The 56062-nt window shown below is 59.7% G+C and carries 59 protein-coding genes, 2 tRNA genes and 1 pseudogene (2 of these 62 only partly in view); 16 read left to right on the top strand and 46 right to left on the bottom strand.

Annotation, left to right across the window (positions count from 1 at the left end; translation table 11 throughout):
• The 10 genes from HII33_RS05530 to HII33_RS05485 form a co-directional block, all read right to left on the bottom strand.
• On the bottom strand, positions 1 to 663 hold the 5' portion of the coding sequence (locus tag HII33_RS05530) for an MgtC/SapB family protein (protein ID WP_179394816.1). 39 nt of this gene lie to the left of the window's left edge; only the first 663 of its 702 coding nucleotides appear in the window; its start codon is at positions 661 to 663; the stop codon falls past the left edge of the window.
• Positions 664 to 1491: a PTS system mannose/fructose/sorbose family transporter subunit IID gene (locus HII33_RS05525; RefSeq protein WP_179394815.1), complete on the bottom strand. Its 828-nt coding sequence runs from the start codon at positions 1489 to 1491 to the stop codon at positions 664 to 666. It lies immediately after the preceding gene.
• Entirely contained in the window at positions 1488 to 2321 is an 834-nt protein-coding gene (locus HII33_RS05520) for a PTS mannose/fructose/sorbose/N-acetylgalactosamine transporter subunit IIC (protein ID WP_179394814.1), read from the bottom strand. The genes HII33_RS05525 and HII33_RS05520 overlap by 4 nt, the downstream gene beginning before the upstream one ends.
• 22 nt (positions 2322 to 2343) lie before the next feature.
• Entirely contained in the window at positions 2344 to 2835 is a 492-nt protein-coding gene (locus HII33_RS05515; protein ID WP_179394813.1) for a PTS sugar transporter subunit IIB, read from the bottom strand.
• Between the two features lie 12 nt (positions 2836 to 2847).
• Positions 2848 to 3255, bottom strand: a complete 408-nt coding sequence (locus tag HII33_RS05510; RefSeq protein ID WP_179394812.1) for a PTS sugar transporter subunit IIA — start codon at positions 3253 to 3255, stop codon at positions 2848 to 2850.
• 150 nt (positions 3256 to 3405) lie between these two features.
• The gene (locus HII33_RS05505; protein ID WP_246287333.1) at positions 3406 to 5973 is read right to left on the bottom strand and encodes a sigma 54-interacting transcriptional regulator; all 2568 of its coding nucleotides are present in this window, start codon (positions 5971 to 5973) and stop codon (positions 3406 to 3408) included.
• Between the two features lie 154 nt (positions 5974 to 6127).
• Entirely contained in the window at positions 6128 to 6775 is a 648-nt protein-coding gene (locus tag HII33_RS05500; protein ID WP_179394811.1) for a TetR/AcrR family transcriptional regulator, read from the bottom strand.
• Between the two features lie 16 nt (positions 6776 to 6791).
• Complete coding sequence (locus HII33_RS05495; protein WP_179394810.1) at positions 6792 to 7946, bottom strand: ABC transporter permease; 1155 nt, start codon at positions 7944 to 7946, stop codon at positions 6792 to 6794.
• A complete protein-coding gene (locus HII33_RS05490) occupies positions 7924 to 8664 on the bottom strand; it encodes an ABC transporter ATP-binding protein (RefSeq protein ID WP_179394809.1) in 741 nt (246 codons plus the stop codon). Before HII33_RS05490 ends, HII33_RS05495 begins: the two co-directional genes overlap by 23 nt.
• A 138-nt stretch (positions 8665 to 8802) precedes the next feature.
• Positions 8803 to 9462: a cyclic nucleotide-binding domain-containing protein gene (locus HII33_RS05485; RefSeq protein ID WP_179394808.1), complete on the bottom strand. Its 660-nt coding sequence runs from the start codon at positions 9460 to 9462 to the stop codon at positions 8803 to 8805.
• Positions 9463 to 9545: 83 nt separating this feature from the next.
• Here HII33_RS05485 and HII33_RS05480 point away from each other — a divergent pair.
• A pseudogene (locus tag HII33_RS05480) lies at positions 9546 to 10144 on the top strand (YczE/YyaS/YitT family protein).
• Positions 10145 to 10211: 67 nt separating this feature from the next.
• Positions 10212 to 11429 carry an MFS transporter gene (locus HII33_RS05475; RefSeq protein ID WP_179394807.1) on the top strand — a complete coding sequence of 406 codons (1218 nt, stop codon included), beginning with the start codon at positions 10212 to 10214 and terminating at the stop codon, positions 11427 to 11429.
• 78 nt (positions 11430 to 11507) lie between these two features.
• Here the strand turns inward: HII33_RS05475 and HII33_RS05470 are convergent, their stop codons facing one another.
• The 3 genes from HII33_RS05470 to HII33_RS05460 are packed head-to-tail and all read right to left on the bottom strand — an operon-like array spanning position 11508 to position 13288.
• Positions 11508 to 11999, bottom strand: coding sequence for a GNAT family N-acetyltransferase (locus HII33_RS05470; RefSeq protein ID WP_179394806.1), 492 nt, complete (start codon positions 11997 to 11999; stop codon positions 11508 to 11510).
• A 16-nt stretch (positions 12000 to 12015) separates the two neighbouring features.
• A complete protein-coding gene (locus HII33_RS05465) occupies positions 12016 to 12792 on the bottom strand; it encodes a tyrosine-protein phosphatase (protein ID WP_179394805.1) in 777 nt (258 codons plus the stop codon).
• Positions 12793 to 12844: 52 nt separating this feature from the next.
• Entirely contained in the window at positions 12845 to 13288 is a 444-nt protein-coding gene (locus HII33_RS05460; RefSeq protein WP_179394804.1) for a GNAT family N-acetyltransferase, read from the bottom strand.
• 135 nt (positions 13289 to 13423) lie between these two features.
• Between HII33_RS05460 and HII33_RS05455 the strand changes: the two genes are divergently transcribed.
• Entirely contained in the window at positions 13424 to 13774 is a 351-nt protein-coding gene (locus HII33_RS05455) for a hypothetical protein (RefSeq protein WP_179394803.1), read from the top strand.
• 35 nt (positions 13775 to 13809) lie between these two features.
• Here the strand turns inward: HII33_RS05455 and HII33_RS05450 are convergent, their stop codons facing one another.
• The 4 genes from HII33_RS05450 to HII33_RS05435 all read right to left on the bottom strand — a co-directional run bounded on the left by HII33_RS05450 (position 13810) and on the right by HII33_RS05435 (position 16440).
• On the bottom strand, positions 13810 to 14388 hold the full coding sequence (locus HII33_RS05450) for a DUF4230 domain-containing protein (RefSeq protein WP_246287380.1): 579 nt from the start codon (positions 14386 to 14388) through the stop codon (positions 13810 to 13812).
• Positions 14389 to 14461: 73 nt separating this feature from the next.
• Positions 14462 to 14908 carry a hypothetical protein gene (locus tag HII33_RS05445; RefSeq protein ID WP_179394801.1) on the bottom strand — a complete coding sequence of 149 codons (447 nt, stop codon included), beginning with the start codon at positions 14906 to 14908 and terminating at the stop codon, positions 14462 to 14464.
• A 51-nt stretch (positions 14909 to 14959) separates the two neighbouring features.
• The gene (msrA, locus tag HII33_RS05440; protein WP_179394800.1) at positions 14960 to 15763 is read right to left on the bottom strand and encodes a peptide-methionine (S)-S-oxide reductase MsrA; all 804 of its coding nucleotides are present in this window, start codon (positions 15761 to 15763) and stop codon (positions 14960 to 14962) included.
• Between the two features lie 38 nt (positions 15764 to 15801).
• Positions 15802 to 16440 carry a YoaK family protein gene (locus HII33_RS05435; protein WP_179394799.1) on the bottom strand — a complete coding sequence of 213 codons (639 nt, stop codon included), beginning with the start codon at positions 16438 to 16440 and terminating at the stop codon, positions 15802 to 15804.
• Positions 16441 to 16872: 432 nt separating this feature from the next.
• On the opposite strand from HII33_RS05435, the gene asnA reads away from it, so the two are divergent.
• On the top strand, positions 16873 to 17880 hold the full coding sequence (asnA, locus tag HII33_RS05430; RefSeq protein WP_179394798.1) for an aspartate--ammonia ligase: 1008 nt from the start codon (positions 16873 to 16875) through the stop codon (positions 17878 to 17880).
• A 100-nt stretch (positions 17881 to 17980) separates the two neighbouring features.
• On the opposite strand, the gene HII33_RS05425 is transcribed toward asnA, so the two are convergent.
• Genes HII33_RS05425 through HII33_RS05405 form a run of 5 tightly spaced genes read right to left on the bottom strand, consistent with a single transcriptional unit; the run spans position 17981 to position 22840 of the window.
• The gene (locus tag HII33_RS05425; RefSeq protein ID WP_179394797.1) at positions 17981 to 18658 is read right to left on the bottom strand and encodes a glycerophosphodiester phosphodiesterase; all 678 of its coding nucleotides are present in this window, start codon (positions 18656 to 18658) and stop codon (positions 17981 to 17983) included.
• A gap of 10 nt (positions 18659 to 18668) precedes the next feature.
• Positions 18669 to 20039 carry an ABC transporter substrate-binding protein gene (locus tag HII33_RS05420; RefSeq protein ID WP_179394796.1) on the bottom strand — a complete coding sequence of 457 codons (1371 nt, stop codon included), beginning with the start codon at positions 20037 to 20039 and terminating at the stop codon, positions 18669 to 18671.
• Positions 20036 to 20845: a carbohydrate ABC transporter permease gene (locus tag HII33_RS05415; RefSeq protein WP_179394795.1), complete on the bottom strand. Its 810-nt coding sequence runs from the start codon at positions 20843 to 20845 to the stop codon at positions 20036 to 20038. Before HII33_RS05415 ends, HII33_RS05420 begins: the two co-directional genes overlap by 4 nt.
• On the bottom strand, positions 20842 to 21768 hold the full coding sequence (locus tag HII33_RS05410) for a carbohydrate ABC transporter permease (RefSeq protein WP_179394794.1): 927 nt from the start codon (positions 21766 to 21768) through the stop codon (positions 20842 to 20844). The genes HII33_RS05415 and HII33_RS05410 overlap by 4 nt, the downstream gene beginning before the upstream one ends.
• Positions 21758 to 22840 carry an ABC transporter ATP-binding protein gene (locus HII33_RS05405; RefSeq protein ID WP_179394793.1) on the bottom strand — a complete coding sequence of 361 codons (1083 nt, stop codon included), beginning with the start codon at positions 22838 to 22840 and terminating at the stop codon, positions 21758 to 21760. The genes HII33_RS05410 and HII33_RS05405 overlap by 11 nt, the downstream gene beginning before the upstream one ends.
• Before the next feature lie 525 nt (positions 22841 to 23365).
• Here HII33_RS05405 and HII33_RS05400 point away from each other — a divergent pair.
• The gene (locus HII33_RS05400) at positions 23366 to 23593 is read left to right on the top strand and encodes a helix-turn-helix transcriptional regulator (RefSeq protein ID WP_179394792.1); all 228 of its coding nucleotides are present in this window, start codon (positions 23366 to 23368) and stop codon (positions 23591 to 23593) included.
• A gap of 23 nt (positions 23594 to 23616) precedes the next feature.
• Positions 23617 to 24042: a hypothetical protein gene (locus HII33_RS05395; protein WP_179394791.1), complete on the top strand. Its 426-nt coding sequence runs from the start codon at positions 23617 to 23619 to the stop codon at positions 24040 to 24042.
• A 253-nt stretch (positions 24043 to 24295) separates the two neighbouring features.
• Here the strand turns inward: HII33_RS05395 and HII33_RS05390 are convergent, their stop codons facing one another.
• Positions 24296 to 24721, bottom strand: a complete 426-nt coding sequence (locus HII33_RS05390; RefSeq protein WP_179394790.1) for a hypothetical protein — start codon at positions 24719 to 24721, stop codon at positions 24296 to 24298.
• Positions 24722 to 24911: 190 nt separating this feature from the next.
• Between HII33_RS05390 and HII33_RS05385 the strand changes: the two genes are divergently transcribed.
• The 3 genes from HII33_RS05385 to HII33_RS05375 are packed head-to-tail and all read left to right on the top strand — an operon-like array spanning position 24912 to position 25992.
• On the top strand, positions 24912 to 25253 hold the full coding sequence (locus HII33_RS05385) for a PadR family transcriptional regulator (RefSeq protein ID WP_179394789.1): 342 nt from the start codon (positions 24912 to 24914) through the stop codon (positions 25251 to 25253).
• Complete coding sequence (locus HII33_RS05380; protein ID WP_179394788.1) at positions 25250 to 25846, top strand: DUF1700 domain-containing protein; 597 nt, start codon at positions 25250 to 25252, stop codon at positions 25844 to 25846. The genes HII33_RS05385 and HII33_RS05380 overlap by 4 nt, the downstream gene beginning before the upstream one ends.
• A complete protein-coding gene (locus HII33_RS05375) occupies positions 25843 to 25992 on the top strand; it encodes a hypothetical protein (protein ID WP_179394787.1) in 150 nt (49 codons plus the stop codon). The genes HII33_RS05380 and HII33_RS05375 overlap by 4 nt, the downstream gene beginning before the upstream one ends.
• Before the next feature lie 70 nt (positions 25993 to 26062).
• On the opposite strand, the gene HII33_RS05370 is transcribed toward HII33_RS05375, so the two are convergent.
• The 5 genes from HII33_RS05370 to HII33_RS05350 all read right to left on the bottom strand — a co-directional run bounded on the left by HII33_RS05370 (position 26063) and on the right by HII33_RS05350 (position 28000).
• Positions 26063 to 26665, bottom strand: a complete 603-nt coding sequence (locus HII33_RS05370; RefSeq protein ID WP_179394786.1) for a histidine phosphatase family protein — start codon at positions 26663 to 26665, stop codon at positions 26063 to 26065.
• A gap of 49 nt (positions 26666 to 26714) precedes the next feature.
• Complete coding sequence (locus tag HII33_RS05365) at positions 26715 to 27239, bottom strand: GNAT family N-acetyltransferase (protein ID WP_179394785.1); 525 nt, start codon at positions 27237 to 27239, stop codon at positions 26715 to 26717.
• Between the two features lie 35 nt (positions 27240 to 27274).
• Positions 27275 to 27736: a DUF6198 family protein gene (locus HII33_RS05360; protein WP_179394784.1), complete on the bottom strand. Its 462-nt coding sequence runs from the start codon at positions 27734 to 27736 to the stop codon at positions 27275 to 27277.
• Between the two features lie 103 nt (positions 27737 to 27839).
• Positions 27840 to 27910, bottom strand: a tRNA-Gln gene (locus tag HII33_RS05355).
• Positions 27911 to 27929: 19 nt separating this feature from the next.
• Positions 27930 to 28000 (bottom strand) — tRNA-Gln (locus tag HII33_RS05350).
• Positions 28001 to 28144: 144 nt separating this feature from the next.
• On the opposite strand from HII33_RS05350, the gene HII33_RS05345 reads away from it, so the two are divergent.
• Positions 28145 to 29575 (top strand): C69 family dipeptidase, encoded by a 1431-nt coding sequence (locus tag HII33_RS05345; RefSeq protein ID WP_179394783.1) that lies wholly within the window; start codon positions 28145 to 28147, stop codon positions 29573 to 29575.
• Between the two features lie 83 nt (positions 29576 to 29658).
• Here HII33_RS05345 and HII33_RS05340 read toward each other — a convergent pair whose 3' ends face one another.
• Positions 29659 to 32970: a DUF5107 domain-containing protein gene (locus HII33_RS05340; protein WP_246287331.1), complete on the bottom strand. Its 3312-nt coding sequence runs from the start codon at positions 32968 to 32970 to the stop codon at positions 29659 to 29661.
• Between the two features lie 162 nt (positions 32971 to 33132).
• Between HII33_RS05340 and HII33_RS05335 the strand changes: the two genes are divergently transcribed.
• Entirely contained in the window at positions 33133 to 34065 is a 933-nt protein-coding gene (locus HII33_RS05335) for a helix-turn-helix domain-containing protein (RefSeq protein ID WP_179394782.1), read from the top strand.
• A 114-nt stretch (positions 34066 to 34179) separates the two neighbouring features.
• Here the strand turns inward: HII33_RS05335 and HII33_RS05330 are convergent, their stop codons facing one another.
• The gene (locus HII33_RS05330) at positions 34180 to 35055 is read right to left on the bottom strand and encodes an AraC family transcriptional regulator (RefSeq protein ID WP_179394781.1); all 876 of its coding nucleotides are present in this window, start codon (positions 35053 to 35055) and stop codon (positions 34180 to 34182) included.
• A gap of 123 nt (positions 35056 to 35178) precedes the next feature.
• On the opposite strand from HII33_RS05330, the gene HII33_RS05325 reads away from it, so the two are divergent.
• A complete protein-coding gene (locus HII33_RS05325; RefSeq protein WP_246287329.1) occupies positions 35179 to 36951 on the top strand; it encodes a glycoside hydrolase family 35 protein in 1773 nt (590 codons plus the stop codon).
• A gap of 120 nt (positions 36952 to 37071) precedes the next feature.
• Here the strand turns inward: HII33_RS05325 and HII33_RS05320 are convergent, their stop codons facing one another.
• The 12 genes from HII33_RS05320 to murB all read right to left on the bottom strand — a co-directional run bounded on the left by HII33_RS05320 (position 37072) and on the right by murB (position 49719).
• Positions 37072 to 37326: a hypothetical protein gene (locus HII33_RS05320; RefSeq protein WP_179394780.1), complete on the bottom strand. Its 255-nt coding sequence runs from the start codon at positions 37324 to 37326 to the stop codon at positions 37072 to 37074.
• A 1-nt stretch (position 37327) separates the two neighbouring features.
• Positions 37328 to 38455 (bottom strand): GGDEF domain-containing protein, encoded by a 1128-nt coding sequence (locus HII33_RS05315; protein ID WP_179394779.1) that lies wholly within the window; start codon positions 38453 to 38455, stop codon positions 37328 to 37330.
• Positions 38456 to 38557: 102 nt separating this feature from the next.
• Positions 38558 to 38953 (bottom strand): iron-sulfur cluster biosynthesis family protein, encoded by a 396-nt coding sequence (locus HII33_RS05310; protein WP_179394778.1) that lies wholly within the window; start codon positions 38951 to 38953, stop codon positions 38558 to 38560.
• A gap of 193 nt (positions 38954 to 39146) precedes the next feature.
• Positions 39147 to 41678 carry a M1 family metallopeptidase gene (locus HII33_RS05305; protein ID WP_179394777.1) on the bottom strand — a complete coding sequence of 844 codons (2532 nt, stop codon included), beginning with the start codon at positions 41676 to 41678 and terminating at the stop codon, positions 39147 to 39149.
• A 199-nt stretch (positions 41679 to 41877) separates the two neighbouring features.
• Positions 41878 to 42951: an extracellular solute-binding protein gene (locus HII33_RS05300; protein ID WP_179394776.1), complete on the bottom strand. Its 1074-nt coding sequence runs from the start codon at positions 42949 to 42951 to the stop codon at positions 41878 to 41880.
• The gene (locus HII33_RS05295; RefSeq protein ID WP_179394775.1) at positions 42948 to 43757 is read right to left on the bottom strand and encodes an ABC transporter permease; all 810 of its coding nucleotides are present in this window, start codon (positions 43755 to 43757) and stop codon (positions 42948 to 42950) included. Before HII33_RS05295 ends, HII33_RS05300 begins: the two co-directional genes overlap by 4 nt.
• Positions 43754 to 44572 carry an ABC transporter permease gene (locus tag HII33_RS05290; protein ID WP_179394774.1) on the bottom strand — a complete coding sequence of 273 codons (819 nt, stop codon included), beginning with the start codon at positions 44570 to 44572 and terminating at the stop codon, positions 43754 to 43756. Before HII33_RS05290 ends, HII33_RS05295 begins: the two co-directional genes overlap by 4 nt.
• A gap of 11 nt (positions 44573 to 44583) precedes the next feature.
• Positions 44584 to 45672: an ABC transporter ATP-binding protein gene (locus HII33_RS05285; RefSeq protein WP_179394773.1), complete on the bottom strand. Its 1089-nt coding sequence runs from the start codon at positions 45670 to 45672 to the stop codon at positions 44584 to 44586.
• Between the two features lie 31 nt (positions 45673 to 45703).
• Positions 45704 to 46243: a helix-turn-helix domain-containing protein gene (locus tag HII33_RS05280; protein ID WP_179394772.1), complete on the bottom strand. Its 540-nt coding sequence runs from the start codon at positions 46241 to 46243 to the stop codon at positions 45704 to 45706.
• Between the two features lie 151 nt (positions 46244 to 46394).
• Positions 46395 to 46556, bottom strand: coding sequence for a hypothetical protein (locus HII33_RS05275; RefSeq protein ID WP_179394771.1), 162 nt, complete (start codon positions 46554 to 46556; stop codon positions 46395 to 46397).
• A gap of 150 nt (positions 46557 to 46706) precedes the next feature.
• The gene (locus tag HII33_RS05270) at positions 46707 to 48815 is read right to left on the bottom strand and encodes a cation:proton antiporter (protein WP_179394770.1); all 2109 of its coding nucleotides are present in this window, start codon (positions 48813 to 48815) and stop codon (positions 46707 to 46709) included.
• A gap of 19 nt (positions 48816 to 48834) precedes the next feature.
• On the bottom strand, positions 48835 to 49719 hold the full coding sequence (murB, locus tag HII33_RS05265; protein WP_179395749.1) for a UDP-N-acetylmuramate dehydrogenase: 885 nt from the start codon (positions 49717 to 49719) through the stop codon (positions 48835 to 48837).
• Between the two features lie 137 nt (positions 49720 to 49856).
• Between murB and HII33_RS05260 the strand changes: the two genes are divergently transcribed.
• On the top strand, positions 49857 to 50624 hold the full coding sequence (locus tag HII33_RS05260) for an exodeoxyribonuclease III (RefSeq protein WP_179394769.1): 768 nt from the start codon (positions 49857 to 49859) through the stop codon (positions 50622 to 50624).
• Positions 50625 to 50626: 2 nt separating this feature from the next.
• Entirely contained in the window at positions 50627 to 51166 is a 540-nt protein-coding gene (locus tag HII33_RS05255) for a 3'-5' exonuclease (protein WP_179394768.1), read from the top strand.
• A 212-nt stretch (positions 51167 to 51378) separates the two neighbouring features.
• Here HII33_RS05255 and tsaE read toward each other — a convergent pair whose 3' ends face one another.
• From tsaE to HII33_RS05240, 3 genes are all read right to left on the bottom strand, one after another.
• The gene (gene tsaE / locus HII33_RS05250; RefSeq protein WP_179394767.1) at positions 51379 to 51828 is read right to left on the bottom strand and encodes a tRNA (adenosine(37)-N6)-threonylcarbamoyltransferase complex ATPase subunit type 1 TsaE; all 450 of its coding nucleotides are present in this window, start codon (positions 51826 to 51828) and stop codon (positions 51379 to 51381) included.
• An 8-nt stretch (positions 51829 to 51836) separates the two neighbouring features.
• Positions 51837 to 52814 (bottom strand): phosphate acetyltransferase, encoded by a 978-nt coding sequence (pta, locus tag HII33_RS05245; protein WP_179394766.1) that lies wholly within the window; start codon positions 52812 to 52814, stop codon positions 51837 to 51839.
• Positions 52815 to 52937: 123 nt separating this feature from the next.
• Positions 52938 to 53621 (bottom strand): uracil-DNA glycosylase, encoded by a 684-nt coding sequence (locus HII33_RS05240; RefSeq protein ID WP_179394765.1) that lies wholly within the window; start codon positions 53619 to 53621, stop codon positions 52938 to 52940.
• 122 nt (positions 53622 to 53743) lie between these two features.
• On the opposite strand from HII33_RS05240, the gene HII33_RS05235 reads away from it, so the two are divergent.
• Positions 53744 to 54622, top strand: coding sequence for a Cof-type HAD-IIB family hydrolase (locus HII33_RS05235; RefSeq protein ID WP_179394764.1), 879 nt, complete (start codon positions 53744 to 53746; stop codon positions 54620 to 54622).
• Positions 54623 to 54633: 11 nt separating this feature from the next.
• On the top strand, positions 54634 to 55149 hold the full coding sequence (locus HII33_RS05230) for an LURP-one-related/scramblase family protein (protein WP_179394763.1): 516 nt from the start codon (positions 54634 to 54636) through the stop codon (positions 55147 to 55149).
• A 106-nt stretch (positions 55150 to 55255) separates the two neighbouring features.
• On the opposite strand, the gene HII33_RS05225 is transcribed toward HII33_RS05230, so the two are convergent.
• A protein-coding gene (locus HII33_RS05225; protein WP_179394762.1) for a hypothetical protein crosses the window boundary here: on the bottom strand, positions 55256 to 56062 show its 3' portion. The gene runs 537 nt beyond the window's last position; only the last 807 of its 1344 coding nucleotides appear in the window; its start codon lies off the right edge, out of view — the gene reads right to left on this strand; the stop codon is at positions 55256 to 55258.

Genomic DNA, 56062 nt, shown 5'->3' with positions numbered 1-56062 from the left:
CATCGAGATGTCTTCGATCACATCCGCGTAGTTCGTCGTCCGTGGGATCTCGATTTCGTATATATTAACATAGATCGGCGCCGCACCTGTTTGCGTCACTCTGAAATTCACGTCGATCACCGCGATGTGATGCGCATCGAAGTATGCCTGAATGAATTCTTTGGTCTCCAGTTTATGACGGTATTGGATCTCGATCTTCTTCATCGGGTTGACCCGGATCATTTTTTTAAGAAAAACCAAGACGAGCATCACCACGATGGCACTGACGACTGCGATCATATAATCCCCCATTCCGACGGCCAGACCGATCCCGGCGACCGCCCATAGGCTCGCAGCCGTGGTCAAGCCCCGGATCGTCCGATGCTGCACGATGATCGTACCCGCACCAAGGAACCCGATGCCAGAGACGACCTGTGCGATCAGGCGCGCGTCATCGGCACGAACCACCCCTGCTAGTTTCGGGTACGTCAACGCGATATTCAGCGCATCGAATCCGATCTCTTTTTGGATCAGCGCGATGATACACGCCCCAACGCAGACCAGCACATGCGTCTTGATCCCCGCTGGACGGTTCTTGTGCTCACGGTCATAGCCGATCACCCCCGCCATCAAAACGGCGAGGACCAGCCGAACGATAATCTGCCGTAATGTCAGTGCGAACACTCAGACCACACCCAGCAACCCGAGGACGATCGCCAAGGCCAAGACACCCAGCAGGATCCAGTTGACGTTGACTTTCTTAGACAGAAGCCAGTAGCAGACCAACGTCACCACCAGCGGCACTAATCCTTGCCAGAGCTGATCGAGGTAGGTCTGGATCAGGATCGGCTTGCCGCCTTTGATCGGGATCGCCAGCTTCGATTGGAAGGTGACCATCGTTGCGGTCATGCACCCGATCATCATTAGGCCAAGCGTCGAGGCCGACTTGTTGAGCAACTTCATACTCCCGGACCGATACATATCTTGGATGAAGGTGTCCCCCAGCGTGAACCCCATGTACGTCAGGTAGTAACGCGTCAGGATCGACGGAACATTGTAGATCACCAAGAACAGTAGCGGCCCGAAGATCGACCCCTGACTGGCGAGGCTGATCCCGATGCCCGCGGCAATGACCCGCAAGACCCCCCAGAAGATCGAATCGCCGATCCCAGACAGTGGGCCCATCAGTGACGTCTTCAAGGCAACCGTTGAGTCAGAGTCGAAGTTCGGATCAGCGGCGTTCTTCTTCTCCATCGAGGCGACCAGTCCCATGACGAAAGTCCCCACGTTTTGGGTGATGTTGTACCATGTCGTGTGCCGCTGCATCGCCTGCCGGTGGCCTTCAGGATCGTCCTTATAGTAACGATCCAGCGCCGGCATGATCGAGTACATGAAGCCAGGCGCATGCGTCTTGGTCGCCCCTGCACGACTGGCGAAGACGGTGAAGGAGCGCCAGAAGATGCTGTTGAGCATTTTTTTATCTTCGGGTGAAACATTCTTAGTCATCTTCATGAGAAAAAGTCCTCCTCTTCCTGCGCCGCGTCGTTCGGCGCGTCAGCCGTTGTGTGGACACCAGTCGTTGTCAGCGCCTTTTGTTTGTTCTCTAGGTCCATCAGTTGCTTATCCCGCATCCACTGTAGCGCCACGATGATGAGCCCGACGGCAGCGACTGCGACAGAAGGTAGCTTCATATACGCGGCCAAGACGAAGCCCAGGAAGTAGTATGGTGACAGCTGTTTGCTCCACAGCATCCGCATTAAGATCGCAAACCCGACCGCCGGCAACAGGCCACCGGTCGCTGACAGCCCCGCCATCAGGTTCGCCGGGATATGGTCGACCAATTGCTGGACTGGCTTGGCCCCTGCAAGGACTGAGAAGAACGTGACGAGAGAGAAGACGAAATAGTTCAGGAACCACATGCCAAAGTGTAAGCGAACTAGCCCCTTAGGATCGTTGTTCGCGGCCACTTTATCAACGACAGGCGCAAAAATATTCATGACCACGTTCTTCAGAAACATTGAGATAAAGGCGGCGAACACCCCGATCGGCACCGCCAGGGCCAAAGCGGCCTTCAAGTTCACATCCAGCGTGGTCGCAAAAGTCACCGCCAAAACGGTCGCGGTGACCGGCTCCGCGGACAACGCACCACCAATATCGACAGCACCCATGAAGATCGCCTCAAGCGATGCCCCCATCATGATCCCAGTTCGAACGTCCCCGAAAACCAACCCAGCGACCAAGCCAACGACCAGTGGGCGTTCGATCATCGTCTGACCCCACAGCCAGTTGCCGCCGAAGCAGACGAACACGCATAATGCGGCTAACAATGCGGTATTTAACATCGTTCATTCCTCCTTGATTAGGTTAGTGGCCCTTCAGCAACGTGCTGATCGGCGTCTTGGCGTTACTCGGCACAACTTGATTGAACACAGGGACATCCAGTGTGGCCAACTGCTTCAGTGCGGCCAGCTCGGACGCTGTCAACATCAGTGTTGCAGACAGCTGAGTCGCTTCCTTCGCGTTTTCGGCAAAGCGCCCCACATTGGCAACGTTGATCCCTGCGATTCCGGGTACCGCTTGGGCGATCTTGAGCGCATCAGCCACACTATTCGTCAGTGCAAAAATGCGCATGTTGCTCGCCTTAGGGTTATTGAATACTGTGATGGCGTCCGCAACCGAGCGGATCAAAAGTTTTTTGCCCGTTGGGGTCGCCATCTTCAGGGTCATCTGGACCATCTCATTGGCCGCCGCGTTATCGTTGGCAACAATGATCCCCGGTGTATCAAGCTCCTTGGTCCAGACCAAAGCGACTTGCCCGTGGATCAATCGATCATCGACGCGTAATTGTGCGATCATATCATTTCCTCCTTAGCTCAAAAAGCTGTCTTCCGAATCAGCGGGTGCGTCTGTCAACGTGATGCGTTCAACTTGACTCTGGACGATCAGGTCGTCCAAGTGCCCAGCAGACAATGGTTCGGCATCCAATAACACCGCCAGAATAATTGCAAGGTTCATCTGTGACACCACGAACACGTCGGGGTGTCCTGCCGCAGCCAAAACGACTTTTTGATTCACACTCCCACCCTTAAGATCGGTGAAGATCACGGCTGGTCGCTTCGCCGTGGCAATGAACGCAGCGATCTGCGCCGTGTAATCCGAATCATCCACGTAGGCATCGATCACTTGGACGCGTGCGCCCATGCCAGTCAGGATCTCTAGTGAGCTCTGAAGCCCACTAGCCATGTGCCCGTGACTGGCGATCAAGATCTCAGTCATCCGGTTCCCTCCTTTCGTCACTTCAGGTCAATGCCTTCACCTCCCTAATAGCAAAACTCGTGCCAAGTGTTCAAAACCGCGCCGCAACGCCGCAAAAAAAGAAGTGTTCAATAATTGAACACTTCCAGTTGACGCTGTTCAACACTCGGATCACGCCTCAATGAACTGCTTGAACAGCTCGTACATCAACGATAGCTCATAGTCCGACACCGTAATGTTGTATTTCATCTCGATCGGCTGAAAAACGCTGTGGGAGACCTGCATGAACTCAGCTTCCTCGGGCCCGCTCATCGTCACCGGCGTCTCGATCTGCTTGCGCACCATCAACCGTTCGATCATCAGCGCGATGTGCATATAGAGGTTCAACTTGACCTTGCCATCGAGCACAAAGTGATAATAGTGCTCATATTTCATGATCGCCGTTTCAACCTCTTTGATCACGATGTCTGGGTTGAGGAAGCTCAGACGCTCCGAAATCCCCTCGATCGAGAAGAACCGTAGTAATTCAGCATTCAGCGCCTTAAGGTGCGCCTGATCCAGGTACGCACTCAGCCACTCAGACAGTTGCGAGGCCCCGGTCGCATCTAGGAGATCATAGATGTTCAAGTGGGCGAACGGTACCTGCCGAGTCAGATCCATCGTGGTCAGCACGAACAGCGTCTGGTCAAAATAAGCCCATTCTTCACCGACCAACTTCTCTTTGAGCGTCGCATAGTCCAGCGGGATCACCTTGATGTCGCTCGGCATCAGTGGTTGCATGATCTCTCGGATCTTCTCGGCGATCCCCAGTCCGGAGATACAGGAGACCAAGATGTTCGTCGCCTGTGAGAACCCTTGATAGTACTGGACCTCGATGGTGTAGTCCTGCTCTGCCTTTTCTGCGATCTGCTTGAACGGTAAGCGCTGTTGCATTCGCAGGGCGAGGTCCAATGCCGTTACCGTCGTCAGATTGTTGACGACCAGTAAGTCGCCATCTAGATGGGGCTTGATCGCTGTGAACAGTTGGCTCAACGACCCCATATCGACCATTAGGATGAAGCCGTTGGTCGTGTCCGATTGGTCGATCAGCCGATTCGCCTCTTTGATGATCGAATCGACACCAGTCGTGATCGGCATGTCGATCGCATCGAACACATACGTGCCACAAAGCGTGTTGACCACCGCCTGAATACTCGTCGCGGTACTTTCGCCATGCGCCGTCAACAATCCTCGCAACTGGATCCGCTCATCGATATGATCCGCAAGTAGCAACGTTAAGACGACCACTAAGGTCTGGTGACTGACCGGATCCAAGGGTTGGATCACCCGGTAGAACTCCTTGGCCACGTGCAATGCCCGCGGCAACTTCAGGCGCAACCGACGCGTTAGGTGCCGCGTGAGCACCGGATCAAGTTCAAAGCGTCGGCGATACAGTGCGAACATCAGCGGCTCGAGGTAAGCGGCCTTGGCGAGCCCAAAGCGCCGCTCGATCAATGTCTTGAACCGGTCATCGTGTTGAAGGTGTAGGCCGTCTTCCGGCTCGTGCTGCGGGAGCCGGGCAAGCAACGCCTGAAACAGATTAGTCCATTGTCGTAGCTGTTCCTGTGTCGGATCATCCCCTGCCTGCGCTAACGAGTCGCTGATCTGCGCCAGCTGCTCAGCCCACGGGTCACGCGGGGCACTGACTACTGGTGCAGCTGGGTCGATCACCATCTCACCGTAAGCCGTCACGTCTGGCAGGTGATCGAACTGAAAGTGGTCGAGCGTCAGACGCAACGGTCCATCCTCCTGGCGCCGCTCGTAAGCCGTCGCACACCCCACCTGGATCAGGTTTTTCAAGTGTCCGATGTTCCCAGGGTGATCGATCTGCGCCAAGGCCGAGACCACTGCCGGCGTGACCATGATCGAACACGCCATTTTGTGTGCCTCAGCGGTGAACAATGCCCGCAGCAACGCTAACCGTTCATCCGCGGGGCGCTGCGCGTAATCTGGCAGATGTAAGACAACTGGGATCCGGCGCCGAAACGTCGCAAGCAACACTTGCTCAGGCGTTTCGGTCGTTGCCATGATCAATCGGACTGTTGCTTGGATCCGGGTCACGTTGTCACCCATTCGGTAGTAGTAGCCGTTATCGATGAACGAGAACAGCTTCTCTTGGTTCTCACTGGACAGGCGGTGCACCTCATCCAAAAACAGATACCCACCGTCCGCTTGTGTCAACAATCCCGCTTTGTCCTGATCCGCGCCAGTGAACGCGCCGCGGACGTACCCAAACAGTAGACTCGATAGAAGTTCTGGGTTGTTCGCGTAATCGGCACAATTCAAGACAGCGTACGGTGCGTGCGCGACGATCGCGTGGACATACCGTGCGTGCGCGACGATTGTCGCAGCGAGGTAGCTTTTGCCCACCCCTGAATGGCCGGTGACCAGCACGTTCAAGCCATGCGGTGGATAGGCTACTGCAGCAGCGGCCTGTTCGATCACACGGCGGACGCTCCCCCGCACCCCGATGAACTGTGTGAAAGGATCTGCCTCATCGGCTTGCGCGTCAGCGCGTTGCCATCGCACAGGGCGACCGTCACGCTTGGTCACCCAGTCCTGTGCCTCCAAGCGATTCAGGTACTGGCTGACGACTGACCGTGACAACCCAAGTTGATCAGCAAGTTCCTGTGTCGTGGCCCCACCGGTATTCGCAGTCGTACCCAACTGACGGTAGACGCGCTTCATTGCCTCCTTCATCTGACTCATCTCCTCTGCATATTCATTATACAGAATGTTCAGACCACTGCCAAAACCTGGGGCCATGATGCCACGCTCAGTACCCGCTCGTCAACAGATCTGATTGCGCAACAAAAAAGCGGTGAGCCAGAATCGACACCACCGCACCTTGAACCTATTCCGGTCGCAACCCCTTCATCAAAAATCGCGTATCCTCGGCCGCCCGCGCCGCCACGTCGATACTCGCGTGGCTGACCAGCAGCGACGGTAGCACGTCGCCGATCAGCGTGCCGGCGATGTAGCGCACGATCAGCTGGGGCGGCCAGTTGACCAACTGGCCACGCTGCTGGTAGTGCACAAGCGCTGGCGTGATACGCGTCGTCACCAGTTGGTCAAACGCCCCTTGCACGCGTTGCAGCAGCTCCGGTCGCTGCAACGCCTCGGCCGCGAAGATCTTGACGACCTGGTAGTTCGCGATCGCGAACTGCATGCGGTCAACGATGACCCTGTGCAGCAACGTCTCAAAGTCCGGCGGCAGTTGCGTCATCGTTGCGTCACCGAACTCACCAGCCACCTTGGGCACCACTTGCGCCATGAACGGCTGCATCAAGGCAGCCAGCAGGTCCGCCTTAGTCTTGAACCGCTTGTACACCGTTCCTTCCGAGACGCCGGCAGCCCGGGCGATATCCGCTGTGCTGGTGCGCGCGTACCCCTGTTGGGCAAACAGGGTGAGGCTGGCGCGCAGCACGGCTTTTTGTTTCGCCGACAAGTCGCTGTCACGCAGCGTCTGATCTAGCAACGTCTCAACATTATTCACACTCATCTGTGGCCTCCCACCCTTAGACTTGCCGGTACTTACGCATCGTCCGCACGTTCAGCGCGAGGAACAAGGCGACGAACCCGACCAAGACGCCGAGATCGAGGCCGATCGCCGCCAGTCCCGCCCCTTGCTCGACCACCTGGCTCATCGCGTCCGCGCCGTAATACAGCGGCATCACATGCGCAATTGCTTGCAGCCAGCCGGGCATCCCGGCGACCGGGATGATTCCGGAGAAGAAGATCTGTGGGATCACGACGACCGGGATGAACTGGACCATTTGAAACTCGCTGCCCGCGAAGGTGGAGATGAACAGCCCCATCGCAAGCGCCGCCGCGGCCAGCAGCAGATTGATCAAGATCACCCATCCGACGCTCCCGAGGATCTGAATTTTGAATACGTAGATGGTGAACAAGACCACCAGCAACGTCTGGATCACTGCGAACAGGCCGTAACCCGCAAGGTAGCCGGTGATGATCTCCCCGCGCCGCACCGGCGTCGCCAGCAGCCGATACAGCGTGCCGGTCGTCCGCTCGCGTAGCAAGGCGATCCCCGAGATCAAGAACACGAAGAAGAACACAACGAAGCTCATCAGGATCGGCAACAGCGTGTCAAAGAACGTGGAATCCTTATCACCGTATAGGTAGCGCGTCTTGGTCGTGTAGCTGACTGCCCCCGCGGCGCGCGCCGGCGCTTGAGCGGGGACCGGAATGCCGGCGGCCTTGCTGGCGGCAGCCAAGGCCGCCTGTAGCTGGGCGATCGCTTGGGCTTGCGCCTTCAGCCCGGTCGCGGCGGCTTGCCCCTTCAGCTTGATCTGCGCCGACTGTAGCCCCACCTTGATCACCGTCGCCTTAGCTTGGTCGTTGTTCGCCAACGTCAACGTCAGGTGGTCACCGGATTGCGTCAGCATCCCCGCGTAATCGTGCGTGCGGATCACGTGCTTAGCGCTGCTGTGGCCGGTCACCGGCGCCAGCTTCAAGTGATCGGACTTCAGCGCCGCCGTCAGCGTGGTATCTACGCCACGCACGGCCAGCGTAGCGGTCGTGTCCCCGTTCGATTGGAAGAGAAAATAGATCAGCGTCAAGATCAAGAGCGGTGCAACGAACATCAGCGCTAGCGTCCGCTTGTCCCGTAGCATCTCCGTCATCACGCGTTTAATCATGCCTGTTGTGCGCATCTTGAGCCCTCCCCGCCTTCAAAAAGACTTGTTCGATCGAGTCGACTTGGTACGCCGCGAGCAAGGCCGCCGGCGTGCCCTGCGCGATGGCCGCGCCACCGCGGATCATCATCAGCTGGCTAGCCTCTTCCGCGTCTTCCATCACATGGGTCGTCAGCAGGATCGTTTTACCTTCATCCGCCAGCCGGTGCAGCTCGACCCAGATCTGCTGGCGCAGCTCCGGGTCGATCCCGACCGTCGGCTCGTCCAGGATCAACAGCGGCGGATCGGCTAACAGCGCGATGGCAAGCGACAGCCGCCGCTTCATACCCCCGGAGTAATCCCCAACGGCCTGATCCAAGGCCTGGTCCAGGTTCACCACCGCCGTCGCCTGCGGGAGCCGCTGGACCAAGGTCGCGCGGTCGACCCCCATCATCGTGCCGAAGAACATCAGGTTCTCCCGCGCCGAAAGGGTCGTGTAAAGTGCATCGGTCTGCGCCATGTAGCCGATCCGGGCAAGCAATGCGCGGTCAGGTACGGCTCGGCCCAACACCCGAACGCGGCCGGCTTTGGGCCGCAGCATCCCCATGATCGTGCTGACCAGCGTCGTCTTACCGGCGCCGCTGGGGCCGATCAGGGCCAGGATCTCCCCTGGCATCACGGTCAGGTCGATGTCGTGCAGCACCACGGTCTTACCGTAGCCCTGCTGCAGACCCTGAACTTCTATCGTCGCTGTCATGTGATCTCCTCGATTCAGTGAGTGTCCGCTCATTACTGAGCCAAAATTTAGGCTCACGCCTAGGTAAGTGAGCACTCACTTATAATACCACCTGATCGCGCCAATGCAACCCCCAACTGGTTCAAAAGTGGCCGGTGGTCAATCCCGCTCGCCTTCTGCCGCTAGGGCAGCTAAGGCCGTGCGGTCCAGCCGGTAGCCCCCGGGACAGCGTGTGATCCAGCCAGCTTCCCGGAACAAGCGGAGCGTCTGCATCAAGTGCCGGTAGGACACACCGAGGTAATCGGCGATCTGGACGTTGTTTTCGCGGTAGTCGCCATCCGGTGCGACCGTCAGCATCAGGTGCGCGAGGCGGTACTTGAGCGCCAGCGTCTGCGCGGCCGCCATGTGCGTCATCCGCCGCAGTAGCTTCACCCCGATATGTTGGGCAAGCTGGCGCCAAAATTCGTGATCGGCCGCGAGCTCGCGGTCGATCACGGCACGCGGGAGCGCGAGGCAGGTGACCGGTCCGATCGCCAACACCGCCTTAGCCGCCTGCTCCGCGCCGACCAACGTCAACTCACCGATCAGGTCCCCCGGCGCGACGAACTGGAGCAGTGCGGCCTTCCCATTCGCCGCCTGCACCATGATCCGCGCACGCCCGCTGACGACGATCATCAAGTCGCTGGCCGGCGCACCGGGGGTCAGCAACGGTTCGCGGTCGGCGAAGCGTCGCCAAACAGCCTGTGCCGCCAACTGGGGCGTCAGAAACGGTGGCGCCGCCGGCAATGGGGCCGTAGTCGGCCAAGGTTTTTCTTGCATCAGGCAACCCTCCTGTGAGATTTCTCCTACTCGTCAGTTTACCCGTTTGGGTACACTATGACCATCACCTTGAGGAGGTCACCATGACTTATCGTAAACTCGCCTTATCGCTGGGCTTCTACCTATTCACTGCCGTCGGAATCAGCCTGACCATCCGCGCCGCAGTCGGCGTCTCGAGCTTCTCCGCGCTGAACGTCACGCTGAGTGACCTCAGCGGGATCCGCGTCGGGACGATCACGACCGGGCTGAACCTCGCGTTCATGCTCGCCTGCATTCTGTTAGAGCGCCACCCCCACTGGGCCCAGTACGGCCTGATGACGCTTGCGCTCCTGCTGTTCGGCAGCTGCATCAACTTTTTCACCTATGTCGTCTTCGGTCACCTGACCCCACACCACTACGCGCTGCGCCTTGGGCTGTTCGTGCTCGGGACCTGCATGGGGGCTTTGGGACCGGTCGAGTGCTCAAATACGAGCTGCTTAAATTCCCGATCGAAACGTGGTGCGCCTTGATGGCTGCCCGCACGCGCTGGGCCTTTCAGACTTATCGCTACGCCGTCGACGGCGTGTGCGTCCTGCTCGCCATCGGCCTAGCGATAACCTTGCACCTACCGCTGACCGTCCGCGAAGGCACCGTCTTGAGCTTCCTGCTACTCTCCGGGCTGATCACACTGGGGCGACGGTGATGGTCACACTTTCTTCACAATTCTTCGGCACAATGGACCGTTAGAGTCTTGAAGAAGGAGTGATCTTATGGCCGGCACTGAACCGCTTGCTAACCCGTGGCGCCGCAACCTGTATGTCTTGTGGGGGTGTACTTTCGTTGCCGGGGTAGCCTTCTCGGAGCTGATGCCGTTCATGTCGCTATACGTCAGCCAGCTCGGCCACTTCACCAAGGCCGAGGTCTCGTTTTATTCCGGGTTGGTCTACGCCGCGACCTTCTTAGTCACGGCGATCGTCAGCCCGATGTGGGGGGCTCTGGCCGATCGCAAAGGACGCAAGATCATGCTGATCCGGGCGAGCTTCGGAATGGGGGCCGCGATGTTCCTGATGGGACTGGCGACGAACATCTGGCAGCTGATCGCCTTGCGTGCGTTACAGGGCCTGTTCTCGGGGTTCATCTCCAACGCCCAGGCCCTGATCGCGGCGCAGACACCGCGCAAAGAAGCCGGCAAGGCCCTAGGCACGTTGGTCACCGGCTCGACGTCAGGCATGCTGATGGGACCGATCCTCGGCGGGGCACTCGCCTCAGTATTCTCGATCCGGGTCACCTTCTTCATCACCGCCGGACTGATGTTCTTGGCCGGGCTCCTGTCCGCCACCTTGGTGACCGAGCACTTCACGCCCGTCCCGCGGCGCGAGACGACGGGCCAGGGTCTGCTGCGCGGGGTCTTGAGCCAATTCGATAACCCCAAGCTGATCGTGTTGCTCCTGTTCTCGACCCTCTTCGTGCAGTTGGGCAACACCTCGATCGCCCCGATCATCAGCTTGTATGTCAAGGAGCTGATGCACAACAGCGGGGCGATCGCCTTCGTCGCCGGCATCATTGCCGCGCTACCAGGGATCTCGAACATTTTGGCGGCGCCACGCCTAGGCACCTACGGGGATCGGCACGGCTCCGGTAAGGTCCTGATCGCCGGATACCTGTTTGCGGTCCTGGTCTACTTTCCGCAGGGGTTCGTCACCAGCATCTGGGCGCTGGGGGCCTTGCGGCTGCTGGTCGGCGTCTCAGATGGCGCGCTGTTCCCGACCATTCAGACCCTGTTGACCAAAAATGCGCCGGCCAGCGCGACCAGCGCAATCTTCTCGTGGAATCAATCCTTCCAGGCGCTCGGTAACATGCTCGGGGCGCTACTCGGCGGGACGCTGGCCGGTCTGTTCGACTACAACGTCGTGTTCATCTCGACGGCTTGCATGCTCCTGATCAACTTCTTGATGCTCTGGTTCGCCGAACCGAAGTTACGCCACTGAACGCGGACCCAAAACGACCCTTTGCGCACCGGCTGAAGCCAGCGGGCAAAGGGTCGTTTTGAGTTCAGTCGTCGTGTGTCACCACTGCCGGTCTAGTAGCGTCACCGCCAGCGTGTGACCGGTGCCCAGGCTCGCCTGCCCGGCTCGCACGAAGCGAAACCCCTGCGCCAGCCAGAACTGCATGCCGCCCTCGTTGGCATCGGCGACCGCCACGCGAAAGCGCCGGCATTCGGGATGCTCGGCGTGCAGTTGCGCGACGACCTGCGTGCCGAGACCCCGCCGGCGCTGCGTGACGGGTAGGAGCAGCAAGCCGATGTACAGGCTGTCCACTGTCGGGTACCCGACCACATAATCCAGCACACCGACGGCCGTTGCGCCGGTCATTAGCACCCCGTAGTGTTTCGCATTGGCCGGTAACTGCGCCGGTCGCGCCGTGCGGTCCTCTTCGACCGTCGCCCGACTCGGGTAGCCCTGACCCGTCAAGGCAAAATAATCCGCGGCCCCTTGGTACAAGTCCAAGACCAGCTTGCGGTCTTGCATCGAGCTGACCGGCTTGAGCGTCACCGTCATCGCATGCACCCCCTTATCACAACAGGTACAGCCGCTTGAGCTGCGCCACTTCCCCGTCGGTCAGGTCCAGCGCCTGGCTGAGGTACCGCCGCATATTGCCGTACTGCGCGGTAACCGTGGCCAATGCCGCGTCGAGGTACTCCTCGCGGGCGATCCACAGGTCGCGCAGGCTGGTCTGCATGTTCGCGTTCGCCCCTTGCGCCTTCGCCTGTGTCAGCACGTCGTCGACGGCCGGCCCGACATAGCGGTTCGTTGTCAGGTAATCCGCCCGGATCGTCGCTTCCGGCACGTCCAAGGCGGCCAGCACGAACGCCGCCCCCATCCCGGTGCGGTCTTTGCCCGCCGAGCAGTGAAACAGCAATGCGCCGGTCGGGTTGGCCAGAGCTAAGTCGAAAAACTTGCGGTACGCCGTCTGCGATTGCGGGTTGGTGATGATGTCCTGATACGTCCGCAGCATGTTCTTATAGCCGCCTTGCGCATCGAAGGCGAAGGTTTTTTGCTCCTCGGCCCACGTTGTCACCTGCGTCTCATCAGTCGGGAACACCGGGTCGAAGTGGTACGCGGCCCCTGCCGGCACCCGGTCCGGCGCCGTGTCGCGCTCCTCAGGCGACCGGAAGTCGACATCCAGCGTCACGCCGTAATCCGTCAGGTAAGCCTGATCGCGGTCAGACAGCTGGTCCAGCTTGCTCGCGCGCACGAGCCGGTGGTCAGCGACGGTGCGCCCGTCAGTGGTCTGGTAGCCACCGAGGTCGCGGAAGTTGAAGCCGTGATGGATCTGTAAGAGTTGAGCCAAGTTCGCACCTGATTTCTTCCAAGACTGTAACGTCTATTGTAACGCATCCCCGCTAGCGCGTCAGCACCATGTCCACGTGCGGGATCCCGTCTTCCAGGTATGGCTCAGACACCGGCACGAACCCGAAGCTGCCGTACCAGTCGCGCAGATACACTTGCGCCTGGATCTTGATCGACTGGCCGGGAAAATGTGCCGCGATCGCCAGCAACGTCTCGGTGATCAGTCCAGTCGCCAAGTGCTGGCCGCGCGCGTCGCGGGTCACCAGCACCCGTCCGAAGCTGATGTGTTCGCCATCGTCATGCGGGACGATCCGCGCGGCCGCGACCAGCCGGCCGCTGCGGCGCAGGATCACGTGCCACGCGGTCAGGTCCTTCTCATCGACCTCTTGATACGCGCAGTGCTGCTCGACGACGAAGACACGCACCCGTGCCTCGAACAGTTCGACCAGTTCTGCCGGTGTCAGCGCTGCGGTTGGTTTGATCTCGATCGTTGTCATGTTGACCTCCAGTGTCAGTTTGTCGTGATTGTCGCACAGCACGGTGCCGCAAGCAACTCCTAGGTCCGAGTCGTCAGCCGTGCAATCCCGGGCAGACGCGCGTATGCTCATGGTAACCAAAAAGGAGGGCGCCTTATGAAGCTAGATGTTGCTCAGTCGATCGCCAACCTCAAGTGGACGGTCGACCACCATTTTTTGCACATTCGCGACCACTCACCGTTCGCCCGCGCTATCGCCGTTCAGTTCGAACTCGCCTACACCGACTTTCGCGTGATCGAGATGAGCTTGCAGTTACGGGGCCCGGAGACCCACGCCGTGCTCGTTGACTTCGCTCAGACCTACACCGCGGTCCAGCGGTACGAATGGCCGTTCATCGCCGGTGGACCAGAGGAGTACTACGCGCAACACGGCGCAGACTTCAGTGACTACCAGCAACAAGTCACCCACCTCGACGACCTGCTCGACACGATCGCGGCGCTAGATTGACCAAAACGGACGCCCACATGGCGTCCGTTTTGAAATCAAGCAAATTCACAAATGACCCTGACCTTGTCTGCACTGAACATCTTGGAAAGGATCTTCTTTGCGCTTTGTTCAGCTGTGTTGACGATATCGTCTTTAGCTAAAATATCCGTTTTCACATCGTCAGCAGCCTCTTTTTGCAACTTCAGTCCATTCGTGTTCTTATCCTCGATCAGAACAGAATCCTTGACCTTGTAGTAATCGTAATCAGCACTGTAATGTGAGTCCTTCAAGAGGAGCTTTACCTCCGGATGCGGCATCGTGACCTTCAGCGTCTTCGTCGAATCATCATACTCGCTATGTGCCTGACTCAGGTCGTAGTAAATCTGAGCCTTGAAGTGAAAGATGTATAAGACCGCCTCTTCGCCGACTTTCAGGTTTAGGACTTTCTTGGCTTCCTTAGCCTTGACGATTTTGTCGTAAAAAATGCTAGTCGTATCGAGTTGCCCCACCTCCTTCACATCGTAGTTGGCCGTCGCTTTTTCAGTCTCTGTATCTGTTGAGCGTAAGTACATGAACCCCGCACCGATTCCCACGATAGCGATCAGTATAATCCCCAGTCTGGTCAAAAATTTCATCACGAATGTTCCCCCATCTGCATGAATGTTCCACTCATTCTTCCATAGCAAAAGCCTCATTGCAAGCACCGATTTAGTCGAGTTGCAGGAGTCTAAAAGCACGAAGCTTGAAAGGAACTTTGCCTGCCATCAACGTTGGCTCACTCAGTGTCAGTTTGAGCTGATAAGTGACCTGGACACGGAATGGCGACTGAGCTTCAACCGTGTAGTTGAGCAAGTACTCATGCTGCTTCGACGTCTTCTCGACGTAAAGCCGCGTATCTTTGAACCGAGCCCAGTCTGCAGTAGGTTCATCCCGCGTCGCGACTTTGGCGGCTCGGCGTGCTAGGGTATAAAAAGCAGTTTTCTCTGAATCAGTCAATTTATCGACCCGATCGGATAGTAAAACTGTGCGCTTCATCGCCTCATAGGCTGGAGTCGTCGGCTGGAGTCGGTGCATGGCAACTCGTCCTACAATCAAACCGATCACGACTCCGACACATACTAACCACCATTTATATTGCTTGAACTTTGAAACCATAATTATTCCTCCAGTAGATAGATTGGCGTTACCGCCTACTGGAGGAGTGGTTTATTTTACGCGTCGCTGCATCGCCATCAGCTGCTGGCGCGCCCGCAACACGGCGCGGTAGCGCTTAGGCTGCTTCTTGTAGAAGTCTTGGTGACGATTCTCGGCCGGCCAAAACGGCCCGGCCGGCGTCACTGCCACGGCGATCGGCCGCTGGGTCTGGGCCTGGGCCGCGGCCACTTTCGCCCGCGCCGCGGCTTCCTGTTCGGCGTCCAACGGGAAGATCATCGGCCGATAACGCGCGCCGCGGTCCTGGAACTGCCCGTTGCCATCGAACGGATCGATCAGTGACCAGTAGAGGTCGAGCAGCGCCTGATACGTGATCTGGCGCGGGTCGTACAGGATCTCGACGGCCTCAACGTGCCCGGTCGCGTTGCTGGCGACCTGCTCATAGGTCGGCGCACCGCCCGGACCGCCGGTGTAACCCGACAACACGTAGCGGATCCCCGGCCGCTGATCGAACGGTTCGACCATACACCAGAAACAGCCGCCGGCGAAGATCGCCCGCGCCTGGTCCGGCGCATCCGGGGCGTAGAACGGGCTCAGGTCAAACTGCGCCGGTGCGGTGTCCGTCAACGCTTGATAAAAATCCGCCACGTCCGGCGTCAGGTTGTCGCGCAGAGCCAGCGGCCGCAGTGCCGCCTCCAGCGTGGCCAGCGCGGCGCTCGGCCGCATGCCTTGCTCGAGTTGCTGCTTGGCGCGGCGAAGCTGGTCGCGCTCCCAGTCACGGGTGCCCGGTGCGAGGAATAGGTTGATCACCTGCGCTAAGGCGCGATCGTGATCCCATTGGGTGTGCGCTTGTGCCATTCAGTGCCTCCTGAAATCTGTCGTGTGATCTGCCGCCGTCACGGTCGGCTGAGGGCAGCGAGGCCCAGTAGCGCGGCCGGGACCCCGAGGGCCAAAGGCCCGTGTGCGGCGACCAGCACGGCGACCACTGCCGCACCAACGCCGAAGCTCAGCATCAGCGCGCCCGTGCGCGCCGCTTGCCGCCGGGCGGCTGGCTCGCCGAAAAGCACCCCGTCTACGGCACTAGCGGTCAGCGTGCGCAAGTTGCCTGTCATCATCAGTGGCGTGAACGGGCCCCCGTTGAGCTGCCGAAACTCTTGCAGCAGTGCGGCAGCGGCCAGCGCCAAGCCGACCACGGCCCAGCGATCGCCCAACCGCGGGCCGGCCACCCCGACCACGGCGAGCAGTAGCACGGCATACCCGAGGATCGTCCGTCGGCGTAGCGTCGCCCGGTGCGTCAGGTGCCGGTGCCGCTGCAGCAAGCGGATCACCGCGGTCCCGAGCGCAAACGCGAGCAGTGCGGCGACATAGCGCAACGCCGTCGGCCAATGCCCCTGCCCGACCTGGACGCCCAACAGGATCAGGTTCCCGGTCTGCAACCCCGCGAACACCCCACCGTGTGCCAAGTATGAGTAGGCATCTAAGCCACCGGCCGCCCCGGTCAGCAGTAATCCAAAGCCTGTCGATTCGAATCTCATCTGCCCACCTCCTGTGCCTGTATTATCGCGGAACATTGGATTGTGCGCAAGCGGTACGCTCGACTTTTTTTCGCCCACCTATTTGACAAACTGATTTTTCATGATAGGATAGTCGCAACAATATATTTTAAGGCGATATACGAGACGAGTAAGCACCGCGTCCTGACAGTGAGCTGGGGTCAGTGGAAACCCAGCAAGGCACCGCGGTCCCGAATAACACTTGTATGGCCTCGAGCTGAACGCGTGCAGTGCACCTAGTAGGCTTCGACGTGGACCGGGACGTTATCTGCCGGAGGCGCATGATTGTGCGTTGAATGAGGTGGCCTGCGTGCAGGCAACTTGGGTGGTACCGCGAAAATAGTCCTTTTCGTCCCTTGTCTGAGACAAGGGACTTTTATTTTGTCTCAAAACTAACGATATGGAGGCAATGCCATGCACACGATTTTTCCAAGCGATTACGATCCAAAGTTGACCGTCCGCCAGACCCAAGAGGCGATCCGCTACATCCGCGAGACATTCCAAGACGAGTTCGGCAAGCAGCTGAACCTCTCACGCGTCTCCGCCCCGATGATGGTCGATCGCGCGACCGGCCTCAACGACAACCTGAACGGGACCGAGGCCCCGGTCTCCTTCACGATGGCCGACATGCCGGGCGAGACGATGGAGATCGTCCACAGCCTCGCCAAGTGGAAGCGCGCCGCCCTCGGCCGCTTCGGCTTCCAGCCCGGCGAAGGGTTATACACCAACATGAATGCGATCCGCAAAGACGAGGACCTCGACAACTTCCACTCGATCTACGTCGACCAGTGGGACTGGGAAAAAGTGATCACCCAGGAGCAGCGCACCCTTGAGACGCTTCAAGCGACCGTCCGCCAGATCTTCAAGGTGATCAAGCACATGGAACACGAAGTCTGGTATAAGTACCCCAACGCCGTACACCACCTGCCAGACGAGCTGCACTTCGTCACCACGCAGGCCCTCGAGGATCGCTGGCCAGACCTCGACCCGATGACCCGCGAGAACCGCATCGCCCAGGAGTACGGGGCCGTATTCATCATGCAGATCGGCGGCGCACTACGCTCCGGCCAGCGCCACGATGGCCGCGCACCGGACTACGACGATTGGACGCTGAACGGAGACCTGGTCTTCTGGTACGAGCCGCTCGACTGCAAGCTGGAGATCTCCAGCATGGGGATCCGGGTCGATGAGACCGCGATGGCCAAGCAGCTGGCCGACGTCGGGGCCACCGACCGCCTCGCCCTGCCCTTTCACCAGCAGATCATGGCTGGTGCACTCCCTTACACGATCGGCGGTGGCATCGGCCAGTCACGCCTCTGCATGCTACTGCTGGGCAAGGCCCATGTCGGCGAGGTGCAGGCCAGCGTGTGGCCGCAGACCATGATCGACGCCTGTGAGGAACACCACATCCATATCCTGTAGGCGTTGCCCCAACCGACGACGTGCAGGACATCAATAACGCGGCAGTGACACCCGGGCCCCCCCGGTGCGTCACTGCCGCGTTATTGGTGTTGCCTCGCGATCATCCCGCCAAACTGCGCATCGCCTGAGCGGCCTCGAAGCAGTCGGTGATCACACCAGTCACCTGAGGGGCGGCAAACGCCGCCCGCATGGTCTGCGGATCATTCACGGTCCACAGGCGTTGCGGCAGCGCAAGCGCCGGCTGCACATGCGCAAGGTGCAAGGCGTCTAAGTACACCGGCAGCGTCGCCGTCGCCGGCAATCCCTCCGCCAGAAGCGCCAGCGGCATCTCTGGGGCAAGCGCGTGCATCACCGCTAAGCTGTCAGGGTTGAACGACGAGTAGCAGACCCGCGCAGCAACGCCATGTGCGACGACCGCTGCCTGCGTGGCGGCCTCGATCCCGGGGTAGCGGACGTGGTTGGTCTTGAGCTCGAGGTTGAGCTGAACTGGATACGGTGCGACCCGGCGTAACACCTGCGCCAACGTCGGCACCGGCTCGTGATTCGCTAGGTGCGCCTGTTGGACCGTCGCCAGTGGCAGCGCACCGATCGCACCCGGCGCACCTGTGGTTCGCGCGAGCGTCTCATCGTGCATCACGACCAGCTGCCCGTCTTGTGTCATCTGCACGTCCAACTCCAGGCCGTCGACGCCGTGTGCACACGCGTAGGCGAAGCCCGCCAGACTGTTTTCGGGAAACCGCACGGGGTACCCGCGGTGCCCGTAGATCGCTTTTAGCATCTGTTCCTCCTTAACGTGGATAGTCGAGCATGGCGCCGTTGGCCGCATTGGTTGCCGCGATATCGGCATTCGTCGCGCGCTCAGCGGTCGCTAGCGCCTTGTCGATCGCCTGACCCGCGTAGATCTGCTGCATGGCCGTCTCCATGTACGTGCGTTCACTCGAGATGTTGTTGAAAAACGCCCCGGCTGTCGCCGCGTTGACCCGGCCCGCGTTGAGCTGCTCGATCGGCACGTTCAGCGCCGGGTTCTGCTGGATCGCCTGCGCCAGGCGCGGGATCCGCGTGGCGTTGCGGTTGACGGCGAAATAGCCTGTGCCTAACTGCCAGTCGGCCTGCGCCGCCGGTGTCATCATGAAGCGTTCGAACGCCCACGCCCCGGCCTGCACGGCGCGCGGCTTGTGCTTGGCGATCCACAAACTCGCCCCACCGATCGCCACCCCATTGGCTGGTGTCCCATCCGGGTGCGGGGTGAACGCGACCCCGTAGCGAAACTTCGCCGCGGTCTGGAGCTGGCCGAGAAGCGCGGAGCTTTGCATGAAGATCCCGACTTTTTGCGCCAAGAAGCCCGCGTTCTGATTCGTGCCGGCCGCCGCGCCGGTCCCGTAATTCTGAAACGCCCCCTGCTGGATCACCGATTGCAGCCAGGTCATGGTCTTATGCATCGCCAGCGTGTTCAGCATCGCCTTAGTCGCCATCGCCTGACGCCCGTTGCCGTGGTCGACGATCAGGCTGTTCTGATTCGCGGCGAGCTCCTCGGGGAGCCACCCGTAGATCTGGATCGTCAGGCCCTTGACCGCCCCGTGGGCGCGCTGGGTCAAGGTGACTGCGGCCTGAGTGATATCGCGATAGCTCGGTGACTTGGGCAGATCAGGCACCCCGTAGCGGGCGAAGAGATCCTTATTATAGTAGATCACCGAGCTAGACGAGTTGAACGGCATGGCGACTAGCTTCCCGGCCACGGTGTAGGATTGGCGCACCCCAGCGTAGAGCGGGCTGAGGTCGTAGTGATCCCGATCAACGAACGTCTGCGTCGGCGTGGTCGAATCCAGTCCCACCATCATCGCGTTGCGCGCCTGGTCGACTTGGATCAGATCCGGCTCAGCCTGGCTCCCGATCACGTTGGCGTACTTCATGATCGACAGATCGTACGACCCGGCGTAGACCGGATCCACTTGATAGCGCGACTGGCTGGCGTTGAATCGGTCCACCAGCCGGTCTAACACCAGTTCGTTGGGCCCGTTCATCGAATGCCAAAACGTGATGTGCTGGCGGGTCGTGCCGACCGCTCGCGTTTTGCTCGGGATCGTCGCACTCGTGTAGCCAATGCTGCCGATCAGCGCGACGCCTAGCGCCAGCGGGGCTAAGATCAGTCGCCACTTCATCCCTTCACCCCCCCTGCGTTCAGATTGCGCTTGAAGAAGCGTTGCCCCCCAAGCAAGAGCAACAGCGTCGGCACGAGCGCCAGCATCGCCGTTGCCATCACGACGCCCCAGTTAGCGAAGGTGTCCTCGGCCTGAAGCTGCTTGAGGCCGACCTGCACTGGCCGGTACTGATCCGAAAACGTCGTGATCAGCGGCCAAAGGTACTGGTTCCAGTTGGCCAAAAACGTGTAGAGCCCAAACGTCACCAGCATACTGCGTGAGTATGGCAGGACCAGTTTGGCGAGCGTCTGCCCGTGGCTAAGGCCGAGGAAGTGACCGAGTTCGATCAGCTCACTTGGGACCCGCAAGAAGGCTTGACGCAGCATGAAGACCCCGAACGCACTGGTCAAAAACGGGATCGTCATCCCCGCATACTGATTCAGCCACCCCAGTGCCTTGATCGTCTGGAAGTTCGGGATGATCTGCGCTTCGAAGGGCAGCATCATCGTCACCAAAAAAGTGAAAAACACCGCCTGCTTGAAGCGAAAGGCGATAAAGGCGAACGCATAGGCAGCCATGCTGCACAAGACAAGCTGACCAATCGTGATCAGGCTACTGATCACGAAGGAAGACAAGACGTACCGCACGATCGGCGTTGTCTGGATCGCCGCCGCGTAGTTCGCCAGCGACAGATGGTGGAAGTTCAGCGCGCCCATCGCGATGTCGGTGGTCGGCAGCAGGCTCGCCCACAGCCCGACCAATAGTGGGGCCAACAAGAGCAAGGCGACCAGGGTCAGGCCGCTGTATTGGATCGTCCGTTTGATCATCCGTAAAACACCTTCCGTTCTGTGAAGCGAAACTGCACCCAAGTCGCCAATGCGATCAGCCCGGTCAGGACGATCGCCTCGGCCGACGCCGGCCCAAATTTCTGCAAGCCGAACGCATCTAGGTAGACTTTGTACGCCAGCAGGTTCGTCACGTTGTTCGGCCCGCCGCCAGTCATCAAGTCGATCTCCGCAAAGGACTTGAAGCTGGCGATCACCTCGACCACGAACAGGAAAAATAGCGTCGGTGAAACCATCGGCACCGTGATCCTGAGCGTCTGCTTGAGGCTCGACACCCCTGCGATCTCTGCGACCTCGTAGTAATCCTGCGGCACGCTTTGAAGCGCGCTCAGCAGGATCAAGAAGGCGAAGCCGAGGTGGAGCCAGACCGAGACCAGCACGACGACGACCATCGCGCCTTGACCATCGGCCAGCGGATTCGCGTTGGCCCACCCCAGGGCTTGCATTAGCTGTGGGAGCTGCCCGACCGACGGGTTGAACAGGAACAGCCAGAGGATCGAGGCCGCGGCCGCTGACATCCCCATCGTGCTCGCAAAGGCGGTCCGCACCCAACCGATATGCCGCAGTTTCATCGTCGCTAGGCGGGCCAGCGTCAGGGCCAGCAAGACGGTCAAACTGCTCACGGCCAGCACGTACACCAGTGTGCTGGTCAGACTCTGGATGAACACCGGATCGCCGAAGACGGCCTGGTAGTTCGCCAACCCGACGAAGCGCGTGGTCACGCCAGCGATGTTGGTGACAAAAAAGCTGTTGACCAGTGTCGCAAGCATCGGATAAAACGTGAACAGCGCCAGGATGAATAGCGATGGGGCGAGCAACCCGAACGCCACGCGCTCATCCCCACGCACCCAAGCGAGCAGTGACCGCCGTGTGCGGCGCACCGCATGCGTTTCATTAAGCTCCAACCGTCGCCGCCTCCATTCCGATCCGTGCGCCAGTCGCCACTGAGAACAGGTGCCAGTGGTCCGGCGCCTCCGGTAGCGTGAAGTAACGCGACTCCCCCACAAACACGTCAAGCTGGCCGCTAGTCGCACTGACCCGATCGCCTGCAAACACCAGCGTCTGATCCCCAAGCTGCTGCACCGCATCCACCGTCACTGCCAAGGCGTGCGGCCCGCGGGTGCGACCCGTCACCAAGTGTTCCGGCCGCACCCCGAGGCGGTATTGGCCTGCCGCAAGCGGCATCGGTAACGGCCGCACCGTGTCAGCCCCGGCGAGCCGATAATGCCGCTGATCGGGCATGACCGTCAGCTCGAACCAATTCATCTGCGGTGTCCCGATGAACCCGGCTACAAAGGTGTTGGCAGGGTGATTATACAGATCCAGCGGGGTGCCGACCTGCTGCACCCGGTGACCTTCAACGACCATGATCCGATCGCCCATCGTCATCGCCTCGACTTGATCGTGCGTCACATAGATCAGCGTCATGCCGATCTCGCGGTGTAACCGCATGATCTCCGTGCGCATCTCCGCGCGCAGTTGGGCATCCAAGTTCGACAGCGGTTCGTCCATTAAGATCGTGTCCGCCTTGGTCGCCAGCGCGCGCGCCAAGGCGACGCGCTGCTGCTGGCCCCCGGACAGCGCCTTGGGCCGGCGGTCGGCCAAGTTCTCCAGGTGGACCAACGCGAGCGCCTCCCGCACCCGCACGGTCTTCTCCGCCTCACTCAAGCCAAGATTCTCGAGGCCGAAGCGCACGTTCTCTGCCACAGTGAGAAATGGCAGGAGCGCGTAGTTCTGAAACACCATCGCGAGGTGTCGGTCCTTCGGGGGCAAGCGCGTTAGGTCGCCTGCTTCAGTGCGGATCTGGCCGGCGGTCACCGTCGTTAGCCCAGCGATCATCCGCAACAGGGTGCTTTTGCCGGAGCCAGACGGGCCGACCAGCACGAAGAACTCACCTGGCTGGATCTCGACAGACACATCGTCGAGCACGGTGGTCTGCTGGAACTTCTTGGTCAAGTGTTCGATCGCAATTACCATTAATCATTCCTCCTCATGCCATTCACTCTACGTGATCGTTGTAAAGATCCGGCCCTGCGGACGTATTGATCCGGTATCGGTTGTGTATCGGGCAGCCAAAGTGACGGTGCCATAACGCGGGGTTAGCTCAGGGTATAAAAGCTGACCCCGTGAAAACCCAGGACTTAGGGTTTTCACGGGGCCATACTTATACGACTTGTGCGACTCGTTCGAACGCAGTACGTGACAGGCACAGGCGTTAGAATGCCGAACTGCGGCCATCGGTATCGCCGGACGGAAGCACAGGCGTTGCGTGATGGTCCGTCACATTCTGGAATCGTCGTTCTACCAGAGGTGAGGTCACACCGCCGACCGACATGCGCGTTGTGCGCGCATCGCGTCACGGCCTTTCACACCAGCTTCAATCTAACCCGCCCGGTGACAGCACGGCTAGGCCCCCATCACTTGACGTCACCAGGCGCTCGGCGTAAGATGAAGTTGGCTTCACATGAAGCTAACTTCATATTTTGGCTAGGAGGCGCTCGGATGCACACACGCATCAAGTCCTACCGGCAAGCGGCCGGCCTGACCCAGGCACAACTCGCCGACCAGGTCCGGGTCTCCCCCCGCACGATCATTTCGATCGAAAAAGAACAGTATAGTCCAAGTCTGATGCTGGCCTACCGCCTAGCCCGCGTCTTTGGGGTCAGCGTCGAGCACCTGTGCTGCTTAGATGAGAACCTGCGCCGCGCCGACCAAGACTGGTCGGAGTGAACGCTCAGACGGGAGGCTTTTTCATGAAGATCTATTCGCAGAATAACTTTGCCGCCGGACTCGCGTTGCTGTTACTAGCCGTCCTGAGCGGCGTCAACGCCGTCATTCAGTGGCCACACAGTGTGCTGACCGCAGTGACTGCCGGTGGTGCGACATTGGCTTGCACGGTCGCGGGCCTCTACCGGCTACGCATCGCGTTGTCCGCAACCCGCGCGCACCAAGACCACATCGAGGCCCACGACGAGCGTTACCAACTCGTGCGGACCACTGCCAGTCGCTGGACCCTTACGCTCAGCGCCGGGCTGATCGCCATGATCGCACTGGCGCTCGCCTTTATGGCCCCCGCTGATCAGGTGACCTTGATCATTGTCTACACCCTTGGCGGGGTCCTACTCGGTGGCACGCTCCTTTGGGCCATCCTGCTCACCGTCTTCGATCACCGGCTGTGACCCAACACGCGCACCGAGACCTGATCACCTGCTCGCGGTGGCCGCCTGATGATGCCAGAACGGGACAAGACGCAAGGTCCCCGTCTAACCCGATCCGCCACTCACGGCGCCGAACGGGCAATGCAAGCCGCAGTCGCACACCCCACTGTCACCCCGAGTTCAGGTCTGACAGTGGGGTGCCTTGGCGTTTGGGGGTGAAACCGGTTGATCTGTCAACCACTTGGGTGTGCATTGGCGCCTGGCGACCAGGCGCTCACTGCTTGAAGATCGCGCTACGATACTTCTCGAACCAGCCCTTAGCCAGCTGACGGTCGGCGACCAGCAGGAGCTTGCGGTCCGTGTAGGTCTGCGCCCCTTGGGCAACGTAGTACGCCTTCGCCTGATCTGCCTTGGCTTGCGTGGAGAACTGAAGGAGCGTCAATTGCACGTCGCTTGCGCTCTTGAAGGTCACGCCGCTAGTCGCCGCGACCGCGGCAGGGAGTGCGCGGACCGCGACTGCGGCCTGGTCGTTCGCCGCCAAGCTGCGCGCATCTAGCCCCGCCATGTAGTCCTTAGGGGTCTTGACCGCCGCCGTGCTTGACCCTGTAGATGCTGGCGTCTGCCCGACGCCACACCCACTCAGCCCGGCCCCGATGCCGCCCAGCACGCTGAGAACGAGTAAGCAATGTGTGACTTTCATATTTACCCTCCTTGTGATCCGCCTCGGTCACGAGGCTTGACCAGCAGTGTCCTACCGGTTTCTCCAGCTTAGCTTAGCCTAACCTGCCCCGCGCGCCATCAGCCCTGCGCCGGATTTTGTCGAATCGGTCTCAAGGCCCATGCCAGCCAATAGTGTGTCATGTATAGTATTGGAGAAAAGGGGGGCGCGCATGGACAGCCAGATGAAAAAAGGGTTGATCGAATACAGCGTACTCGCCGCACTGGCCCGTGGCGACTCCTACGGTTACCGGATCATCAAGGACTGCCCACCAGTGCTCGAGCTGACACTGTCCACACTGTATCCGATCCTGCGTCGCATGGAGACCGACGGCCGCGTCAGCACCTATCAGCAGACGCACAACGGTCGCGCCCGCAAGTACTACCGTCTGACCACCGCCGGCCGTGCCAGCATGCGCGCGTTCGTCAGCGACTGGCAAGACGTGGAGACCGTCTATCACCAGATCGAAGCGGCAGCCGCGCAGCTGCCCGAATTGGAGGGACCGAATCGATGACACGACAAGATTTTCTGCTGCGGCTCCGCAGCGGCTTGGCGGGCAATGTGCCTGCGGAAGAAGCCGCCCGGCTAGTCGATTACTATGACGAGATGATCCTAGACTTGATGGAAGACGGGCGCAGTGAAGCCGACGCGGTCGCACAGGTCGGCGATCCGAACGACCTCGTCTACGCGGCCGCCGGAACGCGCCCGCTCCCCGCCCCTTCGCCCACTTCGACCTTAACGCGCCGCCGGTGGCGCTGGACGCTCTTGATCCTCGGTGCGCCGCTGTGGGGCAGCCTCCTGCTGGCCGCCGCCTGCATCCTGCTCAGCGCCGACCTGATCCTGTGGTGTGTGCCGCTGACTGGCGCCGGCGTCAGCTTCGGCTTCCTGCTCGGTGGAGCGATCAGCGTGATTGCCAGTCCGCTGGCGGTCTCCGGCGCCTGGGCGCTGGCTCTGGTCGAGCTGGGCGCCGGCTTCATCCTGTTAGGTCTCGGGATGATCGTCGTCTGGCTCACAGTCCAGATCACCCGGATCTGCTGGCGCGGTCACCGCGCCCTGTTCCAGTGGGGACTCGCCCAGCTCGGTCGCTCAAAGGCGGTGATCGCATGAAACCTCGGACTTGGTTCACCACCGCAGGGACCCTGATCGCCATTGGCACGCTGATCGCCTTGGTCGGATTAGCCCTGGTTGGCTTCGACGGCGACAAGCTGAGCGACTTGGCGCGGCACTGGTACAGCGTGGTCCACTTCAACTGATGCCACCCAAAAAGCCACCTAACTTGACCGCACAAGATGTGCGCGGTCAAGTTAGGTGGCTTTTGGCGGTTCAGACAAGTTGGTGATCGAAGACTTCAAGGCGCGGCCGGAACCCGTCGTGCTCATCAAAGTGAAGCCGGCTGAGGGTCGCGTTATGCACACTGCCGAACCCAAAGACAGGGGCGTGTAGCGCGGCGGCCATCAGCGCGCGGATCGTCATGCCGTGCGCGACCACCAGCACGTTTTTGTCCGGCTGCGCCGCCTCCAGGTCGGCCAAAAAAGCCGCGACCCGCGCGATCAGCGCCGCGTAGCTCTCCGCCCCGGCGGCATAGCGAGAATAGTTCTCATTGAACATGCCCGTGTAGTCGAAGGCATCCGGGTGCGCGGCCAGGATCGGCTCAACGGTCTGCCCTTCCCACTCCCCAAAGTTCATTTCCACCAGCCGCTCGTCCAGCTGGATATCGGACCGGTCACGCGTCAAGATCCGCGCAGTCTGGTGTGCGCGCTGTAGCGGGCTTGCGTAGACGGCGTCGAAGCGCGCCCAATCGTAGGCGTCTCGGACCTGCTCGGCATACGCGATCCCCGCGTCAGACAGCGGCACATCGGCGGCACCGGAGATCAGGTCCTCATGGTTGGCGACGCTGATACTGTGTCGAACGACAACTAGATCCATGGTCATAATTCCTCCCAGCGTAAGTGCTTCCACCAGTATACACGAAGTCTCACACGCCGTCAGCCGGTCGATCCACTGCAAAGCCAAGATGGGGCATCGCCTGCCCGTAATAATGCTTGATCATGCGGCCGCGCACCACCATGCCGTTGCGGATCGCGACGTTCATCGAGGCGAGGTTCGTGTCGCGAATGATCGACCAGACCCGCGTGATCGCAGGTTGGGCAAACGCGTACTGCTTGGCACCTTGGGCCGCCTCGATCGCGTAGCCTTGGTGCCACTGATCGCGCTGGAGGAGGTAGCCGATCTCGACCACCGCCTGTCCGTTGAACGTCTGCATGGTCAGTCCGCACTGCCCGACCCAGCCGCCGCCGCTGCGCCGGACTAGCCCCCACAGGCCGAACCCATCCTCATGGTAGCGGCGCAGTTGGTTGGCCAACCACGCCTGCACCTCGTCTTCCGTGAAGGCGTGTGCATACGCCTCCATCGCGTGCGGATCCATCAGCGTGCGACGCAACGCCGGTAGGTCATTGGGGGTCATCGGCCGCGCGATCAAGCGGTCTGTCGTGTAGATCATCTGCTCGCCTCCTCGTCTCGTTCCCGTGTTTCGCGTTACGCCCGGACCCACGCCGTCAAGCGCGGTGCCCGGGCCTCGATCACCCCGACGAAGCGACCGGTCAACAGTGCGGCGATCAGTGTCCCCTCGCGCACCCCGACCAGCTGATGCCGAAAGAGCAGGGCCAACCCGATCGCCATGACAATCATGCCGATATCACAACGCACCTTCATCACCGCAAAGGCGCGTTTGACCCGAAAAGCGAACGCTGCGGCGATCCCCTCGCCTGCCATCATGATCGTCCGCGAGTTGACCTCGAAGAACACCCCGACCGCCAGCAGTGATGGATCGACACAGTTGGCCGTCGCGATCGTTTTTTGCAGCTGATCGGGATACTCGCCGCTGTACAAGCGCAAGTCGCTTTGCGTCGCACGGATATCCAGGTGCGCCAGCTGCTGGTTGATCGCGCCCTTGGTCAGCCGGTAGATCCCTGCCAGCGTCTTATTGAGTGGGGTCATCACACGCCCTCCTTCGAGATAGTGGCCTTATCCACTATATCGTGTCCCTTGGCGCTTGTCCAAACCACGAAAAAACCGCCTCCTCTGCAGGAGACGGTCAGGATTGGGTAGATAGGGATCGAACCTATGATTATGGATTCAGAGTCCACTGCGTTACCACTTCGCTACTACCCAATGAGGAAGGAGGCCAGGATTGGGTAGATAGGGATCGAACCTATGATTATGGATTCAGAGTCCACTGCGTTACCACTTCGCTACTACCCAATGACTTAACGAACGAATATTAGTTTATGCGATAATCGCCTGTCTGTCAACTGGTTGGGCGATTTTTTTCATCACCACGATTTTGCTTTCCGCGGCGTTGGGGGTACACTAAGGGCAACACTTTGGAAAAGAGGGGTCTACCAAATGAAAAAAGACACTGCCTGCACGTCGATCCTCGTCGGCAAGCGCGCCAGTATCGACGGCAGCACCATGATCGCGCGCAATGACGACACCTTCCACGTCCTGGCACCGCACCGCTTCTACATGCACCCGGGCTGGAAGGGTGACAAGGGCCTGCGCGTCAAGTCACCACTCAACGGCTTCGAAGCGCCACTGCCAGAGAACGGCTACCGCTACAATGCGGTGCCGAACGTCGACACCGAACACCTGGGCGACTATGAGGAAAGTGGCATCAACGCCAAGAACGTTGCGATGTCTGCGACCGAATCGACCTACGGCAACGAGCGCACGCTCGCGTTCGATCCCTTGGTCGAAGACGGGTTGGATGAGGATCTGATCGTCAATATGACCCTCCCCTTCGTTGAATCCGCGCGCCATGCGGTCGAGTACCTCGGCCAGCTGATCCGCCAGTACGGCTCCCCCGCGGGCAACTCGGTCCTGTTCTCCGATAAGGACAACGTCTGGTATATGGAGATCGTCACCGGCCACCACTGGGTCGCCCAGCGCATTCCCGATGACGCTTACGCCGTCGCGGCCAACCAGGTCTCGATCCAGCAAGTTGACTTCGATGACCCAGACAATTTTATTTGGAGTGAGGGGATCCGTGAATTCGTTGACGCGCACCACCTCAACCCCGACAAACAAGGCTGGAACTTCCGGCACATCTTCGGCACGATGAACGAGAAAGACCGCCACTACAACACGCCGCGCGTCTGGTACGCCCACCACATCCTGAACCCGGAGACGCCGGAAACGCCAGAATCTGCGGAGATGCCGTTCATCATGCGGACCGACCATTTGATCACCCGCGAAGACATCGCGCAGATCCTCGGCTCGCACTACAACGAGACGCGCTTCGATCCGCTGGGCCACGGGTCAGACGCTGACCGCCTGCGCTACCGTCCGATCGGCCTCAACCGGACGCAGAACTCGCACATTTTGCAACTGCGCAACGATGTCCCGGAAGGCCAGGCCGCGATCATGTGGCTGAACATCGGCCTGCCGACCTACAGCCCGTATGTGCCGTTCTACTGCAACGCCGACGACACCGACCCGTCGTACTCGAACACACCGCTGTCGCTCGATCTGGACAGCGATTCCGCCTACTGGTTGCACCGCAGCTTGGGAATGCTGGTCGAGAGCCACTACAGCAAGTTCATCCAGCAGAATCGCGATTACCTGACCGAGTCTTACCGCCAGTACCGGCGTCACCTCGCCGAGACCGACGCGGCGACGCAGGACCTGAGCGGCCAGGCGCTGACCGACGCGCTGACACAGGCCAACTATCAGCTGGTCGCTGCCGTCAAAGCCGAAGCCAAGCGTCAGATCGCCAGCATGGTGATGCAGGGCCTGGAGCTATCCCAGCTGACCTTCAACATGGATAAGAACCTGTGAGCGCTGCGCGGCCTGCATGACCCTCACGACACACAAAACCACCAGGCGGAGGCGCCCGGTGGTTTTGTGTGTCTGGCCCGCGGTCAAACTGCAGGGCGTGCGAAGTTGGCGTGTCGGATCACGCCTTGATGGCTGTTCGTCAGCTGGTGTGCGCGGTCGAACATGACCTGCGCCCGCTCGGTCTGACCGAGTCCCAAGTAGCCCAAGCCCATCAGATAGTCACAGTGCGTCGTCTGACGCACTTGATAGTCCTCGTCGAAGACCAGCGCGTCTGGCAATGAGACCGCAAAGTAATCCATCTGGAAAGTCTCGAAGACGTGGTCCTCGCCGTAACGGAGCAGCTTGTAGAACTTGCCTGCCGCACGGGCGGGCTGGCCCAGCTGTTCGAAGGCGAGCCCCTGATAGAAGAGCGCATCGGCCGGCTGATCATTGTAGTACATCATGCTGGTCGGCTCGCTTAAGCCAAGCGTCGCGGCCTCGAAGTGCGCCGTGGCGTTCTCGGTGTCCCCCAGCTGCTTGTAGGCCAAGCCAAGAGTGAAGTCGATGATATTATCATGGGCGATCGGCAGCTTCCCCTCACCAAGGCTGCGCGGGTAGGTCCGCGCCTGCACCAGCTTGGCGATCGCGGCTTGCGCCTGGCCCTGGGCAAGGTCACGCTTGGCCAGTTCGATCAACGCAAACTCATATTGCGCCGAAACTTTGCCTTCGCCCCCTTCCCACGGGTGGAAGGTCCGCGCCATGATCATCTCGTAGGCCCCCTGGTGATCGCCCGTCTCGTTGAGCAAGGTGATCAGCTGGATCGTACTGTCGTCGCGCGCTTCGACTAACTCACAGTGCGCCTGCAGGAACGCCAGCCGGTCAGTCAACGGCAGGTTGAGCTTCTGGTACAAGGCATCCAGCTCAAAGACCAGGCGCGCGTTCGTCGGATCTAACGCCAGCGCTTTTTCCAAGTGTTCCCGCGCCTGCGCCCGTTGGCCCTGCTTATTGTAGTCGGCGATCGCTAGGTTCCGGTAGGCCATTGCGTAGTCGGGCTTCAGGGCCACGGCTTGCGTCCAGAGCGTCGTCGCCAGCGCGTACTGGCGCCGATCATAGTAGAAGTTGCCCAGGTAATAAGCCGCCAGCCCATCTTCAGGCGCCAGCGTCCGGATCAGGTTCAAGACCAAGACGTCGAACAAGCGGTTCGGGAAGACGTAATCTGGACTCTGTGCGGCCCCGCTCTGTGCGGCCGCTTGTGCCTTGGCGCGTGCCCCCACCGCGGCGTAGCCATAGGCTTGATAGTACGCCTTGAGCGCGTGCTCGCCGGCGTATAGCGCCAGCGCCGCCAGCGCGTCTTGCGCCTGGCCCGCCTCAAAATACGTCTGCGCAAGCGCTAGCACATCATCCAAGCGCGCACTGACGAAGCCCGCCAGCTGGCGACCAAAGGTCTCGCCGTCAGCGAGCTTGGCCCGCTCAAAGAGCAACGCAGGCGCGCTGGCATCGAGCTTCAGGCTTTCCGCAAGCAAGGTCGTCGCCTCATCCAGGCGGCCCAGGCGGCGCAAGCAATGCGCCTTCAAGGCCCGCGCTTCAAGGTCGTGGCCGTTGCGCACGAGCGCTTGGGTCAAGCACTCGAGGGCCTGGGTCAGGTCATTCTTGCGCAGCTTCAGTTTGGCCATGGCCAGCCAACTGACCGCTTGCGTGTCCGCCGCCCACGACGCCTTGCAAAAAGCGTCGTAAGCCGCATCGTACTGCCCCTGCTTCGCCAGGCTCAACCCGAGGTGATAACTGATCGCGCCCGACGTAGGGTTGGTGTTGTGCGCCGTTTGCCGGCGTAGCGCGCGGCGAAAATAAGTCTCGGCCTCGGCAAAAACGCCTTGGCGGTAGCGCATCAGCCCCAGCGCATCGTTGAGCCGCTCGTCCCCAGGGTCCCGCTTGAGCCCCTCTTCGTAGTACTGCTCAGGCCGAAAGCTCGCGTGCCGGTACTGTTCTAAGTGTTGGCCGGCCAAGAACAGTTCGTCGATCGTCTGCAGCTTCTCCGGGCGCTCGATCGCCTTGGCCGCCTCAGGGGTCGGCTCGAGTCGCGGCGCGTCCGGTGTGTACGCGACCAACAACCGGCCGTCTGCGGCCGTGATCGTCACAGTCAGCGACTGCGGCGTGCCCCCTACACCGTGACGGGTGGTCGCGAACGTCTGGACCGGGCTCAGCGTGACGACCGTTCGAAACAGCGGCTGGCCGGCCTGCTGAAGCGTGATCACCGCATCGGGGTACACGGCGGTCGCGTAGGCGACGATCCGCACGTCATCGCCGTCTTTCTCCAGGTTGACCGCGGCGTCGATGGTCGCGTTTTTGACCGCGCCCACGGCTTTGTACGGCATGAAGTATTCGGTGCTGTGCTTCTCTTCGTGTGGGCTGAGCCACGTGAAGTCGGGCTGATTGTCCGTGAATGTGCCAACCATCAGTTCGATATAAGGCCCGTCATGATCCGTCAGCTGATGGTCCCACGACTGACCGAAGTCACCGTTGCCCCAAGTCCACTGCTTTTTGCCTGGACTGGTGTGATGATCCGCCACGTGCAGGAGCCCCGCCTGCTTCTCGTGGTCGTAGTTCCCTAAGAAGTCGTAGTCAGAATGCGCCGCCATGTAACTCGTCGGCACGGGCACGTTCTTGTACCGGGAGATATCCACCCCAGCCGAATAGTCCACCTTATAGTATTCCCCTGTGGCCAGCGGGAACGTCGAGACGGCCCGCTTGCCGTGATCAAAGACTGCGTGCACGTCGGGTGGGAAGATCGACTGCGTGTGGTCGTTGACAGGCACCGTCGGATTCGCCCACCACAAGAAGGTCTGCGGCAACTCAGTGGGGTTCGAGAAGGTCTCGTCGAGCCTCAAGTAGGCTTTGTCCGGAAACATGGTGAACCCGACGAGGCTCTTCGTACCGTACATCCTGTCCACGTCGCTCATCCACAACGTCTTCGACCCGTCGGCGTGCGCCTCGACATAGTGATTGATGGGCAAAAAAGTATCCGGCCGGTGGTGCTGCGGCCAGTTGAACTCGATCCCCCCAGAGATCCAGGGGCCCGTCAGGCCCACCAGCGCAGGCTTGATGACATGGTTGTAGTAGACGAAGTCATAGTCGTTGGTCTTATCCAACATCCGTTGAATGCGCCCCCCGAGCTCTGGCAAAAAAGTGACCTGGAGGTACTGATTCTCCATGATCACCGCTTGATATGTCTGGTCGTGCGGTGTGCGATCGACGTGCTCGGTCACCGGATAGGGGTAGACTTTACCGCTACTCCCCTGGTAGACCCGGTTCTCAAGGAACATCGGATTCTTCTCCGGTCGACTCGTCCCGTATGTCGGGATGGTCAGTGATCGGTGGACGAGTGAGACCGAAGCGGCTGTATGTGTGTGCGCTGACAATATGAAGACCCCTTTCAACTTGTTGTCACTATGCTATCGCGGGGCGCGGCGAGACAAAATACACGAAGCACGCCTTTTGATGGACGATCCGCAACCTTAGATTGTGCATCAGCGCCGTTCGTGATACGGTTAGGCGGCGCGAACCAGTTGATAAGGGGGGCCATGACAACGCAAAAAACAGAGGGGTTTGCCAACGAGTACTTATACGTGCTCCCGCCTGAGATCCTGAACCACTTCAAGTTTTCCCGCGTGATCCGTCAGCTCTACATGACGGACCTCGGGTTCTATCCGAGCGCACGCGCCCACTACGTTCACCGCGAGCACGGGGCCAAGGCGTGGATCTTGATCTTCTGCACCCACGGCCGCGGAGAGGTTCGGTCGGCCACCAAGACCTGGCCGGTCACCCGCGGGTCGATCGTCTTGCTGCCGCCCGATCGCCTCCACACGTATTACGCGTCGGCGGAGGCGCCTTGGGATATTTTCTGGGTCCACTTCACCGGTGCGCTCGTCGCCGACTACCTGCCCCAAGAAGCCCGGCAAGGGGATGGCTTCGTGCACGTCCAGCTGACCGCCGAAGCCGATATCAGTCTGCTCATGTCTCAGTTCGGCCAGATGATCCGGTCGCTTTCCACCGGGTTCTCGTTCGAAGGCGTCTTCTACGCGTCCCAAGTGCTCGCCATGACCCTAGCCTATATTGCGCTCCAGACCGAGAGCGCCCGAGGCGATCACTTCACCAGCAACGACTACATCACCCAGACGATCCAATACATCTATGCCCACCTGAGCGAGCCGATCACGGCCGCCCAGCTCACCGCGCAGGTAGGCGTCTCCGAGAGCTACCTCAACCGGATCTTTCGCCAGACCGTCGGCACGAGCATCAATCGGTTCGTCACCGACATCCGGACCCAACAAGCCAGTCACTACCTGCAAGACACCGCACTCTCCGTTCAGCAGATCGCCCAACGCGTGGGTTATGCCGACCAGTACTATTTTTCCCGTGTCTTCAAGAAGCGGTTCGGGGTGGCGCCGAGGACCTACCGACAGCAGCGCCACTTTCCGCGGCCAGATCCGCTGACTGAGGGTGGTCGGACATGAGCCAACAGATCGGTGAGACCACAAACAGCTGACCACCCCTCAACAGATCAGTCGAGGGGTGGTCAGCTGTTTATGTCATCAGTTACCGACCTATCTGCGACACGCGGATAGTGCTTACCGACCGATACGACTAGACGTCAAGCGGTACTGCTTCGGGGAGACCCCCACGATCTGCTTGAACTGCCGCGAAAAGTATAGTGGATCCGAATATCCAAGCGCGGTCGCCACCTCATAGATCCGCAACGTACTAAAGCGCAGAAGCTCGCAGGCCTTATCGATCCGCAGCTGGATCATATACTCGATCGGGCCAGTTTGATAGGCCCGATGGAAAAGCTCTGATAGCGCGCTCCTTGAGGTCCCTAAGTCATCAGCCAACTGACATAACGTTTCCCGCTCCGATAGATGATGCTTGATATGCCGAATGGCGATCTCAAGTCGAGCATTTTCCATATTGGGCGATTGCTGGTCAGGTAATAGGTAGATCTCTGACAGAAGCAGGCGTAGCAGATTACTCGCGCAAACCGCATTTTCGAATTGATACGTTTTACTGCACAAATCAAAAAGTTCCGTCCACCGTTTTTTGACGAGTTGCTGCCGGCCACTCGATAGGATTTCTCGCGTCGAACGTGCAACCATTGTTGCATATGCCCCACCTGCAGAAAAATGGCACCACAAAATTGACCAAGGATCATTTTGGCTCGCGCCGTAGAAATGCGCAACGTTCGGTGGCAAACAGATCACCTGGTTCGCGCTGAGCGTGTAAATCTGATCGCCTATCCCCACCGTGCCCGAGCCGGCGATGCAGTGCACTAAGATCCAATTCGGTTCACCAGACGGTCGTTCACGGAAATGGTGTCGGGCAACCGCGTAGTAGCCCATTTCCACCGGAAGCGTCCCTTCGATGAGCGGCGACTGGACATCCTCTGCGTTCCCGGCGTTCGGAAACAGCATCGTCCGCTCAGCGTCAAATGAGTCTTCGGGTCTGATCAACAATTTCATCTCCTGGCATATCATCCATGTTTTAGGTAAATTGAATATTCTTTATTTAGCGCTGAGACGCTATTCTTGTTTCGGGATAAAGAACACCCAAAGTATAGCAAAGGACGTGAGTTATTGTCTAAATTTGAAATTTCTACAGACTTTATGCTAGACGGCAAACCCTTCAAAATTATTTCCGGCGCAATCCACTACTTCCGCATTCATCCTTCTGATTGGGAACACTCTTTGTACAACTTGAAGGCGCTGGGATTCAACACAGTCGAGACGATTGTTCCTTGGAATATCCACGAACCCAACCAAGGCAAATTTGATTTTGCCGGGGGTCACGATCTCGTCGCGTTTCTTCGTTGTGCACAGTCTCTGGGCCTTTACGCGATCGTTCGCCCCTCCCCTTACATTTGTGGCGAGTGGGAATTTGGGGGGACCCCTGCCTGGCTACTCAAATCTCCGACAATCAGAATTCGCTCATCAGATCCTGAATATCTTCACCGCGTTGACGCCTACTATAGCGAGCTAATACCCAGACTGATTCCCCTGCAACTATCGAATGGCGGCAACATTCTCATGTTTCAAATTGAAAACGAATACGGTTCATATGGTGATGACAAGGATTACCTTCGCGCTCTCCGGGATATGATGCAGCGGCATGGGTTGACCCAACCCTTTTTCACCTCTGATGGGCCATGGCAGGCTGCGCTGCGCACCGGCAGCCTCGTTGACGACGGGATTCTCGCAACAGGTAACTTCGGCAGTCATAGCATCGAAAACATGACTGCGCTCAGCGACTTTTTGACCGCACACGAGCGCCAATGGCCATTGATGTGTATGGAGTTTTGGACCGGCTGGTTCAACCGATGGGGCGAGCCGATCGTACGTCGAGATACCGCTGATTTTGCCCAAGAGATCCAAACATTACTCACGCTTGGCAGCATCAACCTCTACATGTTCCATGGCGGCACCAACTTTGGCTTTATGAATGGTTGTTCCGCGCGCGGTGTCACCGACCTGCCACAGATCACCTCGTATGATTACGACGCACCATTAAATGAACAAGGTAACCCGACCGAAAAATATTTCGCACTCCAAGCCGTCCTCAGAGCCTATGATCCTGAGATCGAGCAGACCGCACCTAGAGTCAAACCTGTGATGGAACTGCTGAATATTCCTTTGATGAATAAAGTAAGCCTCTTTTCGACGCTTGATGATCTCTCGACCAGCCTCACGACCAAGTACCCCAAGACCATGGAGGACATTGGCCAGAACACCGGGTATACCCTGTATACGGCTGAGCTTCCGCAGGACAGCCCAACCCAGCGTCTTCGCGTGATCGATGCACGAGATCGTGTTCAGGTATTTGTGAATCATCAATTAATTGCGACGCAATACCAGAATGAGATCGGGCGCGATATCGCCGCCGATCTGCCGCAAACAACTAATCGACTGGATTTATTGATCGAAAATATGGGGCGTGTGCAGTACGGTCACAAATTTTTAGCTGACACCCAAAAGAAAGGGCTCCGCACAGGTGTGATGGCCGACCTGCACTTCATCTCTGGTTGGTGCCAACGTGCGCTCCCTTTGAACAACGTTGACGCCGTCGACTTTTCGAAGACGTGGCTACCTCACCAACCAGCTTTTTACAAGTTCGGTTTTGAGCTTGAAGCAGCACAAGATACCTTTGCCGATCTAACTGGATTTGGGAAGGGTTGCCTGTTTGTCAACGGATTTAACGTCGGTCGCTTCTGGTCGACTGGCCCGCTCCTCTCACTTTATATTGCACATGGTCTTCTCAAGAAAGGATATAACGAAATCATCGTTTTCGAAAGCGAAGGCCAGTATCAAAAACAACTCAGCTTGCGAAAGACGCCAAGGTATAAACAAATTTAACTTCGCTGTTTAGATCACAGACAACACAACGCCGACACCCTCGAGCTTCAGTGTGTCGGCGTTGTGCTGCCTCTTGATCGCCATCCGTTTCTGAACGACACGCCTACATCCCAGTCAGTCTCATATCGTTGGGCGCTTCGGCATCGCCAGCGCGGTCCCTTGCCGCACCAGCGTGACGAACAAGGCATTGAGCGGTGCGGACAAGCCGATGGTCTGGGCCAAGAAGCCGAGCTCCGCACTCAGCTGCTGGGCTGCAAGCGTCGGCGTCCGCCCCTTGGCCATCGCCTGCAACGCGTTGCGTAGCGCCATCGCCTCAGCGGTCGTCGTGGTCGACGCCGCCAAGGCAGCGGTCAATTGGGCCTTCAGTTCAGTCATCTCACTCGCCTTCTTCCTGGTCATCCGTGACTAAGCGCGCTCGCCCGGCGCGCTTAGCCGCGTATAGGTGCGCATCCGCGCGGTCGATCAATATCTCGTTACGCGCATCGCTGGCGCGGATCGCGGTCAAGCCGATCGAGACCGTCAGCGGCAGTGCCCCGTGCCGCGTGGCCGCGCGAACGGTCGCCAGCTGGGCCAGGTAGTCCGTCAGCAGCCGCTGGGCCGTTGGCGCATCCGCCCCACCCGCGATGATCAAGCTGAACTCCTCCCCACCCGTTCGGTACAGACTGCACGGGTAGGCGACCGCGTCGATATAGTCACGCCAATTCCGGGTGAACGCGCGCAACAGCGCGTCACCCGCTAGGTGCCCGTACTCGTCGTTGACCGCCTTGAAGTGGTCGAGGTCCATCATGGCGAGGTAGACCGGTGGGACCTGGCCGCTGACGCGCAACTGTCGCCACCGCGACAAGTCGTTCATGAATTTGGCCCGGCTCATCGCGCCGGTGAGACTATCGTGTTGGGTATCGTACTGAAGGGTCTGGATCCGGTGCTTCCGGTACACCAGCAGTCGATCGTAGCCGCGCGCGACACACTGGATCAAAAAGAAGCAGGTCGCCATCAACAGCGTTTCGTTCAGCGGCGTGTGGTAGGCGTACGCGTCGAAGCCCCACATCACTAGGCTCATCCCGGCAACCGCCGTCAGCAGGCGCCACTCTCGGCCGAGCAGCCAGCGCCGGGCCCGATTGACCCCATCGAGCAGCGCCAGCACACCGACAAACCACGCCAGCACCGCCCAGTGCCAGTCCCAAAACGGCCAAAACGACAGCGCCGTCGCCCCGAGCAGGGCCCGAAACGCGCGGCGATCTGTCAACTTGGTACTGATATACAGCAGCGCCCCGTTGCGCAACACATTGGCCGTCCAGACGTCCATGTCCGCAAAGACCCGCAGCAGGCGCACGCACACCAACACGATCAGCACATAGCCGATCAGGAGCCATGACGCGTCAAGCGGCCGGTGCAACCAGCGTTCCGCCATCTGCGACCCCAAGTCCTGGATCAGCTCGACCGAGGCGACGAAGCCCAACATGAAAAAAAACGTCCAGAAAAACGTGTTGCCAAATAGCGCCATGTGCAGAGACTCCTTGTCGTTCATTACCCTCTAGCCTACAACATTTTATCGCCATGGGCGAGGCCCAACCCAAAAAGAGACCCCATTGGGGTCTCTTGGGCGTCAGCACGTGGTCCCATCGATCATCACGCCCTGGTCAAACGCCGCCAGGACAGCCTCACCGTCTGCGATCCGCACGCCGGAGTCCAGCAGGTGCGCATCGTCTTTGATCTGGATCGCGCCAGCCGCGAAGTCCATCGCCAGCCCCGGCCCCAGAAAGATCAGGTCGTAATCCGAGGTGAACAGGGCAAGGCCCGCCGAGTTGACGAGCGGGACCGAGTAGTCGGGGTCCGGCGCCGCACGCACGATCAGCGTGAACTTCGTGCCGATACTGCACGCCCCGCCCTGCAGCGAATACTTACCGCCCCCATCGTCTGTGATCAGCAGCAACGTCTTCTTATCCAGCCCCTTGCGCCGCATCAGCGCCACAAAGGCTGGCGATAGTTGGATCTTAGCCATCACACTCGCCTCCTTGAACTCAGTGTGCCAGCTCTCGCGTGCCAGTGCAATCACTCGGCGTCAAGTGGATAGATTGCGGGTCAAAAAGCGACTAACCTGGCACCAAAGCAAACACCGCCGCCCGAGCTAGTCGAGCGACGGTGTCCAGACGCATCAGCGCGGCCCTTTGATGGCGCCACTTGATGCGGCAAGTTTATTGCAGTGCGGCCGCCACCGCCGTGTTGACCGCCGCCTGCTCGGCTGCGATCAGCGCCACGCGGCTTTCGATCACCTTGGTGTCCATGACGATCTCACGCGTCAGCGCGTTGTTGCTGAGCTTCGGCGTGAAGAACGCCTTGAACTCGGCCAGCCGCTCCGACGTGCGGAAGATCCGCGCGACCACGGTGATGAAGGTCGGGAACTCCATATCGCCACCGACGGTCTGCTCCAGCCAGCCCCATTCGTTGCGGAGCCAATCCCAGGCCGCCTGCTGGCCGTGGTCGTTGCCCAGCACCCCGGCGAACCAGCCGCGTAGATCCTGCGGCTTGATCGTCGTCGACACTTCGAACAGCGCGACCAGCTTGGTGATCAGCGCCGGGTCCTTGGTGCTGACCAGGGACCACCGGATGCTCTCCTTGTAGCTCGGATCGGCAGTCTGCCGGTAGGCGTCGATCAGTTGATTGAACAGCGCAGGCGTCCCGTAGTTGCGGACTTCGTTATCCAAGATGTACGGGCGCGTCTCCGCTGGCAGCGCGCTTGGATCCGCCGCTGCGGTGAACAGTGCGTGGGCTGCCGCCAGTTCCGCCGGGTTGTCCGCGTACAGCGCCATGCTCAAAGCCGTTGGGCGGATCAACACATCGTCGTTCGACTCACCCGGCTTGGCCGACCACCCGAGCCGTGCCACCTGGCCCCGGCTGAGCTGGTCGAACAGCGCCTTGAGCGCGGCCTGCGCCGGGGTGTCAGGGTCAACGAACTTCTTCAGGTTACCCGCGACGGTCGCCAGCGCCGTGTAGACGACGTTCGACGTGGTGTCCGCAAACTGCGCCAGCAATGGCACGACTGCCGCATAGGACTGCTGGCCCCCTTCGGCCAGCAGCCGCTGGTCTTGCAACAACTGTAGCTGATCGATCGGGGCCAGCGTGTCGACGGTCGCCAGCACGTCGGCCAGAAGCGTCTCATCGTAGCGGACGATGAAGTGCGACTCGTTGCCCACATTGAGGCGGAAGGCCTCACCGGCGTCTGCACGCAACGCCTGGTAGTCGCCAAGGTCCAGCGTCGCCGTCGTCAGCAGTTGCGGTGCAGCGGCGTAGTTCGCATTCAGCGGGATCTGCCACAAGCGCCCAGCATCTTCACCCTCACCGATGAAGAACTGCTTCTGGCTGAGGATCAGGTGTCCGTCAGTGACCGCCGCCGTGACCACAGGGTAGCCCGGTTGCTCGAGCCAGGAGGCCATGATCGCCCCGACGTCTAACCCGGAGGCGTCGCCCAGCGCCGCCCACAGGTCTGCCCCGGTCGCGTTCCCGTACTGGTGCGCCTCGAAGTACGCCTTCAAGCCCTTGCGCAAGGCGTCGTCCCCGAGCAATGCCCGGACCATCACCAGCATGCGTGCGCCTTTGGCATAGACGATCGCACCATCGAACAGCGCGTCGATCTCGGCGGGGTCTTCGACTTGCACATGGACAGACTGGACCCCATCCGTTGCGTCACGCGCCAAAGCAGACGGGACATCAGAGGTCTGGAACATTTCCCAGATGTGCCAGTCCGGCTCGATTGCATCGATCGCGACGTACTCCATCATGTTCGCGAAGCTTTCGTTCAGCCACAGGTCATCCCACCACTTCATGGTGACCAGGTCGCCGAACCACTGGTGCGCCAGCTCGTGCGCGATCACCGTCGCGACCAGCTGCTTCATGTCCAGCGCCGTGTTGTCTGGGTCGAGCGTCAGGTACGCCTCGCGGTAGGTCACCAGGCCCCAGTTCTCCATCGCACCGGCGGAAAAATCAGGTAACGCCAACTGCCAGGAGTGCGGCAGCGGATACGGCGTCTGGTAGAAGTCCTCGTAGAATTCGATCGAACGCTTGGCGATGTCTAACGCAAAATCCAGTTCCTTCGGCTGGTGGGCCTTGGTCGCAAAGACACCGACCTTGACGCCAGACTTGGTGGTCGTCAACTTCGACTGCAGGTCGCCAAAGGCAAAGGCGACCAGGTACGTGGACATTTTGACCGTCTCATCGAAGTAGTGCACCCCGTCTTCAGTCCGGTTCTCCGGCATGTTGGCCAGCACCGTTTCGCCCGGCTGCTCGTCGAACTTCAACGCCAAGCTGAACGTCGCCTTGGCCTCAGGCTCGTCGACACCAGGAAAGGCCTGGCGCGCGGCGGTCGTCTCGAACTGCGTCCCGATGATCTGCTGACGCACCCCGTTCAGATCGTAATAAGACGGGTAGATCCCCATCATCGTATCCGTCAACGGTGCGGTGTAGTCGATCGTCAGCTGCACCTTACCGGCGGCCGGCAGCGTCAGACGCAGCGCCTCGTCGCCATCGTCGGTCGTGAATGGGACCACGGCCCCGTCGGCGGTGACCTGCGTCACCGTCAGATACTTCTGGTGCAACGCGATCGCGGCCGCGCTGGCGTGCCCACTGATCGTGGTGCGCCCACTGATCAGCTTGGCGCCGCGGTCGATGTCAAGGTACAAGTCATAGTGGTCAGGCTGGAAAGTTTGATAGAAATGCGTTGATTCTGCCATAATTACCTCCGCAAAAATTTAGATTGCCTTCATTATACTCGTTCCGCGCGCTGAACAGGGGAGAAAAATCTGGCCACGGCCAAACGGGCCACCTGACGCTGACAGATCACCTTGAGCCGCGGGTCGCGCGTCGGCGTGCCAATCCGTCACGCACCACCTAAAAAAGGGCGCCAAGCATGTCTGCTTGGCGCCCGCACCACTACTTGCGGAACATCTTGAACTCCAAGAACAAGTCGTTATACATCCCGACGATCTTCGGGTCGAGGTCAGCGTACACTTCGGACTTCTTGATCACACTTTGCGGCGGATAGAACTGCTTATCGTTCTGGACGTCCTTCGGCAGGCGGTGCAAGGCGGCGGTGTTCGGCGTCGAGTAGCCGACGTAATCCGCGTTTTGCGCCGCGTTCTTCGGGTCGTTCATGAAGTTCAAGAAGGCGTAGATCGCCTTGAAGTGCTTGGCGGTCTTCGGGATCACGAGGTTGTCGAACCAGAGGTTGGACCCTTCGCTTGGAACGACGTAATGCAGGTGTGAGTTATCCCACATCATGTCCGCCGCTTCCCCGGACCAGTCGACAGCCAGTGGCGCCTCCCCTTCGGCCATGTACATCTTGATCTCATCGGCGACCACTGCCTTGACGTTCGACGACAGCTGGTCGAGCTTGGTCTTCGCCAGCATCAGGGTGGTCGGGTCGGTGGTGTTCATCGACTTGCCCATAGACACGAGGGAAAAACCTAAGATGTCGCGCGCGGAATCGATCAACATAATGTCGCCGCGCCACTTCGGATTCCAGAGGTCATCCCAGTGCTGGACCTCCTCCCGCCGCACGTACTTGTCGTTGTAGATGATCCCAAGCGTCCCCCAGAAATACGGGATCGAATACTTATTCCCCGGGTCGAACGACCGGTCCATGTACAGGCGCCCAAAGTTTTGGAGGCCCTTGAGCTTGCTTTTGTCTAGCGGAACCAGCATCTTCGCCTTGATCATCTTCTCGACCATGTACTCGGACGGAACGGTCAGATCGTAGGCCGTGCCGCCCTGCTGGATCTTGGTGTACATCGCCTCGTTAGAGTCAAAGGTTTCCTGGTTGACATGGTACCCGGTCTGCTTCTCGAACTTCTTGATCAGCGCCGGGTCAATGTAATCGCCCCAGTTAGCGAAGTTTAGCGTGTTGTCCCCCGTCGCGCCTTGCGACTGCTTGAGGCTGGCGGACCAGAAGCCCAGCCCGGCAACAACAGCGAGGATCACGACGATCATACTGACGAGTTTTTTCACTTGACCACGCCTCCCTTATGCTTCTGCTTGCGGCTCTGGGCCCCTTGCTGAATGAAGTAGTAGCCAACCACGAGGAGCAGTGCGAAGACGAACATCACGCCAGACAGCGCGTTGATCTCCAGGCTGATCCCCTGGCGGGCGCGGGCGTAGATCTCAACGGCCAGCGTCTGGAAGCCGTTCCCGGTGACGAAGAAGGTCACGGCAAAGTCATCCAGCGAATAGGTGAAGGCCATGAAAAACCCACTGAGGATGCCTGGGGTGATGAACGGCATGATGACCCGTGTCAGCACCTGAGTGGTCGTGGAGCCGAGGTCGCGCGCCGCGTCCAGCATGGTCTGCCGCATCTCCTGGAGCTTCGGCAACACCATCAAGACCACGATCGGGATCGAGAATGCGATGTGGCTCATCAGCACCGACAGGAAGCCCAACGGCACCTTGAGCGCTGTGAAGAAGATCAGGAAGCTCGCCCCGATAATGACGTCCGGCGAGACCATCAGAATGTTGTTCAGGCTCAACACCGTGTTCTTGATCACCGGTCGGCTGGTGCGCTGGATCGCCAGCGCACCCAGCGTCCCGATGACCGTCGCGATCAGGCTAGACAGCAGCGCCAAGAGCAGGGTGTCGATCACGATCTGGATCATCCGCGTGTCCGCGAAGAGCTCCTGGTAGTGTGCCCAGGTGAAGCCGTGAAAATTGCTCATTGAATCGCCCTTAGAGAACGAGTACGCGATCAGGTAGATGATCGGCACGTACAGCATGATGAACACGAGGATCAGGTAAAGGTTGCTGAATTTGAACTTTTTCATCGCGGCCGCGCCCCCTTTCGCTTGCGTTCACCGGTCAGGAACATGATGAGGAACATCGCGATGATCAAGACGACCCCGATGGTCGAGCCCATCCCCCAGTTCATCGTGACTAAGAAGTGCTCCTCGATCGCGGTCCCCAGCGTGATCACCCGGTTCCCGCCGATCAGTCGGGTCAGCATGAACAAGCTCAGGCTCGGGATGAAGACGGCCTGCACCCCGGCCTTCACGCCGTTCATCGTCAGGGGCAAGATCACCTTGGTGAAGGTCTGCCACCCCCTGGCCCCGAGGTCCCGGCTGGCGTTGACCAACCCCTCGTTGAGCTCCTCGATCGCGTTGAAGATCGGCAGGATCATGAACGGGATCTCGATGTAGCTCGCCACGAGGATGAAGGACAGGTCCGTGAACAAGAACTGCTGCGGCGCGATGCCGAACATCCCCAAGAAGCTGTTGATCCCTCCGTTTTGACTGAAGATCCCGATGAAGGCATAGGCCTTCAGCAGCAGGTTAATCCAAGTCGGCAAAATGATCAGGAGCAGCCACAGTTGCTTATGCTTCGTGTTGTGTAGCAGGTACGCCGCAGGATAGGCCACCAACAGTGTCACTGCGGTGATGATGAACGCGTACACCACTGAGTTGATCGTCATCAGGATGTAAGTTCCGGACTGAAAATACGTGGCGTAATTGCTCAGCGTGAAGTGCCCGCTGATGTCGAAGAAGCTTTGGTAGATAATGAGCAGCACCGGCGCGATGACGAACAGCGCCAGCCACAGCCCGTATGGCACATAAAAGGCCAGATTGGTCGTGTTTTTCTTCAATTCCGCCCCTCCTATTCGCCTTCGTAGCTCTCCAGTCGTGCATCGAAGTCCTCTTCGGATTCGTTGAGCCGCATGACATGGATGTCTTCGGGATCGAAGGTCAGCCCGACCGTCTCACCGTCTTGCGCCGGGTTCGTCGAGTGGATCAGCCACTCGTTCTTAGCCCCATCGTAGGCCACGATCTCGTAGTAGTCCCCGCGGAACAGCTGGGTGTCCACCGTGACGGTGACCTTGCCTTGATCGACCGGCGTCAGGTCCAGATCCTCTGGCCGCAGCACGACCTCGACTTGCTCATGCGGCCGCATGCCGGCATCGGCGCACTCGAACTGCTTGCCGTTGAACTCCACCACGTAGTCTTCGATCATGTAACCGGAGACGATGTTCGATTCACCGATGAAGTCGGCGACGAAGTGGTTGATCGGCTCATCATAGATGTCGACCGGGGTGCCGGACTGCTGCACCTCGCCATCGTTCATGACGAAGATCTCGTCGGACAGCGCCAAGGCTTCCTCCTGGTCGTGGGTGACGAACAGGAAGGTGATGCCCAAGCGCTGCTGCAACTCACGTAGCTCGTATTGCATGTCCTTACGTAGCTTGGCGTCCAGCGCGGACAGTGGCTCGTCCAGCAGGAGCACTTCCGGCTCCAGCACGATCGCGCGCGCGATGGCGACCCGTTGCTGCTGGCCGCCGGATAACTCTGCGATCTCGCGGTCCGCCAAGCCGACAAGCCGGACCATCTTGAGCGCAGAGGCCACGCGAGTCTGGATCTCCTGCTTATCCTTCTTCTGGATGCGCAGGCCGTACGCGACATTCTCAAACACGTTCATGTGCGGGAACAGCGCATAGTCTTGGAATACCGTATTGACCTTGCGCTCATTGGCCGGAATGTCATTCATCCGCTTGCCACCGAACAGCACATCCCCAGATGTGACGTCCAAAAAGCCGTTGATCGCGCGGAGGATCGTGGTCTTGCCGCTCCCGCTTGGGCCCAATAACGTGTAGAATTTGCCCTGCTCGATTTCGATGTTGATGTCTTTGAGGACCACGGTGTCGCCGTAGGTCTTGTTCACGTGCTTCAGTTCAATGATCGTCTTACTCATAACTTTTCCAACTCCTTGATTGCGATTGCGCCTACAGGTAAGACGCGGTGGCGACCAGCAGGATCTCGCTGCGGGTCTTGGCCGCATTGACGATCCGGTGCTGCTGCGTGGCGTGGAAGTAGATCGTCTCCCCGCGCTTAGCGGTATAGCTTGCAGGGCCAAGCTCAAGTGTGACCCGCCCGGAGACGACGTAGATGAACGTCTCGGCCGGAGACGGTTCGAACGTCTTGAAGGTGCCGCCTGGTGCGAAAGTGAGCCGCACGGGCTCCATCTCGTTCTCGTTGCTTTCTGGGACCAGCCAGCGTAGCTTGAACCCGCGGGCTTCGTCAAGGTACTCGACTTGATCGTCACGGGTGTAGACGAGCTGTGTCTCGCGCGTCTCAGTGAAGAACTGCGCCGGGGTCTGCCCAAGCACGTTCAAAATATCAAAGAACGTCTCCATCGAAGGCGAGCTCTGATCATGCTCGAGCTGAGAAATATACCCCTTGGTCAGGTCGGTGCGCTCCCCGAGCTCCTCTTGTGTCAGATTCTTCTGGATCCGCAGATCCTTGATCTTTTGCCCTATTTCCATAGCACACCGCCTTCTCCTTGGTTTCGTAAAACTAAACTGAAAGTTTAATACTGCGTTGCTAATTATACCGAGTCCCGCTTGGAATGCAACCGTGACTCGGCCAAAAAATCATGACAGTTTAATGACAAGACCGTGCGAACACCGCGACCTTCTAGCCCCAAAAGACGACCCCTGAGCTGGCGGTAGCGCTGGCACGATAGTTGGCCAAATCACTGGTCACCGCCGTCGTGATGATGATCGGCCCGAGTAACAGAATACTGCCACCGATCGACCCGAAGCGCCCATCGGTTCGGATCAAAGATGTGCTTGTCATCTGTCTGATCCCGGCTTGCCGAATAAAGTGATGCCGCACCATCACGTGCAGCATCCCGTCGACTGACCTCAACCCCAAAAACACGCGATCATTAACACTGTCAGCACAATAAAAAAACTAGTGCCCGGTCCGGGCACTAGTGAGATGGCGCTAGAGATCATCTAATTCGGTCAGTGTTGCGGCGTTCTCAGTGTAGTTGACGCCTTGGCTGAGCTTCTGCGCCAAGTTACCGCCAATGTATCCCTGCTCGAGGAGGTCGTGGATCGCGGCACGTTCGGCCGCCAAGGCGACCGAGCGGAGGCGCTGCATCTCCCGCTCGTACTGAACGCTCTTATGCGTCGTCAGCGCCTTGACGCTAGCGATGCGATTGCGGTACTGCACGATCAGGGAGTAGATCACCTGCCGATTCGGCTGCGTTTTGCGGTGCGCTGGGTCTTTTAGGTAGGTGCTGAGCGCCTTGAGCCCGGCCTTCGCCAGCTCTTTTTCGATGTACAGTGGCTGCTGGTAGCGCGCGGCCTTGCGCTCACGCTCACTGGCGAGTCCTAGCCACCAGTGGCGCACACGCAGCTGGAGCTTATCGAGGACCATGTGCGCAGTCAGATGCCCGTTGCGTTGCGCCATATCCGTCAGGTCACGCCGCTTCGCCAGCAGGTGCCGCCGGTTCTTGCGGAAGTGCTTCTCCGCGATCTCGCCGTCGTCATACAACTGTGCGAGGCGATCAAGCTCCGCCGAGACGCCGACTAGGCGCAACGCGATCTCCTCCTGGACCATCGGCGGCAGCGTATTGCTCGCATCTTCTTGCAGGTCTAAGCGGCGGATCAGGTCCTGATACTCGGTGATCAGGTCCAGCACCGGTTTTTGGTTCTGCTCCCGCCGTTCGCTTTCCAGTCGTCGCACCGCCATCTGATATAAGAAGCGCTGTGCTTGGACCGGCGTGATCTGCCGCACGCTGCGTTCCGCGGCCTCTGCTACGGCATCGTCATCGGCCGAGACGGAGGATCCGCGCACCCGCAGTGGCGTGCGCGACTTGGTGAACAGCGGCAACGCGACGACAGCGACGACAAGGCTCAAGACGACGAAGCCCGCAGCGATGAAGAGCATCAAGCTGCGCTCGGGGAACGCCCGTCCGTTCGCCAATGTCATCGGGACCGCTAGCACCCCAATCAGCGTGATCGCGCCACGCACCCCGGACAGGCCAGACAGCAGTGCCATACTGAAGTGCGGCCGCGGATCGTGGTGCCGCCACGCGCCGACCAGCAAATAGCCATAGGTCCACAGCGTGCGCAGCGCCAGCATCACGAGGTAGACCAAGACGACGTCGAACAGCGCCTGCCAGGTGCTGATCTCACGACTCTGGATCGTCATGCTCATCGCCACTGGTAGCTCGATTCCGAGGATCAGAAAGATCAACCCATTGAGCGTGTAGACGACGATATCCCAAGTCCGCTCTGACACGATCCGAAGCTCCGGCAAGGCCGAAATGTAACGATTGCCCCCAGAGTTGTTGACCAGTCCCGCCACGACGACGGCGATCACACCGCTGGCCCCGATCAGCTCGTCGACGATCAGGTAGATCAAAAACGGCGTGACGAGCTGCAACACCGTGTGCAAGATGACATCATTGATCCCCTGCTGGAGCAGCCACACGCGCAGTAGGTTGATCAGCGCCATCAAGATGACGCCGGCCAGCGCGCCGATCAGGCTGACGAAGAAGAAATCGCCGACGGCATGACTGACCACAAAAGTCCCGGTGACCGCTGCCGCGATCCCGTATTTGAACCCGATCAATCCGCTTGCGTCATTGATCAGGCTCTCCCCGCTGATCAGGTGCAGCAAGCTGCTCGGCAGCTTGACCCGGTTGGCCAGGCTCTGCACCGCGATCGGGTCCGTCGGCGCCATGATGGCGGCCAGCGCGAAGCAGGCGGCCAGCGGCATAGCTGGGATCAGCCAGTGCAGGAAGAAGCCGCAGGCGAACGTGATCAAGAAGACGAGCCAGATCGCGTTACCGAAAATCGGTCCCCGTAGCGCCCAGAGTTCCTTACGTGGAAAGCGCCGGCCGTCATTGTACAGCAACGGCGCCGTGAATAGGAGCATGAACCAGTCTGTTTCCATGTCGATGCGCAGCCCGAACAGCAAAGCCGCGCCAAGACCCAGCGCGGCTTGAATCAGGGACACCGGCACGGCCACAAGGTAATGGCTAATCACATTGCTGGCGATAACGAGGGTGATCAGAAGCAACACGGCTTCGACAACGTGCATAGGGTCTCTCCTTTCTGACTCAGGCTTCGGCGCCGATAATGCGGACCTCCGGCTCTAGGTGTAGCCCGAATTGCTCAAACACATTCTGTTGCACATACCCGATCATGCGCAGGTAATCGGTCGCCGTCGCATGGTCGATATTCACGATGAATCCAGCGTGCTTCTTCGAGATCTGGGCCCCCCCGATCACGTGCCCCTGCAGACCAGCCTGCTGGATCATCGGGCCGACGTAATGGTCCGGCGGACGCTTGAACACTGACCCACAGGAGGGGTACTCCAGCGGCTGCTTCGCCGCGCGTTGCGCGTTCAACGCATCCATCTGGGTCCGGATCGTCAGTTTATCGGCCGGCGTCAACGCGAACGTTGCGCTGAGCACGATCGCCCCGTTGTCCTGCACGAGGCTGTGTCGGTAAGCGAACGCCATATCCGCGTTCGAGTAGGTCACCACCTGGCCGTCCTGGGTCAGCACCGTCGCCGTCGTCAGCACGTCACAGACTTCACCGCCGTATGCGCCGGCGTTCATGAAGACTGCGCCGCCGACGCTGCCGGGGATGCCGCAGGCGAACTCCAGCCCACTGAGCCCCGCCCGGTAGGCAAACTCCGTTGTGTCGATCAACCGGGCCCCAGCCTGCGCCGTCACCTCGTGACCGGTGACCGTCAGCGCCGCCATTTCAGTCAGCATCACGGTCAACCCGCGGATCCCACCATCGCGCACGATCAAGTTCGAGGCGTTCCCGATCACCGTCAGCGGCAAATCATGCGTTTGGGCGTAACGGACCAGCGTCTGGACCGCCGCGACCGTCTGGGGAAACGCGAGCAGGTCGGCTGGGCCACCGGTCTTGGTGAAGGTGTAGCGGCTGAGCCGTTCATTCTTAAGGATGCGGATCGCATCCAGCTCTGGCATCTCGGCTGCCAAGTGATCAGATCCTTTCAATATTGTCTGGTATCAGTTTAGCACAGAACTGCGGCCACCGCGATTTGAGCCGGGCACGGTTTTCAAGTACAATGGGGGCAGACCAACAACCGATAGGAGATGCGCACATGAAGCTGATTTCATGGAACGTCAACGGACTTCGCGCCGTGCTGAAAAAGGACTTTGATGAGACCTTCGCCGCCTTAGACGCAGACTGGTTCTGCCTGCAGGAGACCAAGATGCAGGCGGGTCAAGCGACGCTTGAATTGCCTGGCTACCACCAATACTTCAACTACGCTGAGCGCAAGGGCTACTCCGGCACCGCGATCTTCACCAAGCACGAGCCGCTGGCGGTCACTTATGGCATCGGCACGCCCGAGCACGACACCGAGGGCCGCGTGATCACGTTAGAGTACCCGAACTTCTACCTGATCACTGTCTACACCCCGAACTCTGGCAGCGAACTCAAGCGTCTGGAATACCGGCAGGACTGGGACAAGGCTTTTCTCGCCTACACCCAAGCCCTAGCGGCCAAGAAACCCCTCGTCTACTGCGGTGACCTCAACGTCGCCCACCAGCCGATCGACTTGAAGAATCCAACCAGTAACCATCACAACGCTGGGTTCACCGACGAGGAGCGCGCGGACTTCTCTGCTCAGCTCGAGGCGGGCTTCACCGACACCTTCCGGCACTTCTACCCCGACCAAGAAGACATCTATTCGTGGTGGAGCTACCGCTTCGGCGCGCGTAGCCGCAATGCCGGATGGCGCATCGACTACTTCGTCGCCAGTGACAACTTTGTGCCGTTCATCCAAGACGCCAAGATCCACACCGAGATCCTCGGCTCCGACCACTGTCCGGTCGAGCTGGAGACGGTGGACCTGTTAGGAGCATGACCATGAATTTTATCGCAATGGACTTCGAGACCGCCAGCCGTCAACGGGCCAGCGCCTGCTCGCTCGCGATCGTTGTGGTCGAAAACAGCCAGATCACCGATAGCTTCTACACGCTGATCGACCCGGAGACCGAATTCGATCCCCAAAACGTTCGCATTCACCACATTCGCCCCGCTATGGTGGTCGGTCAGCCGACCTTTCCTGCCGTCTGGCCGCACATCGCCAGCTTCTTCACCCCCAGTCGGATCGTGACGGCCCACAATTCGCCGTTCGACGTCTCCGTTCTACGCCGGACCCTGGAGCGCTACGACATTCCAGTCCCACGCTACCAGGTGATCGACACTGTCCGCACCTCGAAACGGCTGATGCCCGAGTTGCCCAACCACCGGCTAGATACGGTGAGCGCCGCGATGAACATCAAGCTCGCCAATCACCACAACGCATTGGCCGACAGCTACGCCTGCGCCCGCATCCTGCTGGGCCAGGCCGCGCAGTTCGGCGAATCCCAACTGCGCCCGCTGATGAAGATTACCGCGGCGTGACCGCTTGCTCGCTGACCCATGACCCGGGCCCCTGACTGCCATCGCTGGCGCCAGGGGCCCGGGTCATTTGGGTCGCCTGCGCGCGTCAACGCAGGGATCCGTTCGACCACCACCATTGGCGTCCAAACATTTCCCAGGCAATTAAAAAAGCTGAGACGTCAAAGTCGTCTCAGCTCCGGCCACGGTACCCGCAAGCCCGCGCTCGCGCACTCTCAGTCCAGCGCGTCTAGCAACTGCTGGGCGCGCGTACCGACCGGTTCAAAGGTCAGGGTGCGCTTGTTGTCGTCTGTGGGATCTTTGTGGAAGTGGATCAGCAGGTAGTCCTCCGGCATCGCGACCCCGAGGAAGTCCGGCCACTCGACCACACTGACCCCGTCGCCTTCAAAATACTCTTCTAGCCCCAGGTCTGCCGCACCACCGTCTTCTAGCCGGTAAATATCCATGTGGTACAACGGCAACCGGCCGCCTTGGTACTCGCGAATGATCGTGAAAGTCGGGCTCTTGATGTAGTCGCGCAACCCCAGTCCTTGGGCCAAGCCTTTCGTGAAACTGGTCTTGCCAGCGCCAAGGTCCCCGTCAAGCAACAGGATGTCGCCTGCTTCAAGGTGTGGGGCGAGCCGGCAGGCAAAAGCCTGCAGTTCTGCTTCGGTCAAAAATTCCATGGCGTCTCCTAGTCTGTGATGTTCTGGGCCGCGGTGATGATCGCGAGCTTGTAAACATCTTCCTCATTCGCGCCGCGGGAAAGGTCCGCGACCGGCGCGTTGAGGCCTTGCAAGATCGGGCCGATCGCTTCGAAACCGCCGAAGCGTTGCGCGATCTTGTAGCCGATGTTACCAGCTTGCAGGTCGGGGAAGATGAAGACGTTGGCATTCCCGGCCACGTCCGAATCCGGCGCTTTGAGCTTGGCGACGGACGGCACGAAGGCGGCATCGAATTGCAGTTCGCCGTCGAGTACCAGGTCTGGCGCTAGTTCGTGCGCGATCTTGGTCGCTTCAACGACCTTATCCACCTGTGGTGCCTTGGCCGAGCCCTTGGTCGAGAAGCTCAACAAGGCGACTTTTGGATCGATATCGAACAGCTTGGCGGTCCGGGCGGATTCAACGGCGATCTCAGCCAGCTCCTGCGCGTTCGGGTCGATATTGATCGCGTTATCTGCGAACAAGTAACGCTCGTCGCGGCCCCGTTGCATGATGAAGGCGCCACTGATGCGGGACGCATCCGGCCGGGTCTTCACGATCTGCAACGCAGGGCGCACGGTGTCCGCCGTGGAGTGAACGGCACCGCTGACCATCCCGTTAGCCTTGCCAAGGTAGACGAGCATGGTCCCGAAGTAGTTCGGATCCTTGACGATCTGATCGGCTTGCGCCGGCGTCGCCTTGCCCTTGCGCCGCTCAACGAAAGCCGCTGCCATGTCATCATGGATCGCGTCAGTGGTCGGGTCGCGGAGCTCGACTTTGGTCAGGTCGAAGCCCTTGGCCGTGGCCACAGACTTGATCTCGTCTGCGTTGCCGAGCAGGATCGGCTTCAGCAGGCCGTCCGCTGCCAGACGCACCGCCGCACCGATGATACGTGGGTCGTTACCCTCAGGGAAAACGATGGTCAGATCTTTGCCGTTGATCTTTTGTTTCAAGCTATCAAATAAATCCAAAAGGAGTCCCTCCAATGTGATGGTCATGTTAGCGCATTCACGCTTCGGTGATTATCATACCAGTCCCCTCGCGCTGCGGCAACATCCGCAGGCCGTTACTGGGACACTTTTGCCGCTCGACTATTACACCTGAGGCGTCGCCTGTAGCTGCCAGTCGATCGGTCCCTCACCCATCTGTGCCAACAGCGCATTCGTCTGTGAGAACGGGCGGCTCCCGAAGAAGCCGCGGTAAGCCGACAGTGGGCTTGGGTGGACCGAGGTCAGGATCGCGTTTTGACTGCGATCGATCAATGCCGCCTTCGCCTTAGCTGCGCTACCCCAGAGGATGAATACGACCTCACCCCGGTCCGACAGTGCCGCGATCGCCGCGTCCGTCAACGTCTCCCACCCGTGATGCTGATGGGAGTTCGCCTGCCCGTCACGCACCGTCAAGACCGTGTTGAGCAGTAGCACCCCCTGCGTCGCCCACGATTTTAGGTACCCGTGGCGCACCGGCGCGTAGCCAAGGTCGTCTTGCAACTCCTTGTAGATGTTCTGGAGCGAAGGGGGCAACGGCACTTCCGGGCTGACCGCGAAGCTTGCCCCGACTGCCTGGTTCGGGCCGTGATACGGATCCTGACCGAGGATCACGACCTTGGTCTGGGCGAACGGCGTCCACTCGAACGCCTGAAAGATGTGGTGCATCTCGGGATAGATCGTCCGCGTCGCGTACTCTTGCTTCAGAAATTGGTGAAGCTGCGCGTACTCCGGCCCGGCGAACACCGGCGCCAGGACCGTCTGCCAATCATTGTGGATCAACGTTTTCACTGTGCCACCTCCATTTGTTCGCCTTCTAGTGTACAAAAGCGCCGCCGGCTTGGCTACCGAATGCGGCGATTTCATGCTATTCTTATGAAAGAGAATGCGCATTCAACAATGGAGGGATCAGTTTGATCAAAATCATCGCATCAGACATGGATGGCACGCTGCTCAACGACAAGATGCAGGTCTCTGCAGGCAACGCCGCGGCGATCAAAGCCGCAAAGGCCGCAGGGATCGAGTTCATGGTCGCGACGGGGCGTAACATCTCCGAGGCCAAGCCACTTTTGGCCGAGCACGACTTGAACCCTGCGTTCATCGCGCTGAACGGGGCGCGCGTCTACGACGAGAGCGGCGTGCTCAAAGTCGACGTCCCACTGGACCGCGACATCCTGCCGATGATCATCGAGACGCTCGCGAGCCGCCACATCTACTTCGAGCTGGTGACGGACAAAGGGGTGGTCTCCGATAACAAGGTTGCGCGGATCCAGAACGTCGCGGATCTGCTCGTCAACCTCAACCCGGACACGACCTATAAGATCGCGGTTGCCCTGGCGGCAGCACGGCTCGAGCTGATGAACATCACCTACGTCGACGACTACGGCCCGATCCTGGCTGACCCCGCCACCGAAGTGATGAAGATCATCGCGTTCGCGGCCCAAGGGCAAGACGTGCTGGGCGACCCGCAGCGTGAACTCGAAGCGACCGGACGCCTCGTCGTGACCTCCAGCTCGCGCACGAACATCGAGATCAACCACATCAACGCGCAAAAAGGCATCGCCCTCAAGGCCTACGCCGCGCAAAAAGGCATCACGATGGATGAGGTGATGACCGTCGGTGACAACCTCAACGACGCGTCGATGATCGCGATGGCCAAGTACGGCGTCGCGATGGGCAACGCGATCCCCCAGATCAAGCAGATGGCGTGGATGACCACTGCGATCAACACCGAAGACGGGGTGGGCAAGGCGATCATGAAGGCGATCGAACTCAACGCAGCGGAAAAGTGAGATGAGCGAGCATGCGACTGTACATCGACGCGCAAGCGCTACAAGACGGCGGGATGACCGTGGTCAAAGATGACCAGTCGACACCGCGCTACATCCTGACCGGCCGCCACGGCCTGGCCAATGACGGGTTCAATCTGCACACCATCGCCGGTGAGTCGATCGGTAGTATCCGCCAAAAAACCGTGGGCTTCTTCCCCCGCTACGACCTGTATATCGACCGCCAGCGCATCGGTTCGGTGAAAAAGGTGCTCGGCCTGTGGCACGAATTCGTCTTCGTCTCCGATCTCAACTGGATGATCATCGGCAACCTGCTTGCGAATGATTATCACGTCTACCACGGGGTGAAGACCGTGACCACCATCGCGGCGGTCGGTGCCGCGACCGGCACGACCTTCGAAGTCGATATTCGCAACGACGCCGACGTCCCCGCCGGCCTCCTGATCGCCGCGATCCTCGATCGCTGGCGTCAGACTCAGTTGCGCAACCCACTGATGCGGCGCACGCCTGGCGTCAGCTACGGGATGTGACCCACCACCTCACAGAGCGTCCGCCCTTCGTCTAAGAAGCGCGGACGTTTTTGCAGTTCGCAACGATCAACGCCGCTCAGAACCGTAGATCAGCGTCACGCACGAATTACCGAGCAACTTGATCCAGCGGTGCGCGCCCGACGTATACCCCATCGAGACACCCGAACACGATCAGGTCGATCAGTGCGGTCACGCCTGCGATCGCCCAAAGTGAAGTCACGCCAACCCGCGCAGACGTACCAAGTTTGACGCAAACCACCTGGAGCAATAGAAATAGGCCCGTATCACTGAGTAGCATCGCAAGCCACAGCAACACTGACGCGTACACGTCTTCCAAAAACCGCGCCCCGATCAACTGCGCGCGGGTGAAGCCCAACCCATGGAGCTGCCTCAGGTGGTCCAGCTGCTGACTGGACTTGAGCATCGTCATGGTCACGACATTCGCGATGACCAAGAGGGCCGGTGCCCCTGCATAGGCGAAGAAGGCCGCCACCGCGTTAGCGACATCCACCCCTTCAGGCCCAGCAAGCCCAAAGAGGATCGCATACAGCCCGGCGACCAAGGTCTGCACGATCAAGACTGGCACGCCGGCGGTCACGATCTGAGCTGCGTTGGCCAGGCTCTGGGCTCTTGCGGTCGAGATCAATCCGCCCTGACAACCCGCGGACACCTTAGTCAAACCTCGCAGCAGCCAGGAGAGCCCCCAGCGACTTGCCGCAGTCTGGAGGAAAACAAGAAAGAATAAAGCGAAAAATAACCCCTGCACGCCTTTCAACGCAGGGGCTTGCGGCAGCCCCAGTGACCAGTCATCGCGCCAAATATAACCGATCGCAGCAACCAGACCGATAAGCGCTACGGCGGTGAAGAACCCCGCTGAAGCGGAAACACGCGGTTCAGCGCCCAACGCACGCGC

Source organism: Lacticaseibacillus absianus, from assembly GCF_013407595.1.
GTDB lineage: Bacteria > Bacillota > Bacilli > Lactobacillales > Lactobacillaceae > Lacticaseibacillus > Lacticaseibacillus absianus.
Note: the sequence above shows the minus strand (reverse complement) of the source record. Positions and strands in the feature narration are given on the sequence as shown.

Bases quoted from the DNA above. Each gene is read 5' to 3' on its own strand.
- HII33_RS05405 (WP_179394793.1), bottom strand. From the start codon at position 22,840: ATGGTAATTGCGATCGAACACTTGACCAAGAAGTTCCAGCAGACCACC.
- HII33_RS05495 (WP_179394810.1), bottom strand. From the start codon at position 7,946: ATGCGCACAACAGGCATGATTAAACGCGTGATGACGGAGATGCTACGG.
- HII33_RS05380 (WP_179394788.1), top strand. From the start codon at position 25,250: ATGACACGACAAGATTTTCTGCTGCGGCTCCGCAGCGGCTTGGCGGGC.
- HII33_RS05445 (WP_179394801.1), bottom strand. From the start codon at position 14,908: ATGGTTTCAAAGTTCAAGCAATATAAATGGTGGTTAGTATGTGTCGGA.
- HII33_RS05475 (WP_179394807.1), top strand. From the start codon at position 10,212: ATGGCCGGCACTGAACCGCTTGCTAACCCGTGGCGCCGCAACCTGTAT.
- HII33_RS05515 (WP_179394813.1), bottom strand. From the start codon at position 2,835: ATGATCGCACAATTACGCGTCGATGATCGATTGATCCACGGGCAAGTC.
- HII33_RS05335 (WP_179394782.1), top strand. From the start codon at position 33,133: ATGACAACGCAAAAAACAGAGGGGTTTGCCAACGAGTACTTATACGTG.
- HII33_RS05520 (WP_179394814.1), bottom strand. From the start codon at position 2,321: ATGTTAAATACCGCATTGTTAGCCGCATTATGCGTGTTCGTCTGCTTC.
- HII33_RS05500 (WP_179394811.1), bottom strand. From the start codon at position 6,775: ATGAGTGTGAATAATGTTGAGACGTTGCTAGATCAGACGCTGCGTGAC.
- HII33_RS05415 (WP_179394795.1), bottom strand. From the start codon at position 20,845: ATGATCAAACGGACGATCCAATACAGCGGCCTGACCCTGGTCGCCTTG.
- HII33_RS05255 (WP_179394768.1), top strand. From the start codon at position 50,627: ATGAATTTTATCGCAATGGACTTCGAGACCGCCAGCCGTCAACGGGCC.
- HII33_RS05310 (WP_179394778.1), bottom strand. From the start codon at position 38,953: ATGGCTAAGATCCAACTATCGCCAGCCTTTGTGGCGCTGATGCGGCGC.
- HII33_RS05420 (WP_179394796.1), bottom strand. From the start codon at position 20,039: ATGAAGTGGCGACTGATCTTAGCCCCGCTGGCGCTAGGCGTCGCGCTG.
- HII33_RS05305 (WP_179394777.1), bottom strand. From the start codon at position 41,678: ATGGCAGAATCAACGCATTTCTATCAAACTTTCCAGCCTGACCACTAT.
- HII33_RS05375 (WP_179394787.1), top strand. From the start codon at position 25,843: ATGAAACCTCGGACTTGGTTCACCACCGCAGGGACCCTGATCGCCATT.
- HII33_RS05390 (WP_179394790.1), bottom strand. From the start codon at position 24,721: ATGAAAGTCACACATTGCTTACTCGTTCTCAGCGTGCTGGGCGGCATC.
- HII33_RS05455 (WP_179394803.1), top strand. From the start codon at position 13,424: ATGAAGCTAGATGTTGCTCAGTCGATCGCCAACCTCAAGTGGACGGTC.
- HII33_RS05525 (WP_179394815.1), bottom strand. From the start codon at position 1,491: ATGAAGATGACTAAGAATGTTTCACCCGAAGATAAAAAAATGCTCAAC.
- HII33_RS05275 (WP_179394771.1), bottom strand. From the start codon at position 46,556: ATGACAAGCACATCTTTGATCCGAACCGATGGGCGCTTCGGGTCGATC.
- HII33_RS05510 (WP_179394812.1), bottom strand. From the start codon at position 3,255: ATGACTGAGATCTTGATCGCCAGTCACGGGCACATGGCTAGTGGGCTT.
- HII33_RS05505 (WP_246287333.1), bottom strand. From the start codon at position 5,973: ATGAAGGAGGCAATGAAGCGCGTCTACCGTCAGTTGGGTACGACTGCG.
- HII33_RS05360 (WP_179394784.1), bottom strand. From the start codon at position 27,736: ATGACCCCACTCAATAAGACGCTGGCAGGGATCTACCGGCTGACCAAG.
- murB (WP_179395749.1), bottom strand. From the start codon at position 49,719: ATGCCAGAGCTGGATGCGATCCGCATCCTTAAGAATGAACGGCTCAGC.
- HII33_RS05365 (WP_179394785.1), bottom strand. From the start codon at position 27,239: ATGATCTACACGACAGACCGCTTGATCGCGCGGCCGATGACCCCCAAT.
- HII33_RS05345 (WP_179394783.1), top strand. From the start codon at position 28,145: ATGAAAAAAGACACTGCCTGCACGTCGATCCTCGTCGGCAAGCGCGCC.
- HII33_RS05485 (WP_179394808.1), bottom strand. From the start codon at position 9,462: ATGCAAGAAAAACCTTGGCCGACTACGGCCCCATTGCCGGCGGCGCCA.
- HII33_RS05395 (WP_179394791.1), top strand. From the start codon at position 23,617: ATGAAGATCTATTCGCAGAATAACTTTGCCGCCGGACTCGCGTTGCTG.
- HII33_RS05400 (WP_179394792.1), top strand. From the start codon at position 23,366: ATGCACACACGCATCAAGTCCTACCGGCAAGCGGCCGGCCTGACCCAG.
- HII33_RS05295 (WP_179394775.1), bottom strand. From the start codon at position 43,757: ATGAAAAAGTTCAAATTCAGCAACCTTTACCTGATCCTCGTGTTCATC.
- HII33_RS05385 (WP_179394789.1), top strand. From the start codon at position 24,912: ATGGACAGCCAGATGAAAAAAGGGTTGATCGAATACAGCGTACTCGCC.
- msrA (WP_179394800.1), bottom strand. From the start codon at position 15,763: ATGGCACAAGCGCACACCCAATGGGATCACGATCGCGCCTTAGCGCAG.
- HII33_RS05435 (WP_179394799.1), bottom strand. From the start codon at position 16,440: ATGAGATTCGAATCGACAGGCTTTGGATTACTGCTGACCGGGGCGGCC.
- HII33_RS05315 (WP_179394779.1), bottom strand. From the start codon at position 38,455: ATGGCGCTATTTGGCAACACGTTTTTCTGGACGTTTTTTTTCATGTTG.
- HII33_RS05260 (WP_179394769.1), top strand. From the start codon at position 49,857: ATGAAGCTGATTTCATGGAACGTCAACGGACTTCGCGCCGTGCTGAAA.
- HII33_RS05320 (WP_179394780.1), bottom strand. From the start codon at position 37,326: ATGACTGAACTGAAGGCCCAATTGACCGCTGCCTTGGCGGCGTCGACC.
- HII33_RS05270 (WP_179394770.1), bottom strand. From the start codon at position 48,815: ATGCACGTTGTCGAAGCCGTGTTGCTTCTGATCACCCTCGTTATCGCC.
- HII33_RS05470 (WP_179394806.1), bottom strand. From the start codon at position 11,999: ATGACGGTGACGCTCAAGCCGGTCAGCTCGATGCAAGACCGCAAGCTG.
- HII33_RS05490 (WP_179394809.1), bottom strand. From the start codon at position 8,664: ATGACAGCGACGATAGAAGTTCAGGGTCTGCAGCAGGGCTACGGTAAG.
- HII33_RS05450 (WP_246287380.1), bottom strand. From the start codon at position 14,388: ATGAAATTTTTGACCAGACTGGGGATTATACTGATCGCTATCGTGGGA.
- HII33_RS05370 (WP_179394786.1), bottom strand. From the start codon at position 26,665: ATGGATCTAGTTGTCGTTCGACACAGTATCAGCGTCGCCAACCATGAG.
- HII33_RS05460 (WP_179394804.1), bottom strand. From the start codon at position 13,288: ATGACAACGATCGAGATCAAACCAACCGCAGCGCTGACACCGGCAGAA.
- HII33_RS05425 (WP_179394797.1), bottom strand. From the start codon at position 18,658: ATGCTAAAAGCGATCTACGGGCACCGCGGGTACCCCGTGCGGTTTCCC.
- HII33_RS05285 (WP_179394773.1), bottom strand. From the start codon at position 45,672: ATGAGTAAGACGATCATTGAACTGAAGCACGTGAACAAGACCTACGGC.
- asnA (WP_179394798.1), top strand. From the start codon at position 16,873: ATGCACACGATTTTTCCAAGCGATTACGATCCAAAGTTGACCGTCCGC.
- HII33_RS05230 (WP_179394763.1), top strand. From the start codon at position 54,634: ATGCGACTGTACATCGACGCGCAAGCGCTACAAGACGGCGGGATGACC.
- HII33_RS05280 (WP_179394772.1), bottom strand. From the start codon at position 46,243: ATGGAAATAGGGCAAAAGATCAAGGATCTGCGGATCCAGAAGAATCTG.
- tsaE (WP_179394767.1), bottom strand. From the start codon at position 51,828: ATGGAATTTTTGACCGAAGCAGAACTGCAGGCTTTTGCCTGCCGGCTC.